Annotated in this window: 54 protein-coding genes (2 of these 54 running past the window's edge); 28 read left to right on the top strand and 26 right to left on the bottom strand. The window is 28.4% G+C overall.

Going from position 1 to position 57,671, the window contains the following annotated elements:
- The 3 genes from ASKIR_RS10150 to yedE all read right to left on the bottom strand — a co-directional run.
- A protein-coding gene (locus ASKIR_RS10150) for a phosphoethanolamine transferase (protein WP_115588054.1) crosses the window boundary here: on the bottom strand, positions 1-1,066 show its 5' portion. Its footprint begins 542 nt before the window's first position; 1,066 of the gene's 1,608 nt are visible here — the first part of the coding sequence; it begins with the start codon at positions 1,064-1,066; its stop codon lies off the left edge, out of view.
- Positions 1,067-1,172: 106 nt separating this feature from the next.
- Positions 1,173-1,412 carry a sulfurtransferase-like selenium metabolism protein YedF gene (yedF, locus tag ASKIR_RS10145; protein ID WP_066352205.1) on the bottom strand — a complete coding sequence of 80 codons (240 nt, stop codon included), beginning with the start codon at positions 1,410-1,412 and terminating at the stop codon, positions 1,173-1,175.
- A 10-nt stretch (positions 1,413-1,422) separates the two neighbouring features.
- Complete coding sequence (yedE, locus tag ASKIR_RS10140) at positions 1,423-2,616, bottom strand: selenium metabolism membrane protein YedE/FdhT (RefSeq protein ID WP_066352206.1); 1,194 nt, start codon at positions 2,614-2,616, stop codon at positions 1,423-1,425.
- Between the two features lie 250 nt (positions 2,617-2,866).
- On the opposite strand from yedE, the gene typA reads away from it, so the two are divergent.
- The 14 genes from typA (at position 2,867) to ASKIR_RS10070 (ending at position 17,097) form a co-directional block, all read left to right on the top strand.
- The gene (typA, locus tag ASKIR_RS10135) at positions 2,867-4,681 is read left to right on the top strand and encodes a translational GTPase TypA (RefSeq protein ID WP_066352208.1); all 1,815 of its coding nucleotides are present in this window, start codon (positions 2,867-2,869) and stop codon (positions 4,679-4,681) included.
- 180 nt (positions 4,682-4,861) lie between these two features.
- Positions 4,862-5,320, top strand: coding sequence for an RrF2 family transcriptional regulator (locus tag ASKIR_RS10130; protein ID WP_066160568.1), 459 nt, complete (start codon positions 4,862-4,864; stop codon positions 5,318-5,320).
- A 155-nt stretch (positions 5,321-5,475) separates the two neighbouring features.
- Complete coding sequence (locus ASKIR_RS10125) at positions 5,476-5,889, top strand: Hsp20/alpha crystallin family protein (protein ID WP_066352211.1); 414 nt, start codon at positions 5,476-5,478, stop codon at positions 5,887-5,889.
- A 282-nt stretch (positions 5,890-6,171) separates the two neighbouring features.
- Entirely contained in the window at positions 6,172-7,260 is a 1,089-nt protein-coding gene (locus ASKIR_RS10120; protein ID WP_115588055.1) for a sulfate ABC transporter substrate-binding protein, read from the top strand.
- Between the two features lie 61 nt (positions 7,261-7,321).
- Complete coding sequence (moeB, locus tag ASKIR_RS10115) at positions 7,322-8,449, top strand: molybdopterin-synthase adenylyltransferase MoeB (protein ID WP_066352214.1); 1,128 nt, start codon at positions 7,322-7,324, stop codon at positions 8,447-8,449.
- Between the two features lie 8 nt (positions 8,450-8,457).
- On the top strand, positions 8,458-9,669 hold the full coding sequence (locus ASKIR_RS10110; protein WP_066352216.1) for an EAL domain-containing protein: 1,212 nt from the start codon (positions 8,458-8,460) through the stop codon (positions 9,667-9,669).
- A 154-nt stretch (positions 9,670-9,823) separates the two neighbouring features.
- Positions 9,824-12,085 carry a methyl-accepting chemotaxis protein gene (locus ASKIR_RS10105; RefSeq protein WP_066352219.1) on the top strand — a complete coding sequence of 754 codons (2,262 nt, stop codon included), beginning with the start codon at positions 9,824-9,826 and terminating at the stop codon, positions 12,083-12,085.
- Between the two features lie 166 nt (positions 12,086-12,251).
- The gene (cysT, locus tag ASKIR_RS10100; protein ID WP_066352221.1) at positions 12,252-13,106 is read left to right on the top strand and encodes a sulfate ABC transporter permease subunit CysT; all 855 of its coding nucleotides are present in this window, start codon (positions 12,252-12,254) and stop codon (positions 13,104-13,106) included.
- The gene (gene cysW, locus ASKIR_RS10095) at positions 13,103-13,963 is read left to right on the top strand and encodes a sulfate ABC transporter permease subunit CysW (RefSeq protein WP_066352227.1); all 861 of its coding nucleotides are present in this window, start codon (positions 13,103-13,105) and stop codon (positions 13,961-13,963) included. Before cysT ends, cysW begins: the two co-directional genes overlap by 4 nt.
- A 15-nt stretch (positions 13,964-13,978) precedes the next feature.
- A complete protein-coding gene (locus ASKIR_RS10090) occupies positions 13,979-15,025 on the top strand; it encodes a sulfate/molybdate ABC transporter ATP-binding protein (protein ID WP_066352230.1) in 1,047 nt (348 codons plus the stop codon).
- 67 nt (positions 15,026-15,092) lie between these two features.
- Positions 15,093-15,533: a hemerythrin family protein gene (locus ASKIR_RS10085; RefSeq protein ID WP_066352231.1), complete on the top strand. Its 441-nt coding sequence runs from the start codon at positions 15,093-15,095 to the stop codon at positions 15,531-15,533.
- A gap of 66 nt (positions 15,534-15,599) precedes the next feature.
- Positions 15,600-16,034 carry a copper chaperone PCu(A)C gene (locus tag ASKIR_RS10080; RefSeq protein ID WP_066352232.1) on the top strand — a complete coding sequence of 145 codons (435 nt, stop codon included), beginning with the start codon at positions 15,600-15,602 and terminating at the stop codon, positions 16,032-16,034.
- A 5-nt stretch (positions 16,035-16,039) separates the two neighbouring features.
- Complete coding sequence (locus ASKIR_RS10075) at positions 16,040-16,525, top strand: hypothetical protein (RefSeq protein ID WP_066352233.1); 486 nt, start codon at positions 16,040-16,042, stop codon at positions 16,523-16,525.
- Positions 16,526-16,527: 2 nt separating this feature from the next.
- A complete protein-coding gene (locus ASKIR_RS10070; RefSeq protein ID WP_066352234.1) occupies positions 16,528-17,097 on the top strand; it encodes an SCO family protein in 570 nt (189 codons plus the stop codon).
- Here the strand turns inward: ASKIR_RS10070 and ASKIR_RS10065 are convergent.
- Positions 17,087-17,983: a metallophosphoesterase gene (locus ASKIR_RS10065; RefSeq protein ID WP_228137907.1), complete on the bottom strand. Its 897-nt coding sequence runs from the start codon at positions 17,981-17,983 to the stop codon at positions 17,087-17,089. The two genes, ASKIR_RS10070 and ASKIR_RS10065, sit on opposite strands and share 11 nt — an antisense overlap.
- Before the next feature lie 351 nt (positions 17,984-18,334).
- Between ASKIR_RS10065 and ASKIR_RS10060 the strand changes: the two genes are divergently transcribed.
- Positions 18,335-18,898 (top strand): hypothetical protein, encoded by a 564-nt coding sequence (locus tag ASKIR_RS10060; RefSeq protein WP_066352239.1) that lies wholly within the window; start codon positions 18,335-18,337, stop codon positions 18,896-18,898.
- 10 nt (positions 18,899-18,908) lie between these two features.
- Here ASKIR_RS10060 and ASKIR_RS10055 read toward each other — a convergent pair whose 3' ends face one another.
- On the bottom strand, positions 18,909-20,219 hold the full coding sequence (locus ASKIR_RS10055) for an aminotransferase class V-fold PLP-dependent enzyme (protein WP_066352242.1): 1,311 nt from the start codon (positions 20,217-20,219) through the stop codon (positions 18,909-18,911).
- 54 nt (positions 20,220-20,273) lie between these two features.
- Positions 20,274-21,563 (bottom strand): saccharopine dehydrogenase C-terminal domain-containing protein, encoded by a 1,290-nt coding sequence (locus tag ASKIR_RS10050; RefSeq protein WP_066352244.1) that lies wholly within the window; start codon positions 21,561-21,563, stop codon positions 20,274-20,276.
- 63 nt (positions 21,564-21,626) lie between these two features.
- On the opposite strand from ASKIR_RS10050, the gene trpB reads away from it, so the two are divergent.
- The gene (gene trpB, locus ASKIR_RS10045; protein WP_066160022.1) at positions 21,627-22,838 is read left to right on the top strand and encodes a tryptophan synthase subunit beta; all 1,212 of its coding nucleotides are present in this window, start codon (positions 21,627-21,629) and stop codon (positions 22,836-22,838) included.
- A gap of 9 nt (positions 22,839-22,847) precedes the next feature.
- Here trpB and ASKIR_RS10040 read toward each other — a convergent pair whose 3' ends face one another.
- The 8 genes from ASKIR_RS10040 to ASKIR_RS10000 all read right to left on the bottom strand — a co-directional run bounded on the left by ASKIR_RS10040 (position 22,848) and on the right by ASKIR_RS10000 (position 30,403).
- Positions 22,848-23,936, bottom strand: coding sequence for a sulfite reductase (locus tag ASKIR_RS10040; protein WP_066352250.1), 1,089 nt, complete (start codon positions 23,934-23,936; stop codon positions 22,848-22,850).
- Positions 23,937-23,947: 11 nt separating this feature from the next.
- Complete coding sequence (gene cysN, locus ASKIR_RS10035; RefSeq protein ID WP_115588056.1) at positions 23,948-25,357, bottom strand: sulfate adenylyltransferase subunit CysN; 1,410 nt, start codon at positions 25,355-25,357, stop codon at positions 23,948-23,950.
- A 1-nt stretch (position 25,358) separates the two neighbouring features.
- On the bottom strand, positions 25,359-26,270 hold the full coding sequence (gene cysD, locus ASKIR_RS10030) for a sulfate adenylyltransferase subunit CysD (RefSeq protein ID WP_066160013.1): 912 nt from the start codon (positions 26,268-26,270) through the stop codon (positions 25,359-25,361).
- Positions 26,271-26,651: 381 nt separating this feature from the next.
- Entirely contained in the window at positions 26,652-27,353 is a 702-nt protein-coding gene (locus ASKIR_RS10020; protein WP_066352262.1) for a phosphoadenylyl-sulfate reductase, read from the bottom strand.
- 7 nt (positions 27,354-27,360) lie between these two features.
- Positions 27,361-27,591 carry a DUF2061 domain-containing protein gene (locus tag ASKIR_RS10015; protein ID WP_066160007.1) on the bottom strand — a complete coding sequence of 77 codons (231 nt, stop codon included), beginning with the start codon at positions 27,589-27,591 and terminating at the stop codon, positions 27,361-27,363.
- A 55-nt stretch (positions 27,592-27,646) separates the two neighbouring features.
- Positions 27,647-28,579 carry a cysteine synthase A gene (gene cysK / locus ASKIR_RS10010; RefSeq protein WP_066352264.1) on the bottom strand — a complete coding sequence of 311 codons (933 nt, stop codon included), beginning with the start codon at positions 28,577-28,579 and terminating at the stop codon, positions 27,647-27,649.
- Between the two features lie 132 nt (positions 28,580-28,711).
- Entirely contained in the window at positions 28,712-29,125 is a 414-nt protein-coding gene (locus ASKIR_RS10005; protein ID WP_066160001.1) for an RrF2 family transcriptional regulator, read from the bottom strand.
- Positions 29,126-29,131: 6 nt separating this feature from the next.
- Entirely contained in the window at positions 29,132-30,403 is a 1,272-nt protein-coding gene (locus ASKIR_RS10000; protein ID WP_066352272.1) for an O-acetylhomoserine aminocarboxypropyltransferase/cysteine synthase family protein, read from the bottom strand.
- 206 nt (positions 30,404-30,609) lie between these two features.
- Between ASKIR_RS10000 and ASKIR_RS09995 the strand changes: the two genes are divergently transcribed.
- From ASKIR_RS09995 to ASKIR_RS09985, 3 genes are all read left to right on the top strand, one after another.
- Complete coding sequence (locus tag ASKIR_RS09995; RefSeq protein WP_066352275.1) at positions 30,610-30,927, top strand: cupin domain-containing protein; 318 nt, start codon at positions 30,610-30,612, stop codon at positions 30,925-30,927.
- 9 nt (positions 30,928-30,936) lie between these two features.
- Positions 30,937-32,166 carry a BaiN/RdsA family NAD(P)/FAD-dependent oxidoreductase gene (locus tag ASKIR_RS09990; RefSeq protein WP_066352278.1) on the top strand — a complete coding sequence of 410 codons (1,230 nt, stop codon included), beginning with the start codon at positions 30,937-30,939 and terminating at the stop codon, positions 32,164-32,166.
- An 87-nt stretch (positions 32,167-32,253) separates the two neighbouring features.
- Positions 32,254-34,215 carry a methyl-accepting chemotaxis protein gene (locus tag ASKIR_RS09985; protein WP_115588057.1) on the top strand — a complete coding sequence of 654 codons (1,962 nt, stop codon included), beginning with the start codon at positions 32,254-32,256 and terminating at the stop codon, positions 34,213-34,215.
- Between the two features lie 74 nt (positions 34,216-34,289).
- Here ASKIR_RS09985 and ASKIR_RS09980 read toward each other — a convergent pair whose 3' ends face one another.
- From ASKIR_RS09980 to ASKIR_RS09960, 5 genes are all read right to left on the bottom strand, one after another.
- Complete coding sequence (locus tag ASKIR_RS09980) at positions 34,290-34,877, bottom strand: outer membrane protein (protein ID WP_066350086.1); 588 nt, start codon at positions 34,875-34,877, stop codon at positions 34,290-34,292.
- Between the two features lie 231 nt (positions 34,878-35,108).
- A complete protein-coding gene (locus ASKIR_RS09975; RefSeq protein ID WP_066350087.1) occupies positions 35,109-36,470 on the bottom strand; it encodes an efflux transporter outer membrane subunit in 1,362 nt (453 codons plus the stop codon).
- Positions 36,463-39,585 (bottom strand): efflux RND transporter permease subunit, encoded by a 3,123-nt coding sequence (locus ASKIR_RS09970; protein WP_115588058.1) that lies wholly within the window; start codon positions 39,583-39,585, stop codon positions 36,463-36,465. Before ASKIR_RS09970 ends, ASKIR_RS09975 begins: the two co-directional genes overlap by 8 nt.
- Entirely contained in the window at positions 39,582-40,709 is a 1,128-nt protein-coding gene (locus tag ASKIR_RS09965; protein ID WP_115588059.1) for an efflux RND transporter periplasmic adaptor subunit, read from the bottom strand. Before ASKIR_RS09965 ends, ASKIR_RS09970 begins: the two co-directional genes overlap by 4 nt.
- 58 nt (positions 40,710-40,767) lie before the next feature.
- Positions 40,768-42,513, bottom strand: a complete 1,746-nt coding sequence (locus tag ASKIR_RS09960; RefSeq protein WP_066350092.1) for a diguanylate cyclase — start codon at positions 42,511-42,513, stop codon at positions 40,768-40,770.
- 128 nt (positions 42,514-42,641) lie between these two features.
- On the opposite strand from ASKIR_RS09960, the gene ASKIR_RS09955 reads away from it, so the two are divergent.
- Positions 42,642-42,995, top strand: a complete 354-nt coding sequence (locus tag ASKIR_RS09955; protein ID WP_228137746.1) for a hypothetical protein — start codon at positions 42,642-42,644, stop codon at positions 42,993-42,995.
- 19 nt (positions 42,996-43,014) lie between these two features.
- Positions 43,015-44,487: a PAS domain-containing protein gene (locus tag ASKIR_RS09950; protein WP_066350093.1), complete on the top strand. Its 1,473-nt coding sequence runs from the start codon at positions 43,015-43,017 to the stop codon at positions 44,485-44,487.
- A gap of 2 nt (positions 44,488-44,489) precedes the next feature.
- On the opposite strand, the gene ASKIR_RS09945 is transcribed toward ASKIR_RS09950, so the two are convergent.
- The 3 genes from ASKIR_RS09945 to ASKIR_RS09935 form a co-directional block, all read right to left on the bottom strand.
- Positions 44,490-45,644 (bottom strand): multidrug effflux MFS transporter, encoded by a 1,155-nt coding sequence (locus ASKIR_RS09945; RefSeq protein WP_082946350.1) that lies wholly within the window; start codon positions 45,642-45,644, stop codon positions 44,490-44,492.
- A 74-nt stretch (positions 45,645-45,718) separates the two neighbouring features.
- Positions 45,719-46,156 (bottom strand): Dps family protein, encoded by a 438-nt coding sequence (locus ASKIR_RS09940; protein WP_066350095.1) that lies wholly within the window; start codon positions 46,154-46,156, stop codon positions 45,719-45,721.
- 61 nt (positions 46,157-46,217) lie between these two features.
- Positions 46,218-46,859, bottom strand: a complete 642-nt coding sequence (locus ASKIR_RS09935) for an HAD family hydrolase (protein ID WP_066350096.1) — start codon at positions 46,857-46,859, stop codon at positions 46,218-46,220.
- Positions 46,860-47,178: 319 nt separating this feature from the next.
- On the opposite strand from ASKIR_RS09935, the gene ASKIR_RS09930 reads away from it, so the two are divergent.
- The 3 genes from ASKIR_RS09930 to ung all read left to right on the top strand — a co-directional run bounded on the left by ASKIR_RS09930 (position 47,179) and on the right by ung (position 51,025).
- Positions 47,179-48,831 (top strand): acetolactate synthase large subunit, encoded by a 1,653-nt coding sequence (locus ASKIR_RS09930; protein WP_066350097.1) that lies wholly within the window; start codon positions 47,179-47,181, stop codon positions 48,829-48,831.
- Between the two features lie 78 nt (positions 48,832-48,909).
- On the top strand, positions 48,910-50,301 hold the full coding sequence (locus ASKIR_RS09925; RefSeq protein ID WP_066350099.1) for an aldehyde dehydrogenase family protein: 1,392 nt from the start codon (positions 48,910-48,912) through the stop codon (positions 50,299-50,301).
- 76 nt (positions 50,302-50,377) lie between these two features.
- On the top strand, positions 50,378-51,025 hold the full coding sequence (ung, locus tag ASKIR_RS09920; RefSeq protein ID WP_066350100.1) for a uracil-DNA glycosylase: 648 nt from the start codon (positions 50,378-50,380) through the stop codon (positions 51,023-51,025).
- 4 nt (positions 51,026-51,029) lie between these two features.
- Here ung and ASKIR_RS09915 read toward each other — a convergent pair whose 3' ends face one another.
- Together ASKIR_RS09915 and ASKIR_RS09910 are read right to left on the bottom strand one after the other, a co-directional pair.
- Positions 51,030-51,878 (bottom strand): YitT family protein, encoded by an 849-nt coding sequence (locus ASKIR_RS09915; protein ID WP_066350101.1) that lies wholly within the window; start codon positions 51,876-51,878, stop codon positions 51,030-51,032.
- Positions 51,879-51,961: 83 nt separating this feature from the next.
- Entirely contained in the window at positions 51,962-52,309 is a 348-nt protein-coding gene (locus ASKIR_RS09910; RefSeq protein WP_066350102.1) for a nitrous oxide-stimulated promoter family protein, read from the bottom strand.
- 84 nt (positions 52,310-52,393) lie between these two features.
- On the opposite strand from ASKIR_RS09910, the gene ASKIR_RS09905 reads away from it, so the two are divergent.
- From ASKIR_RS09905 to ASKIR_RS09890, 4 genes are read left to right on the top strand one after another with little or no spacing between them, the layout of a single operon-like run.
- Positions 52,394-53,041, top strand: a complete 648-nt coding sequence (locus ASKIR_RS09905; RefSeq protein ID WP_066159946.1) for a Crp/Fnr family transcriptional regulator — start codon at positions 52,394-52,396, stop codon at positions 53,039-53,041.
- Between the two features lie 54 nt (positions 53,042-53,095).
- The gene (gene traF / locus ASKIR_RS09900) at positions 53,096-54,382 is read left to right on the top strand and encodes a conjugal transfer protein TraF (RefSeq protein ID WP_066350103.1); all 1,287 of its coding nucleotides are present in this window, start codon (positions 53,096-53,098) and stop codon (positions 54,380-54,382) included.
- Between the two features lie 49 nt (positions 54,383-54,431).
- Complete coding sequence (locus tag ASKIR_RS09895; RefSeq protein WP_066159940.1) at positions 54,432-55,169, top strand: YaaA family protein; 738 nt, start codon at positions 54,432-54,434, stop codon at positions 55,167-55,169.
- An 11-nt stretch (positions 55,170-55,180) separates the two neighbouring features.
- Positions 55,181-56,149 carry a zinc transporter ZntB gene (locus tag ASKIR_RS09890; protein WP_066350105.1) on the top strand — a complete coding sequence of 323 codons (969 nt, stop codon included), beginning with the start codon at positions 55,181-55,183 and terminating at the stop codon, positions 56,147-56,149.
- 7 nt (positions 56,150-56,156) lie between these two features.
- Here ASKIR_RS09890 and ASKIR_RS09885 read toward each other — a convergent pair whose 3' ends face one another.
- Together ASKIR_RS09885 and ASKIR_RS09880 are read right to left on the bottom strand one after the other, a co-directional pair.
- A complete protein-coding gene (locus ASKIR_RS09885; RefSeq protein ID WP_066350106.1) occupies positions 56,157-57,245 on the bottom strand; it encodes an MFS transporter in 1,089 nt (362 codons plus the stop codon).
- Positions 57,232-57,671: the 3' portion of an RDD family protein gene (locus ASKIR_RS09880; RefSeq protein WP_066350108.1), read on the bottom strand. Its footprint extends 49 nt past the window's final position; only the last 440 of its 489 coding nucleotides appear in the window; the start codon falls outside the window, past its right edge — the gene reads right to left on this strand; the stop codon is at positions 57,232-57,234. Before ASKIR_RS09880 ends, ASKIR_RS09885 begins: the two co-directional genes overlap by 14 nt.

Here is a 57,671-nt window from a genome sequence, read left to right as displayed (position 1 = left end):
TTTCAAGTCCAACAAGCATTCCCTCATCTCTACACTCTTCATCGCAAATAGGGTTTGTTTTAGAAGTTTTAAAATCTTCATAATCAACTCTAAGTGCAACTCCTTTTGAATCAGAGTTATTATCTCTCCATAAAATAGCTATATCTTGTGTATTTTTAAGTACATCTAATACATTGTAAGTTGATATACCTTTTTTATAACTATAACTGCTTTTTTCATATATTGAGAACATACAAGGAACAGATAAAGCTGTTGAAGTTCCACATGAAATCATATTTGGAAAATTTATAATATCTTCTTGCTTTAATAGTGGATTTGTCTCTTTATGGTAACCATTTATTGAGAATCTATCGGCTCTTGCTGTCTCTCCTACAACTAATATAATTAGCTCTTTTGGTTCATTTTTTGGTTCAACTACTTTAGAATCTTGACCTATTTGTTTTATTGTTAAAATAGCTGTATCAAAAGTTTTGTGAATATAGTTTCCTACACTATATAGCCAATAAATAGGATTTACATTGTATCTTAAAACTTTATGTTCTCTAAAAAATGATGTATAAAACTTACTAAAAGAAAAAAGTATTGTAATAATTATTAAAAGAGCTAAAATTATAGTTTTTATTTTTGATAATACCTCTTGCTTTATAGGTTTATAAACTATTTGAAGTTTTGAAATATAAAATATTGGGATAATAGCAAGAAATAAAATATATAAAAATAGTTTAAAGCTAAGTAAATCTTTTGACTCTTTTAAATCAGTTTGCATACTATTTCTAAGCATTTCAGAGTCAATTACAACACCGTAAGTATCCATAAAATAAGCTGTAAATGCTGAAATTGCAAAAAGAGTTATCAAAATTGCTTTTGTTGTATATTTTGAGCTAAAAAGAGTTATTAAAAGAGTTATCAAAGATATCAATAAAATTGTAGTTGATAGAAAATAGAGACTGTTTAAACCACTAAAACCGTAAGTGGCAAAAAGTTCTTTAAAACATTTGAAGTTATAAAATATTGTAAAGAATATTGAGCTAAATATTATAAGTTTTGTTTGAGAAATTGTCTTCATGTCGTTCCTAATTTACGAATGAAGAAATATTATGAGAGTAAAATTAATATAGCATTAATAATTTGTCAAGAAAGTGTCAAGATTTAAAAGTAGCAAAATGCTACTTTTATTTTTGAAGAATATATCTAATAGTTGGTCCATCGCTATCTATTAATAAAACTTTATATCCATGATTTTTTGCATCAACTGGAATATTGTTTATACTTTGTGGACAATCACTAATTATCTCTAAAATCTCACCATCATTTAACTCTTTCATTGCCTCAAGAGTGTTTATTGCTGGATATGGACAAGGCTCACCTTGCATATCTATTCTATAATCTGGAACTATCTCTTTATTTTCCATAAATCTATCCTTATCTATTTCTTGATTTTCTTAAATATTTTTTCTCTAAAACTAAAATTACTATAAAAAACAAAAATAGTAATCCATAGTTCGCTACAAGTCCACCATATTGTCCAAAACTTTCAAGTAGATTTATTTTTGGCCAAGAAGTTGCTAAAGGTTCAGATATATCATCCCAAACAAATGCAAGTAAAGTTGCACCAATAATATTTCCAACTCCAACAATCCAAAAATGAACTTGTCCTTCAACAGCTCTATACATCCAACCACACTCACAACCACCTGCAATTACAATTCCAAATCCAAAAAGTAATCCACCAATAACAACATTTGGTCCTGTCCAGAAAATCTTTGGAGCAGCACCCATATTTAAATATGTAAATACACCCAAAGTTGCAACAGCCATACCAATAATAATTGCAATTGCCAACTCACTTCTTCCTGTTGTAAAAATATCTCTAAATGCAGATGTAAAACAGATTTGTGCCTTTGCAATAATAAGTCCAAAAGCAGCACCAAAAAGCATTGCCATTCCAAGTTTAGAGCTATTTGCAACAAAAATTAAATATAAAGCCCAAAGCATAATTGCTATAAATGCAAATGTTCCAAGAGTAAAGAAATTTTTAACTTTCTCTTCATTGTGCTCAAGTGGTTTTGCACAAGATACTTTTTGCATCTTTATTTTTGATTGAAAAAAAGGGCTAAGAGCAACTTTTACACCAAAATATACACCAACCATCATAAATGCTGTAAATACCCAAGCGTGAAAACTAAATTGAGGAATTCCTGTAAAAAAACTAGCCAAATTACAACCCATTCCAAGTCTTGCTCCAAATCCCGCAATTATTCCACCAATTAGTGCTTGATAAATTCTAATATTGTTTAGAGGTAATCTAAACTTTACATTGTTTCCCCAAAAAGCAGCTGCTATACATCCAGCAAACATACCAATAATCATAACACCATCAACTCTTGTAAAGATATTTCCTTCAATACTCATAAGCTTATAATAGCCCCAAGTTGAAACATCAACTCCAAATAGTTGTAAAAAGTGACCACCCCATCTAGTAAATTCACCTGTAACAGCCCAGTAAGTTCCTGTTATTCCAAAATAGTAAGCACTCAAAACTCCAAGTGCAATAACTGCTGGAATTGGTGACCAAAATCTTGAAAGGGTTTTTCTAAAATTTAGTAAAAACTCCATAAAAGTCCTTTGACAATGAAAAATATTTTTGATTGACATTCTTGAGTAAGTAAAAAAAGAGTTTCAAGTTGTCTGTTTGCACCGCAAACCTATAATTTGCGAATATTAACAAAATAAGATTAATTTAATATAAAAAAGTAAAAAATATTTTACTATTATTTATCTTTTATTTAACCATATTTTAAGCTATAATAAGCTTTTAAGTTTTTTTTGGATAAAATCCGCACGAAATTTTATATAAAGAAGAAAAATGAGAGACATTAGAAATATAGCAGTTATTGCTCACGTTGACCACGGGAAAACAACAACAGTTGATGAGTTGTTAAAACAAAGTGGTACATTTTCAGCGCATCAAAGTGTAGATGAAAGAGTTATGGATAGTAATGCAATTGAAAAGGAAAGAGGTATTACAATTCTTTCAAAAAACACAGCAATTGATTATGAGGGTGTAAGAATTAACATTATAGATACTCCAGGACACGCCGATTTTGGTGGAGAAGTTGAGAGGGTTTTAAAAATGGTTGATTCTGTTTTACTTCTTGTTGATGCACAAGAGGGTGTTATGCCACAAACAAAGTTTGTTGTTAAAAAAGCATTATCTTTAGGACATAGACCAATCGTTGTTGTAAACAAAATTGATAAACCAGCAGCTGAACCTGATAGAGTTGTTGATGAGGTGTTTGACCTATTTGCACAGATGGATGCAACAGAGGAGCAATTAGATTTCCCTGTAATTTATGCAGCTGCTAGAAGTGGATTTGCAAGATATAATCCAACAGATGATAATATGGATTTTAAACCACTATATGAAACTATTTTAAAAGAGGTTCCAAAACCAAAAGGAAGCGATGAAAATGGTCTTCAACTTCAAGTATTTACTCTTGATTATGATAACTTTATTGGAAAAATAGGAATCGCTAGAATTTTTAATGGAACTATCTCTCAAGGTGAAACTGTACTTTTAGTTAAAGCTGATGGTGAAAAAATCAAAGGAAGAGTAACTAAACTTATTGGATTTAAAGGTTTAGATAGAATAGATATCAAAACAGCAGGTGCTGGTGATATTGTTGCTGTTGCTGGATTTGAAACTATTGATGTTGGAGATTCGCTTTGTGATCCAACAAATCCAATGCCACTTGATCCTATGCATATTGAGCAACCAACTTTAAGCGTAACATTCTCTGTAAATGACTCTCCTCTTGCTGGAACTGAAGGTAAATATATAACTTCGAATAAAATAGATGAGAGATTAAAAGCTGAGATGAATACTAATATTGCTATGAGTTATGAGCAAATTGGTGAGGGTAAATTTAAGGTAAACGGAAGAGGTGAACTTCAAATTACTATTTTGGCTGAAAATATGAGAAGAGAAGGTTTTGAGTTCTGTATTGGAAGACCAGAAGTTATTATAAAAGAAGAGAATGGTATCAAAATGGAGCCATTTGAACATTTAGTAATTGATACTCCAGATGAATTTAGTGGAGCAATTATTGAAAAACTTGGGAAAAGAAAAGCTGTAATGACAAATATGGTTCCAATGGGTATTGGATTTACAAGATTAGAGTTTGAAATTCCTGCACGTGGATTAATTGGTATTAGAACAGAGTTTTTAACAGAAACTAGAGGAGAGGGTGTTATGAATCACTCATTCTTAGAGTTTAGACCACATAGTGGAACAGTTGAGAGCAGAAAATATGGAGCGCTTGTATCTATGGAAAATGGAGAGGCTCTTGCATACTCAATCTTTAATTTACAAGATAGAGGTGTTATGTTTATAAAACCTCAAGATAAAGTTTATATTGGAATGGTTGTTGGACAACATGCTAAAGATAATGATTTAGATGTTAATCCTATTAAAGGAAAACAACAATCAAATGTAAGGTCAAGTGGTGCTGATGAAGCTATTAGATTAGTCCCACCAAAAACTATGTCTTTAGAAAATGCTTTAGAGTGGATTGAAGAGGACGAAGCTGTTGAAGTTACTCCTATTTCTATTAGAATTAGAAAAAGAGAGCTTGATCCAACAGTTAGAAAACGAACAGCAAAAAAAGAAAAGAATTCTTAATTCTTTTCTTTTAAGCGAAACTTTTGCTTTAGCAAAATGTTGAGAAAAAAGAGAAAAACTCATAATAAAATAAATTTAATTTATTTAAATAGAGGGGAGAGAGGATTTACCTCTTTCCCTTTTTTTGTATTGACACAAAAATAAAAATCAAATATAATTTATCTATTAGGTAGGTGATAAATGAAAGTATCAAAAAAAACAGATTATGCGCTAAGAGCGCTTTTTGCGATAGCAGAGGCAGATAATTTAATCTCAATTAGAGAGTTATCAGAATATACAGATGTTCCAAGAAGATTTTTAGAAAATATTATGCTTGAGATGAATAAAGCTGGATGGGTAAAGAGTATTCCAGGGCGTTATGGTGGATATGTTTTAGCTAAAAACTCAAGTGAAATAACGCTTGGTGAAATTATTCGTCATTTTGAAGGGATGATTTCTATGATCTCTTGCGTTTCTGTATCAAATTATGAACCTTGTAGTCAAGAAGGAAAATGTTATTTTAGAAGAGTATTTTTAAATATAAGAAATCTCACAGCACAAATTTTGGATAGAACAACAATTTCTTCATGCCTTGGTCAAACTCCTGTTACAAAAGATGATATTTTAAAGGAAGAGTTTGTCGGAGGATTGGGAATATAGCAAACTAACCATAAAAGTGCTAATGTTAAATTTAAAAGAAAATACTCTTTAAAAATTATTTAGCACTCACTCTTGACAAGTGCTAAAAAATTTGCTAAAATTTTATCAGTTTGATACGAAATATATCAAGCTTATAAAAAATAAAGGAGATTAAGATGTTTTTAACAAAATTTGACCCATTTAAACAATTAAGAGATTTAGAGAAAGATTTTTATACCGTATCAAAAAATGAAGGAGTAAACGCCTTTGTTCCTGTTGTAAATACAAGAGAGGGTGAGTTTGCATATCATGTAGATGTTGATCTGCCTGGAGTTAAAAAAGAGGATATAAAAGTTGATATAAACAAAAATATTCTTACAATTAGTGGTGAAAGAAAAACTAAAGATGAGATAAAACAAGAAGATTATTACAAAGTTGAGACATATTTTGGAAAATTTTCAAGAAGTTTTACACTGCCAGAAAATGCTGATGTTGAAAATATTGAAGCAAAAAGCGACAATGGTGTTTTAGAGGTTGTGATTCCAAAATTAAAAGATGATATTACTAAAAAATCTATTGAAATAAAATAAATATATGCTAAAAGCTTTAGCTTTTAGCATTCTTTATTCCCTAAAAATAGGCTTTCTCAAAAATATTTTAAAAAAAATAAAAAATATCTTGACATTTTTTTATTTTGAATATATAATTTCACCAATTTAGTAGGTGATAGATAAAACCTACAATCTAATTCAAGGAATAAAAAATGATGTGCGACATGTATAAAAAGTATATAAAGATTAAGTAAAGGTGGGATTTTTTTAAATCTTTAAATTTCACACATTTAGTGTGTTTTATTTTTATAAGGGAATAAAATGATAAAAATAACAAAAAATATTAAAAGTATAGTTTTAGCAGCAATATTAGTTTCAACAACAGGTTTTGCAAAAGAGTTCGAATATGATAAAGATGCTGAAAAAGCAAAAAAAAGAGTTGAGATATTAAATGTATCTTATGATCCAACAAGAGAGTTTTATGAAGAGTACAATAAAGAGTTTGCTACTTATTGGAATAATAAAACAGGTCAAGAGGTAGTTGTTAAACAATCTCATGGAGGTTCTGGTAAACAAGCAAGAGCTGTAATTGACGGATTAAAAGCAGATGTTGTTACATTAGCACTTGCTTATGATATAGATGCAATTAGTCAAAAAGCATATTTAATACCAAATGATTGGCAAAAAAGATTAGAAAATAACTCATCTCCATACACTTCAACTATTGTTTTTTTAGTTAGAAAAGGAAATCCAAAAGGTATAAAAGATTGGGATGATTTAGTAAAAGATGGTGTTGATGTAATTACTCCAAATCCTAAAACTTCAGGAGGAGCAAGATGGAACTATCTTGCAGCTTATGCTTATGGACTTAAAAAAGAGTTAGGAAATTTAGAATATATAGATTTTGAATCACAAAAATATAAAGATGCTGATGAAAAGGCAAAAGATTTTGTAAAAAGATTATTTAAAAATGTACCCGTTTTAGATTCAGGAGCAAGAGGTTCAACAAATACATTTGTTCAAAGAAAAATAGGAGATGTATTATTAGCTTGGGAAAATGAGGCATTTTTAGCAATAAACGAACTTGGACGAGATGAGTTTGAGATAGTTGTACCAACAATATCAATATTAGCCCAACCACCTGTTACGGTTATAGATGCAAATGCTAAAAGAAGATTAAACTATACAGTTTCAACAGAGTATTTACAATATTTATATTCACAAAAAGCTCAGGAGTTGGCTGCTAAAAATTATTATAGACCAAGTAAGCCTGAATTGGTAAATAAAGAGTATCTAAAAATATTTCCAAAATTAGAGCTTATTAAAATAGATGATGTTTTTAAAAGTTGGGCAAATGCGCAAAAACTTCATTTTGATGATGGCGGAACATTTGATTTAATATATAGATAATAAAAGATAATCTAATATCTCTTGTGATATTCTTACAACTGAATTTTAAGAAGGATTTAGTGTGACAAAAGAGCAAAAACTATCAGAACAAGAGATAAGTAGATATAGCAGACATTTAATCCTTCCACAAGTTGGACTTGAAGGTCAATTAAAACTTAAAAATTCAAAGGTTTTAGCAGTTGGAACTGGAGCTTTAGGAAGTCCAATTTTACTATATTTAGCAGCAGCTGGTGTAGGAACAATTGGGCTTGTTGATTTTGATGTAGTTGAAGAGTCTAATTTGCATAGACAAATTATTCACACAACAAATGATATAAAAAAGAGTAAAGTACAATCTGCTAAAGAGAAATTAGAGGCATTAAATCCAAACTCAAAAATAGTTACTTTTAATGAGAGACTAACTAGCAGTAATGCTTTAAATATTATAAAAGATTTTGATATTGTAATAGATGGAACAGATAATTTTCCAACAAGATATTTAATAAACGATGCTTGTGTAATGTTAAAAAAACCTTTTGTTTATGGTTCTATTTTTAGATTTGAAGGGCAGGTTAGTGTTTTTAATTATGATGGTGGAGCTTGTTATAGATGTCTATTTCCAAATCCACCAAAAGCTGGATTAGTTCCTAGTTGTTCAGAAGCTGGAGTTTTAGGAGTTTTACCTGGAATTATTGGAACAATTCAAACAAATGAGCTTATAAAAATAATTCTAAAAATTGGCGAACCTTTAAAAAATAGACTTTTAAGTTTTGACTCTTTAAAGATGCAGTTTCGTGATATGAAATTTAATAAAAATGAAAATTGTCCAATTTGTAGTAAAAATGCAACAATTAAAGAGTTAATTGATTATGAAGAGTTTTGTGGATTAAAAGAGAAAACAGATATAAAAGTAGATGAGATAACTCTTGAAGAGTTTAAAAGTTTATTAGCAAAAAAAGATAGTATTCAAATAGTTGATGTGAGACCTAAAATTGATTTTGATTTAAATAACATAAAAGATTCTATAAATATACCTTTTGAAAGCTTGGAAGATGATATTAATCAAATAGACTCTTTAAAAAAAGTTATAGTAGTTTGTAAAATAGGAATGTTGAGTAAAGAGGCTATTTTAAAGCTTAAAAACATTGGTTTTAAAGCAGAACTTTATAGTTTGAAAGGTGGAGTTACATCTTGGTTAAATGATTTATAGGATTAAATATGCAAAGTACAAATAGTAATTTATTGCCAAATAGAAAAGAGTTTTTGAGCGATCTTGAAAAAAATATTTTTGATAAACTAGTTATTTTTGATATAAGTGGTTTTGGAAATATAAATCATTTCTATGGTTATGATTTTGGAGAAAAAATATTAAAAATTATATCTTTAAGACTTCAAGATAGATTTGAAAATAGTCAAATTTACTATTTGGGTGCAGATATTTTTGTTGTTGCAACAAATAGTGATATTTTAAAAGAGAAATTTATTCAAACAATAAAAGCAACAATTTGGTACTTTGGATACTCTGCAATTGAAATTGATGGAAATAAAGTATATATTCCATTAAGAGCTGGAGTTGCTATAAATTATTCAAAGCTTTTGTTTTGTGCTGAATTTGCACTAAAACAAACAAGAGTTTTAAAGCAAAATATAGTGATTTACGATAATGAAGAAGATGATGTATTAAACCTAAGTCAAGACTCTATAAAAGATGATTTATATTGGAAAAGTGAAATTATTGAAGCAATAAAAAGAGATAAATTTGAGATTTTTGCACAATCAATAAGTAATCAATTTGAGAAAAAATATGAGATATTAGTTCGAATGAAAGACTCAAAAGGAGAGATAATTTCTCCTTATTTTTTTATAGATAGATCTAAAAAAATAAATCTTTATACAGAGATTACTAAAAAAGTTATTCAAAAATCTTTTGAATTTTTTCAAAATAAAAATGTTGGATTTAGTATAAATTTATCAATTATTGATATTTTGGAAAAAGATATTGTTGATTTTATTATTCAAAAAATTTGTGAATTTGATATTGGTGATTTTTTGACTATTGAAATTACCGAGAGTGAAGGAATTGATAATATTGAAGAGGTCGTATCTTTTATAAAAATTGTAAAAAGTCTTGGTGTAAAAATTGCAATTGATGATTTTGGAACAGGTTACTCAAATTTTTCATATTTGGTTAAATTTCAAGCTGATTATGTAAAACTTGATGGTTCTATTATAAAAGATATTAACAGATCTCTTAGTGCAAGAGCTGTTGTCGAATCAATTGTATTTTTTGCAAAAAAGGTTGGTATGAAAACTGTTGCGGAGTTTGTATCTTCAAAAGATATTTACGATACTTGCAAAGAGTTGGAAATTGATTATTTTCAAGGATATCTGTTTGATGCTCCGAAAAATATTAAAGAGTTAAAATTATAATAAACTTAATAATTTATTTTATATAAATAATTATGTAAAATAGTAACAAATTATAATATTTATAGATATTTATTATAAAAAATATTTATATCTATCTTCCAATTAATTTTTTTTTGTTACTATAGTCCTTCAAATTATAATTTAGTGGGGTATTATGAATTCAGTAATAAAGAAAGTCTCATTTTTTCAAGCTTTAGCTGTAACAATAATTTTAGTATTTGCTGTGATAACTATTAGTATTGTTGTAAAAAACTTTATAACAAAAGATGTTAAAACTACATTTCAAGATAGAGTTTTAGATATAAAAGCTACTTTTGAAGTTCTGAATGAATCAATAAAAGAGTCTGCACTTTCAGTTTCAAATGTTCTTTCTTCTCAATTAAACAATGTTGAAATTGACTATTCAAATAAAATAGATGTAAATGGTATTAAAACATCACCTTTAACTTCAAATGGAGTTATTTTAAATAATAACAACTCTATTATAGATAAGTTTACTCAAACAACAGGAGCTGTTGCTACAATATTTGTAAAGCAAGATGATGGTTTTTTTAGGATTGCAACATCTTTGTATAAAGAAGATGGTTCAAGAGCAATTGGAACATTTTTAGCAAAAGATAGCCAAGCTTTTTCAAAAATATCAAATAAAGAGAGATATTTAGGAATTGCTGAGCTTTTTGGAAAAAAATATATGACAGTTTATGAGCCAGTTATTAAAGATAATGAGGTAATTGGAATTTTATTTGTAGCATATAATTTTGACAAGTTATATAAAATTTTAGAATCTAAACTAGAGAGAATTAAGTTTGGAGATAAAGGTTATTTATATGCAATTGACTCTAAAACAGAAACTTTAACAATTCATCCAACTTTAAAAAATAAAAAGTTAAATGAACTTGATAAAAATGTAGAAGAGGCTTTAAGAGAGATGTTGGTTAAGAAGCAAGGTGTAATAGCTTATGAATTTAATGATGGTAAAGAGGTAATAGATAAATTATCTGCTTTTACAACTTTTGAAGAGTGGAATATGGTTATTGTAACTAGCTCTGATATTGATGATCTACTTGCATTGAATTACACATTAAGACAATATTCGATATTTGGTGGAATAGCACTATTATTTACTTTACTTGCAATAAGTTATATTATTATCAAAAAAACAGTAAATGAACCACTTTTAATAATAAATAAAGATTTAGATGAATTTTTCGCTTATTTAAATAGGGAAAAAGAAAGTATTGATTTTGTACATGTAAATACAAAAGATGAGTTTGGAAGAATGTCAAAAATTTTAAGTGATAATATTGAAAAAACTAGGTTAGGAATTGAAGAAGATAGAAGATTGATAAGTGAAACAATTTCTGTTTTAGGTGAGTTTGAACATGGAGATTTATGTCAAAGAATAAATATAGAAGTATCAAATCCAGCACTATTGCAATTAAAAAATGTTTTAAATCAAATGGCAAATAATTTAGAGAATAATATTGAAAATGTACTTGATATTTTGGAGCAATATTCAAAATATAACTATTTGAGTAAAATTCCAACAAAAGATTTAAAAGAACATTTATTAAAACTTGCAAATGGTGTTAATACTTTGGGTGAGTCTATTACAACGATGTTAATAGAGAATAAGAAAAATGGATTAACTCTTGGTGATAGTTCAAATGTTTTACTTGAAAATGTAAATAAATTGAATAGTTCTTCAAATAGCGCAGCAGCTTCTTTAGAAGAGACAGCAGCTGCTATTGAAGAGATTACATCAACTGTTAGAAGTAATAGTGAAAATATTACAAAAATGGCACTATTATCAAATGATGTTACAAAATCAGTAGTTGTTGGTGAAAAATATGCAAATCAAACAACAGTTGCAATGGATGAGATAAATACTCAAGTAAGTTTAGTAAATGAAGCTATAAGTGTAATTGATCAAATTGCATTCCAAACAAATATTCTTTCACTAAATGCTGCTGTTGAAGCTGCAACTGCAGGTGAGGCTGGAAAAGGGTTTGCAGTTGTAGCTCAAGAGGTGAGAAATCTAGCAAGTAGAAGTGCTGAAGCGGCACGTGAGATTAAAGATATTGTTGAACTTGCTACAAAAAAAGCAAATGAAGGTAAAGAGATTGCAAATAGTATGATTGAAGGATATAAAGAGTTAAATTCAAATATTTCTCACACTATGAATTTGATTACAGATATTCAAAACTCTTCAAAAGAACAACTATTGGGAATTGAACAAATTAATGATGTTGTAAATAATCTTGATAGACAAACTCAACAAAATGCACAAATTGCATCACAAACAAATGAGATTGCAAAGCTAACAGATAGTATTGCAAAAGTAATTGTAGATGATACAAATAGTAAAGAGTTTTATGGAAAAGATAGTGTAAAAAGTAGAGATATAGGGATTTAATTAAAAAAAAAGTAAAAAGGATAAACAAGCTTTTTCCTTTTTCTTGACAAATAAAAAAGAAATAGTTATAATTCACCAATTTTATAGATGATTAATTTAATCATCTATTTTTTTGTCTAATTTTAACATTCACTAATCTAGTGTATGTTATATAAAAAGGGTTTATATGAGATTAAATTTTGGAATATTAAAAAGACCAAATTCACCAATTCCTGGTTTTGGTTTGACTATGGGATATACGGTATTTTATTTAAGTATTATTGTATTAATTCCACTAATTGCACTTTTTACTGAAGCTTTTAGTATGGGATTTGATGCTTTTATAAGTGCGACAACAGATTCAAGAGTAGTTGCTAGTTATAAACTAACTTTTGTAACTTCACTAATAGCTGCTCTTATTAATACAATTTTTGGAGTTATTGTTGCTTGGTGTTTGGTTCGATATGAGTTTTTTGGAAAAAGAGTTTTTGATGCAATTGTTGATTTACCTTTTGCTCTTCCAACAGCAGTTTCAGGTATTGCACTTACAACACTATATTCAAGTTCTGGTTGGTTTGGACAATACTTAGAACCACTTGGAATTAAAATAGTATTTACACCAATTGGAATTACAATTGCTTTAATATTTATTGGGCTTCCTTTTGTTGTAAGAACAGTTCAACCAGCACTTGAGGAGATTCAAATTGAGCAAGAAGAAGCAAGTGCAAGTTTGGGAGCAAGTAGATGGCAAACTTTTTATAAAGTGATACTTCCTACTATTTTTCCAGCAGTTTTAACAGGATTTGCACTTTCATTTGCAAGAGCTTTGGGTGAGTATGGTTCAGTTGTTTTTATAGCTGGAAATATGCCATTTAAAACAGAGATTAGCACACTTTTGATTATTACAAAGCTTGAACAGTACGATTTTGCAGGAGCAACAGCAATTGCAGTTGTGATGCTTTTAATCTCTTTTGTAATGTTACTTTTAATTAATATTTTACAAAGATGGAGTTCAAGAAGAAAAGGAATGGAGGCAATATGAAAACTATAAGTAATTCACAAAGTTCACAAACAGAGTCAAGATTAGTAAAATATTCATTAATTTTTATAGCAGTAGCTTTTTTGCTTATTATGCTTGTAGTTCCTTTGATTACAATATTTGCAGAAGCATTTAGAAAAGGTTATGAAGCATATTTTTTAAGTTTTAATGATGAGTATGTATTAAGTGCAATAAAACTTACATTTATAACTGCAGCCATTGCAGTACCACTAAATGTTATTTTTGGTATTTGTGCATCTTGGGCAATAGCAAAATACTCTTTTTTTGGTAAAAGTTTTTTAATAACTTTAATTGATTTACCTTTTGCTGTAAGTCCTGTTATTTCTGGATTTGTATATATTTTACTTTTTGGAGCACAAGGTTGGTTTGGACACTATTTAATAGAAAACGATATTCAAATAATTTTTGCAGTTCCTGGAATTGTACTTGCAACTATATTTGTAACATTTCCATTTGTGGCGCGTGAGCTAATTCCTTTAATGCAAGAGATGGGAAATGATGAAGAACAAGCTGCACTTCTTTTGGGTGCAAGTGGTTTTCAAACATTTTTAAAAGTTACTTTACCAAATATAAAATGGGGATTACTTTATGGAGTAATTTTATGTAATGCAAGAGCAATGGGTGAATTTGGAGCTGTTTCTGTTGTTTCAGGGCATATTCAAGGTGTTACAAACACAATGCCACTACAAGTTGAGATTTTATACAACGAATACAACTTTGTTGCAGCTTTTGCAGTTTCAACACTTTTGGCGATATTAGCACTTTTAACTCTTGTTTTAAAATACATTTTAGAGTGGAAAGTACAAAGAAAAATTAAAAAATTAGATAATGAAGAATAAAGCAGGAAATAAAAAATGAAAATAGAAGTAAAAAATTTAACAAAATATTTTGGAAATTTCAAAGCATTGGAAAATATCAATTTAGATATTGTTGAAGGTGAATTATTAGCACTTTTAGGACCTTCAGGAAGTGGAAAAACAACACTTTTAAGAATGATTGCAGGACTTGAAACGGTTGATAGCATAGATAAAGGTGAAATATTATTTAACAATATTGATGTTGCTAAAAAAGATATTAAAGATAGAGATATTGGATTTGTATTCCAACATTATGCACTGTTTAGGCATATGACTGTATTTGAAAATATAGCTTTTGGACTTAGAGTAAAACCTAAAAAACAAAGACTTAGCAACAAAGAGATAGAAGAGAAAGTTACGAAACTTTTAAAACTAATCCAACTTGATGGCTTTGCTTCAAGATTTCCTTGGCAACTTTCAGGTGGTCAGAGACAAAGAGTCGCTTTGGCAAGAGCTTTGGCAGTTGAGCCAAAAGTATTATTACTTGATGAACCTTTTGGTGCGCTTGATGCAAAGGTGCGAACTGATTTAAGAAGATGGTTAAAAGAGCTTCAAGAGGAGCTTGGAATTACAACTATTTTGGTAACTCATGACCAAGAAGAAGCGCTTGAAGTTGCAAATAGAATTGTTGTAATAAACAAAGGGAAAATTGAGCAAATAGGAACTCCTGAAGAAGTATTTCATAATCCTAAAAATGAGTTTGTAATAAACTTTTTAGGAAATGTAAATCTATTTCACGCAAGAGAGATAGAAGATGGTGCTAATATAGAAGATACAACAGATAATAAGTATCTTATTCGTCCTCATGAATTGGAAATTGTAGATATAAATGATAGTGAAGCAATAATTCATGCAAAAATAAAATATATTCAACTTGCTGGTTCTTTTGTAAAAGTTGAACTTACATATTTAAATGATGAAAAAAGAGTTGTTTTAGTTGAGATGCCACACTATGAATTTAGTAATAAAAAGATTCAAAAAGGTGATATTTTAGGAATTAGAACTAGAAAATTAAGAAGTTTTGAAAATGGAGCTGGGATTTAATTGATGTTTATCAACACCTCTTTTTTATTTATTATGTAAAATTAGATTTTAATTTTAAGGAGAGAATATGCTAATAGATAAAAATAGTCTGCCTTTGGTTGATGAAGATTTTATGAATAATACACATTTTGAAGATGTAGATTTGATAAATAAAATCTATGAAGATGTTTTAGTGTATGAAAAAAACAACTCAAATGATAATTTACAGAATCTAAAAAAATCGTATTTATCTTGGATAAACCATACAGTTAATCACTTTAAAACAGAAGAGGATGAGATGCAAAAAAGAGGTTTTTTTGCTTACCCTTTTCACAAAGGTGAACATGATAAAAATATAAAAGAGATAAAAGAGGTTTGGGAAGATTTCTATCAAAACAAAGATATAAAAAGTTTAAAAAACTATATTGAATATGATTTAGTAAATTGGCTTATAAATCATATAAAATCAATGGACACTGTAACAGCAAGATTTTTTAAAACAGGAATGAGTCCATGTTCAATGATGTAATTTTTTACAAAATTAACATTAAATTAACACTTCTTTAATACTATTCAAAGAAAAAAAGGTGTTAATATGAAAAAAATTCTACTTCTAATCTCACTAGCAACAACATTTCTAACGGCTTCAACTATTGAAGTAAAAGATGCTTATGCAAGAGCTACTCCACCAAATATGAAAAATAGTGCCGCTTTTATGGTTTTGGAAAATAGATCAAACAAAGATGTGGCAATTGTAAAAGCTACTTCAAATGTAGCAAATGTTGTTGAACTTCATACTCATGATATGAAAAATGGTGTTATGACTATGTATGAGATTCCTCAAATTGATATAAAAGCAAAAAGTACAACTGTTTTAAAACCAGGTGGTTTACACATTATGTTAATAGGACTTCATAACTCTTTAAATGTTGGAGATAAAGTTGAGATTGAATTAGAGTTTAACAATGGTTCAAAACAAAAAGTTGTTACAGATGTTAAATCTGTAATGAGTGGAATGAAACACCACTAATATTTATGGAAAAACAAAACAATAGTCTAAAAAGTACAATAATCTCAATAGTTGTTGTACTTTTTATTGTAGGCACATATTTTCTAATCGATTTTAATCAACTTATTCAATCATTTAAAGGAGATGTTGATTATGTAACTCAAGATAGCTCTTGCAACCTAAAAAAAGAGCCTTGCAAAATTGTAATTCAAGATGGTACGGAGTTTATTTTAAGTGTTGATCCAAAAGAGATTCCACTTATGAAAGAGATTACATTTTCTATAAAAAGTAATAATCCAAACCTAAAAAACTTAACTTTAAATATCTATTCAACAACTATGTATATGGGAGAGTATTTTTTGGATATTAAAAACTTAGGAGATGGAAATTATGAAGCTATTGGAACTTTACCTACATGTTATGTTGATAATATGAAGTGGAATGCAGATATAATAGTAGATAAAACTACACACTCTATTGGTGCAAGATTTCAGTTTGAAACGAGGATATAAAAATGAAATTTTTATTTAAGATTTTAGCTATTTTTTTGGTATCTGTTATTTTAATAGTTATTTTAAAACCTTATGTAGATGATTATAAAGAGAGAAAAAACTACGATTTTATTTTAGATACTCACGATGGCAAAATATCTAAAGATGATTTTAAAGGGAAAGTTGTAGCTTTATATTTTGGATATACATTTTGTCCTGATGTTTGCCCTACATCTTTAAGCTCTTTGGCATTTGCTTTAAATAAATTTGATAGTTCACAAATCGAAGATTTTGTTGGAATTTTTGTAAGTGTTGATCCACAAAGAGATAGTTTAGAAAATATAAAAAACTATGCAAAATATTTTCACAAAAATTTTATTGGAGCAACTTCAAATAAAGAGTATATAGATGATCTTACAAAAAGATATGGTTCATATTATGAAAAAGTTGTTTTAGAGGGTTCTGCTATGGATTACTCTGTTGCTCACACTTCATATATCTATATTTTTGATAAAGATGGAAAATTTGTATCAAAAATTGATCACTTCTCAAATCCAACAAAAATAGAGGAGATTTTAAAAACTATCCTATAAGATTAAGGATAGTTATCTCGCTGCTAGCCCCCAATCTCATTGGTGGTCCCCAAAATCCAGTTCCTTTATTTACATAAACTTGCGTGTACTCATTGTGAGTATTTAAACCTTTTACATAAGGTTGTTCAAGTTTTACTAAAAAATTAAATGGAAAAATCTGACCACCGTGAGTGTGTCCACATAAAATCAAATCAATATTTTGTGTATCTTCCAAAGAGTTTATATATTTTGGTTGATGAGCTAAAAGAACTGTTGGATGGTTTTCGCAATTTTCTAAAGCTTTGTTTATATCTGGAATATATGAGCCATATCTAAAACCAAATCTATCATAAACTCCAGCTAAATAAAAACCTTGATTTTCTTCTCCAATATAGACATTTTCATTCTCTAAAGTTTTTATTCCTAAAGAGTTTACATAATCAATTATTGGTTTAACTCCATGAAAATACTCATGATTTCCAACTATAAAGTATGTTCCATAAACTGTATTTATATTTTTTAACTCATCTAAAGCAGCTTTTGCAAACTTTAGTTTGGTATCCACTAAGTCACCAGTTATTACAACAATATCGGGTGTTAAAATATTTATCTTTGCTACTAAATCTTTTATAAAATCTTTATCAATCAATCCACCAATATGTATATCGCTTATTTGAACTATTTTATATGGTTTTTTTAGATTTTTAATCTTTACATCTACAACTTCTAACTCAATATTTCTAGCATTATCCATGGCTTTTAGATTTGTCGCCAAAATAAGTGATGTTGCACCAATATCAAGTGTTTTTTTGAAAAAGTTTCGTCTTTTTGTTGATAGTTTTGATTTTTTGAAACCAATTGAGATGAGGTCATGAAATAAAGTGATAATAAATGTTAGAAATATCACCCCAATTGGTAAGGAAAGGAGAAAATAGAGCCAGTTTGGCACTAGTGGAAAGTATCTAGCAAGTGGGTACAAAAGAGCACCAAAAAATGTTAAATATAATACAAAGCTAAAATACTTCCTAGTTTTATGTTTAAAATCTAGTTTATCGATAAACCGTTTTTTAATTATATAGGTTTGAAAAGAGAAGGCTATCAGATAAACTGAGAAAAAAATCACAAAACTCATGAAGAAATTATAAATATATTTGATTAATAGTATTTAAATAAAGAGTTAATCAAATATATAATTTAACCTTTATATAACAAACAAATAAATATAATCTTTGCTAAATTTTAATAAAAAGAGATAGATATGTTTAAAAAAATAATTTCAAGTTTTATAATCTTTTTTGCTATGAACTCTTCTGCTATGAGTTTTAATACAGATACTTTTGTAGGAGTTGGTACAGGACTTGGTTTTGTAAAACAGAGTGAAAAAGGTGGAAGCAAAAATGAAGATGGTACGGATACATCTACTTTGCTTATTTTAAAAGCTGGAGTTGTGATAGAGGATTTTAGAAGAGTTTCATTTATTTATAATCCATCATATTTAAGCGAAACAAGAATAAACACTTTTCTTGGTGCTTTTGATTATATATTGCCAATAGATTATAGTAGGTCAAAGCTATTTTTAGGAGCACATTTAGGATTTACAAATGTTGAGAAAAAAAATCTTGAAGGCTCAAATGCAACAGATTTTGTATATGGAGCTCAATTTGGAATTTTAAATGATATTGCTCATAATTTAGAGTTAGAGATTGGGACTAAATTTACAAAATATGATATAGATAAAAATTATAAAGAGAATGGTGCTGATGTAAAATATAAGCTCGATAGAGTTATTGATTTTTATGCAACTATAAATTATAGGTTTTAAAATAGTTAAACTATTTTAAAAACTTTTTAATCTCATCAACCAAAGCTTTTATCTCATCTTTTGTTTGTGTAAAATGAACACCAACTCTAAGCCATCCTGGTCGATTTTTCATAGATACTTTTTTAAGTCCCAGTAAATCATGTCCATAAGGTCCAGCACAAGAACAGCCAGCTCTTGTTTGGAAGTTCTTTTTATTTGCAAGATTTTCACAAAGTAAATAAGGATTAAAATCTTTTATATTAAAAGATACAATACCAATATTTGGGGCATCTTTTACACCATAAATTAATAAATCATCAATACCCTCAAGCTCTTTTAACAAATAGCTTAAAAGCTCCTCTTTTTTGTTTTTTATAAACTCTAATCCAATCTCATTTCTAAGTTGATAAGCTAAAGCTGCTCTTATTAGTTGAGTAATAGGTGGTGTTCCTGCATCTTCTCTAGTCTCTATATCATCTTCATATATTTGAATAGATTTATTCACATATTTTACAGTTCCACCACCACAAAATGTTGGTGGAAGTTTTGTATCTACTAAAGATTTTTTTACAATTAAAATACCACAAGATCCAACTCCACCCAAAAGTTTATGCGGTGATAAATAGAGTGCATCATAATATTTGCAAGGAATATTCATATAAGAGCTTGAAGCTGCTGCATCAAAACATACAGTCGCATTATATTTTCGCAATAACTTTGAAACTTTTTTATAGCAAGTAATTATTCCTGTAACATTTGAAGCAATTGTAAAAGAACCAATAATCTCTCTATTTTTATTTTTTTCAAGTATCTTTTCAAGGTGTTTTAAATCAATTAATCCTTCACTTGTAAGTTTTACTCTCTTTGTAAGAGCTAGTGATTCTCTAAATGATATCTCATTTGAGTGGTGTTCATAAGGTCCTACAATTACCAAAGGCATAGATTTTTTAATATCTTTTAATCCTTTTTGTTTTAACCTCTCTTTAGTTTTTGGTGGAATATAAACTCCTAAAATCTCTTGAAGTTTTTTTATAGCTGCTGTTGCTCCAAAACCACTTGGTAAAACTACAAAATCATCATCAAGAGCTAAAGAGTTTCTAAGGCTTTGTTTTGCACCTTCATAATATTTTGTAGTAATTTTTGCATTTGTACTCTCTTTTGAGTGAGTATTTGCGTAGTATTCTAAAACTTCATGTATTCGATTCTCTATTGGTCTAAAACCTAAACCTGAGGCTGTAAAATCAAAGTATTTCTCTTTGTTTTTTCCAATTGTGTTGTATCTTAAATAGTTTAAAATATCTACATTTTCATTTAAAAATGGTCTAAAAATATCTTTTTGCATAAAAATCTCTTTACAATTATAATCTTTTATAAAAGTTATAATTTTATCTTATTTTTATTTAATTTGACTTATTAGATTGATTTTATAGTTGTTTAGCTCTCTTTTAATAATATCATTTGTAAAACCACCAAATATTTTTGGAAGATTTTCACTTAAAACTACACCTTTTAGATATTTTTTGTTTAAAAGTGAATAGAAGATTAAAATTCCAGCTGCAACTCCTGTAGCATATGAAATATATGTAGAGCCAGAAAAAGGGCTATTTATAAGCTCTGTATATTTACTAAAAGATAGACCAATTGATTCTATACTTTTTATTTTTTTATCATCTTTTGTTTTTATCTCTAAATATATATCAGCTATTGCACTAAACTCTGCATATTTTATAGTCTTCTTTTTTATATAATCCTCTATTACTTCAGGACTTTTCATCTTTGGAATTATGTTTTTGATTATCTTATTTATTGATATTTTTTCCTCTTTGTCTTCAAAGCAATATGTATTTGAGAAAAGGTTTAGTTGGTATAGACTTTTCATAAGTTCAAGCTCATTTCCACCAATATTTAATCTAATATTTTTTATATTAGGAAAACTTTGTTTTAAAGATATAAGCTCCTCTTGAAATACTGGATAAACATCTACAATATTTCTAAAATATGGAAACTTATATGGTTTTGATTTTGCAAATGGTGCGAGCTGTTTTATTTTATTGTTTTTAAAAAATATTGGTGAGAATGTAAGTTCATCAATAGCAACTTTTGGTGACCATGAAAAGATTAGTTTTTTTGATTGTATCTCTTCTAGCAGATTTATCTCTATTTTTGTGATTTTTATATTGTGTGGTAAAGATGACAAAGAGTCAATTTTTTCGCCTATTAAAAAATTTGTTATTCCAGGAGATATTCCTAGGTTTATAAGTGCAAATAGATTTTTACTTTTTAACTCATCTTCAAGTGATTGTTGCTCAAATTTTAAAGAGTTTATAACTTCATTTTTGTAAATATCACTTGCCAAATCAGCATAGTTTGTATTAAACTCAATTGCAAGTTTCATAATATTTAAATTATAAGAAGGAGTTGAGCTATTTATAAAGATATCAAAATTTTTTAACTCTTTTTTATATTTTTCTGGATTTGAAAAAATCTCTTCAAAGTTTGATACTTCTAAAAAATCTGATTTATTTAAAAGCTTGCTATTTTTAAATAGATGTTTTTTTGCTCTTCTTTTGTCTCGCACTATAAATAAAAAATCTACAAAACTATTTTCACTTTTATTTGAAAGTTCATCAAAAAGTGTTGCCATAACACTTGAAACCGCACCTAAACCAAAAAAAACTACTCTCATATAAACCCCTAAAATTATTTAAAATATGATATATTTTTGTATTTTATTTTAAAGGTACTTAATATGCAAAGAAATAGACCATATTTACAAACTTTTCCAGATGAAAATGGGTTTTTTGGTAAATTTGGAGGATCTTTTATCCCACCACAACTTGAAGAGCCATTTAATGAGATAAATGAGGCTTATAAAAAGCTATCAAATGATTTTGAATTTCTAAATGAGTTAAAAAAGATTAGAAAATATTATCAAGGAAGACCAACTCCAATTACATATTGTAAAAATCTTTCTGAGTCAATAGATGGAGCTAGAATTTATCTTAAAAGAGAGGATTTGAATCATACAGGGGCTCATAAATTAAATCACTGTATGGCTGAAGCACTACTAGCAAAATATTTGGGTAAGAAAAAATTAATAGCTGAAACAGGTGCTGGGCAACATGGTGTTGCACTTGCAACTGCTGCAGCATATTTTGGATTAGAGTGTGAAATTCACATGGGTGAAGTTGATATTAAAAAAGAGCATCCAAATGTTGTAAAAATGAAAATTCTTGGAGCAAAAGTTGTGCCTGTGTCAAAAGGATTAAAAACTTTAAAAGAGGCAGTTGATAGTGCTTTTGAGAGCTATTTAAGTGATACAAAAAACTCTATGTTTGCAATTGGAAGTGTAGTTGGTCCTCATCCATTTCCAAAGATGGTAAGAGATTTCCAAAGTGTAGTGGGAATTGAAGCTAAAGAGCAGTTTTTAGAGATGACTGGAAAACTTCCAGATGCAATAGCAGCTTGTGTTGGTGGTGGAAGTAATGCTATGGGAATCTTTAGTGCATTTATTGAAGATAGTGTTGATTTATATGCAATAGAACCAGCTGGAAAAGGCTCTAAGTTAGGTGAACATAGTGCAAGTATTACTTATGGAAAAGAGGGAGTTATGCATGGATTTAACTCTATTATGCTAAGTGATGAAAATGGAGAACCAGCTGCTGTTCATTCAATTGCAAGTGGAATAGATTATCCATCTGTTGGTCCTGAGCATGCATATTTAAGTAGTATAAAAAGAACAAAAGTTGGACTTTGTAGTGATGAGGAGTCAATAGAAGCTTTTTATACTCTTTCAAGAAGCGAGGGAATTATTCCAGCACTTGAATCTGCTCATGCTGTTGCATTTGCTATGAAATGGGCAAAAGAGAAAGAGAACTTTGGAAAATCTATTTTAGTAAATTTAAGTGGAAGAGGGGAGAAGGATATAGATTTTATAATTGAAAACTATCCAAGAGTTTAAGCTTTTAGCTTAACTCTTAGCTTCAAAACCAATAGAAGATAGCTCTTCAACTAGATTTTGGGCATTTTTTGATGGAACATCAAGAATAATAATATTTGCTTTGTGCGTAAGTTTTATTTTTGTTGCTTCGCTCTTTTCTAAACTGTTTATAAAAATTTCAAAATTTTTACTTGAGATTTTTGAATTTTTAACCTTACATCCAACATATGAAAAACCATCTTGTGAACTTTTGTTTATTCCCATTCTAGGTTTTCTTGGAATTTCTGATCTGTTTATAAAAAGAGTGCTTTTAAATTTAAAATCTAGCATTGAACTTAAAATATCAACAAATACACTCAAAGAGATACTATCTATAAAATCTTTGAAACTATTTTCTGATTTCTCATCTCTAGGTCCAAAATCTTTATAAATATTCGCAATTGCTCTTGTTGTATGTATTATTTTTGAAGCATTTATATATCCAATATTTATATCTAATATTTTAACTGCAAATACAATTTTACCACTCTCATCTTTTGTTGCATTAAAACTTATATCAGGAGTAAATCCAATATCACAACCCTCTTCGTATCCACTAATTGATATTTGTAAAGAGTTTGGAAGATTAAAAAAGTTTTTGTTTGCTACAAAAGTATCATTTATCTTATTTGCAATCTCTTCAACATCATATATTTGAGTGCTATCAACTCTATTTGCAGGGCATGTTAAAACTCTTTTTATACTATGACTTGATTCAAAAAAACTAGATAGTTTTACCTCTTTTAAAATATTAAAAATTTTAGGAAGATTAAAAAGTTTTATATCTTCAAACTCTATTTTTTGACAAGGCAAAATATTTAATGACTCATTTGAAAACTCTTTTGAGATTTTTAAAATCTCTTTTAACTCTTTTAATCCCAACTCTCCTAAATTTATAGGAATTCTTAAAGAAAAAGCCTCTTGTAAAGAGTCTTTTGCATAGACTCCATACCATTTAAAAAGCTCCAAATCTTCATTTGAAATCTTTTCAGAAAAAACTATATGGTAGAACAGTTTCGCGATTATATCATCGCTTAATCTATCTTTTTTTAGTTTTTCAATATTTATAACCGCAGACATTTAAACTCCTACTAAAAAATCTCTTTGCACTCCCAGTGTGGAAAGTGTTTTCGCACAAGTGCATTAAACTCAATCTCAAAAGCACTATAAGAGCTATCTTTTTTGCTTTGATCACTTGATTTTGATCTAATCATACCAGCACCAACAGTGTTGTTTGTAACTCTATCTATTATTATAAAGCTTCCCATTGTTTTTATTTTATCATAAATATCGTATGCAATTATTTGCTCTAAATCAAGTTTTGCTCTTGCTATCTCATTTAAGTTTAGAGTATTTGTTGCACTTCTTTCCAATGTGTTTACATCTGTTTTATAATAAAATTGACTAATAGTTCCAACTGTTGTAGTTGTTGCTCTTTTAATAAAATATTGTTTTCCTTTTATTAGTGGATCTTCACTTAACCATACAATATCAACATCAAAATTGTTTGCCTCATCAGCTTGTTCATCACTTTTTACAATCACATCTCCACGACTAATATCAATCTCATCTTCAAGTGTAATTGTAACTGCTTGCTGCGCATATGCATAAGGCAAATTTCCATCATAAGTTACAATCTCTTTTACTTTTGAGCTTTTATGTGAAGGTAAAACTGTTATCTCATCACCAACTTTTATAACTCCACTTGCAATTGTTCCACAAAATCCTCTAAAATTTAAGTTTGGTCTATTTACATATTGAACTGGAAATCTAAAGTGTGTTAAATCTCTATCATTATGAATCTCTACATTTTCTAAATGTTCCATCAAAGTAGCACCTTTGTACCAAGGTGATTTGTCACTTCTTTCAACTACATTATCACCATTTAGTGCAGATAGAGGAATTAATGTAATGTTGTTTGTAAGACCTAACTCTTTTGCAAATTTTAGATAATCCTCTTTAATTTTATTAAAAACATCTTCTCTAAAATCCATTAGATCCATTTTGTTTACAGCAATTACAATATGGTTTATTCCTAAAAGTTTATTTATAAAAGAGTGCCTTTTCGTTTGAGTTTGAACCCCATATCTTGCATCTATTAGAATAATTGCTAAGTTTGCTGTACTAGCTCCCGTTGCCATATTTCTTGTATATTGCTCATGACCTGGAGTATCTGCAATAATAAATTTTCTTTTATCAGTTGTAAAATATCTATAAGCAACATCAATAGTAATTCCTTGCTCTCTTTCACTTTGTAAACCATCTACAAGTAAAGATAAGTCAAACTCATTGTTTGTTGTATTGTTTTTTTTACTATCTTTTTTTATAGTTGCTAATTGATCTTCAAAAATCATCTTTGAGTCATGAAGCAATCTTCCAATTAAAGTAGATTTTCCATCATCAACATTTCCACAAGTTATAAATCTAAGAAGCTGTTTATTCTCATGCTCTTTTAAATAACTCTCTATATCTTTTGCAATTTTTTCTTCTAATATACTCATCTTAAAAATACCCTTCTATTTTTTTCTTCTCCATAGATCCAGCACTATCATTATCTATTACCCTTCCTTGTCTTTCACTCGTTTTTGTTAAAAGCATCTCTTGAATAATCTCAGGTAGTGTTGTAGCAGTTGAATTTACAGCTCCAGTTAGTGGATAACATCCTAAAGTTCTAAATCTAACCATCTCCTCTTTTATAACATCATCTTTTTCAATTGGCATTCTGTCATCATCAACCATGATTTTTACACCATCTTTAAGAACTACTGGTCGTGAAGCTGCAAAATATAATGGAACTATTGGAATTTGCTCCAAATAGATATATTGCCAAATATCAAGTTCTGTCCAGTTTGAAAGTGGAAAAACTCTAATACTCTCATCTTTATGAACTCTTGCATTATATATATTCCAAAGTTCTGGTCTTTGATTTTTTGGATCCCATCTGTGATTTTTATCTCTAAAAGAGTAGATTCTCTCTTTTGCCCTAGATTTCTCCTCATCCCTTCTAGCTCCTCCAAAAACAGCATCAAACTTATATTTATTTAAGGCTTGTTTTAAACCTTGAGTTTTCATAATATCAGTGTGCACTGCACTTCCGTGAGTAAAAGGGCTAATATTCATCTCAATTCCATCTGGATTTGTATGCACTATTAGTTCAAATCCTTCCTCTTTTGCTCTTTTATCTCTAAACTCTATCATCTCTTTAAATTTCCATAAAGTATCCACATGTAAAAGTGGAAATGGTAATTTTGCAGGAGCAAAGGCTTTTAGTGCTAAATGAAGCATTACAGCCGAATCTTTTCCAACACTATACATCATAACAGGGTTATCAAACTCTGCAACAACTTCTCTAATTATATGAATTGATTCAGCTTCTAGTTGTTTTAAATGTGTTAGTTGTTTTGTATCTAACATCTATTTTCTCCTCTTTAATTTGTCTATGTACTTTTTCTTTTTATAAAGAAAAGTACCAAAAGAAAATCGTTTGCTCGTTTCAAAATAGCTAAAAAATCTATAACAGTTCTAAAATTTGAAAACTCGCTTCGCTCAAACAGTTCAAATTTTTTAACGAACTTTATATAAATTTTTTTTAACGCTATTTTGAAAATGCAAACTTTTGCCAAAGGCTAGTTGTTGCTCTCCTTTGGATATAAAAAACTATTGCCGTTAGGCAATTCATTTGCCTTAGCAAGGGACACTTTGTCTTTTTAGAAATTTATTAAAAAAAATCCCTAAAAAGGCAACCGTGTTCCGATTTTGCATACTTTTTTAAAAAGTATGAAATAAAACAAAAAATCACTTCTTATGAAGCCCACACTCTTTATGCTCTGGGTTTTCCCACCACCATCTTCCAGCTCTTATATCCTCGCCATCTTTAATAGCTCTTGTACAAGGTTCACAACCAATACTTGGAAAGCCATTATCGTGTAGTTTATTGTATGGAACTTTATTCTTTTTTATATAATTCCAAACATCATCTTCGCTCCAGTTTATAAGTGGGTTTAGTTTTATAACTTTAAAATTTTCATCCCATTCAACTATTGGCATATTGGTTCTTGTAACACTTTGAGATGCTCTAAGCCCTGTAATCCAGATATCAACATTTTTTAAAGCTCTTTTCAAAGGCTCTATTTTTCTAATATTACAGCAATTTTTTCTCTTATCAATACTTTCAAAGTGACCATTTACACCTTGAACTTTATATAAGTTTTCAACATCTTCAAATTTTGGAAAAAAAACCTCTATTTTTACACCATATTTTAAATTTGTCTCATCTAAAACTTTGTAAGTTTCACTATGTAATCTTCCAGTATCAAGAGTAAATACTCTACTGTTTTTATTTACTTTAAATATCATATCTGTTAAAACTTGGTCTTCTGCACCTAGACTTGAACTAAAAGTCACATTTTTATAATTATCTAAAACATACTTGATTAATTCACTTGTATTTAAAGAGAAAATTTTTCCCTCAAGTTCTTTTAATAAATCTAAACTCATAAAAATCCTAAATTTGATAATCGTTTGCTGTTGGTTTTACTATTCCAAATTTTAGTTTATTCCAAACTCTTTCATGAAAATAGTATAAAATCATTTTTGTAATAACTTCAATTGAACCAATTGAAGCAGCCATAACTAAATTTCCCGTAATAAAATAGGAAATGATTATAGTATCTAGTGTTCCAACTGTTCTCCAAGAGATAGTTTTTGCTACTGATCTATAAGGTTTTTCATGCATATTCAACCTTTTTTATAATTTCTAAAAGAAAAATTAAAATATGTTATATAGAAGATTACTCTTCTATATAGTCATATAAACCTGAACTTAAATATCTCTCTCCTGTATCACAAAGAATTGTAACTATTGTTTTTCCTTTATTTTCAGGTCTTGAAGCAACAATTTTAGCAGCAAGTGCATTTGAACCTGAAGATACTCCAACTAAAAGTCCTTCAGTTTTTGCTAACTCTCTTGAGCTTTCAATTGCATCATCATTTGCAATTTTGATAACTTCATCATAAATCTTTGTATTTAAAACATCTGGTACAAATCCAGCTCCAATTCCTTGAATCTTATGTGGTCCTGGGTTACCTCCACTTAAAACTGGACTTGCTTCTGGCTCAACCGCAACTATTTTGATATTTGGATTATGAGCTTTTAAAACTTCACCAACACCTGTTAAAGTTCCACCTGTTCCAACACCTGCTATAAAAATATCAATTTTCCCATCTGTATCTTTTAAAATCTCTTGAGCTGTTGTATTTCTATGAATTTCTGGATTTGATGGATTTTGAAACTGTTGTAAAATTACAGAGTTTTTAATCTCACTATTTAACTCATTTGCTTTTTCAATAGCACCTTTCATCCCTTTTTCAGCTGGAGTTAGTACTAATTTAGCACCTAAAGCTTGAAGAAGTCTTCTTCTTTCAATACTCATTGAAGCTGGCATTACAAGGATTAGTTTTATTCCTAAAGCTGCACTAACACTTGCAAGTGCAACTCCTGTATTTCCACTTGTTGGTTCAATTAAAGTAGAGTCTTGATTTATTACACCTTTTTTTAAAGCATCCTGAATCATATTTGTTCCAATTCTATCTTTTACACTTGAACTTGGATTCATAAATTCACATTTACCTAAAACTAAAGCTCCACTTACATTGCTTGCATCTTGTAGTTTTACTAATGGAGTATTTCCTACTAATTCTGTTATATTATTTGCGTATTTCATATTGTATTCCTTTCATATGGTTCCCATATGAAAGGGAACCTAAATTTAATATTTGTCTACTTTTTATAGCGTGGATTTAAAATCCACTAAAAAGTAGCAAAAACCTAAAGGGCTTTGAGAACAAAGCCTATCTTAAATGTTGTAATGTAAAAACTCGTTATATTTACCTTCGTACTTATCTAAATCAGCCAAAGTTAAATCAAAAATCTTTTTTGTTTTCTCTTTTGACTCTTCAAAAAGAAGATTTAAAATTGGATTATCAACTTTTGAATCCACAATTTTAATATCATCTTCAAGAGCAACTAAAATATCAACTATTTTTATATCTTTTGAACTTTTTGCCAAAAGATAACCACCTCTAGCACCTCTAATACTTGTTACTAAATCTGCTCGTCTAAGCTTACTTAAAAGCTGCTCCAAGTAGTTTTGAGGAATAGAGGCATTTGCTGAAATATCCTTTATTTGCATGGGAGTATCATCTTTGTGTTTGCTTAACTCATAAATAGCAGCCAAACCATACACCCCCTTTGTTGAAATCAGTGGCATATCAAACTACTTGTTTAATGCTTGATTTAAATCTTCAATTAAATCAGCTGTATCTTCAAGTCCAATTGACAATCTAATTGTAACAGGACTAACTCCTGCTTTTTTTAGCTCCTCTTCACTTAGTTGCGAGTGAGTTGTAGAAGCTGGATGAACTATTAATGATTTACTATCACCAATATTTACAACAACACTAAATAGTTTTGCACTATCAATAACTTTTTTAGCCTCTTCAAAACTCTCTACTTCAAATGATATTAAACCACTTGCAAGTCCATTTTTAAAATATTTTTGAGCTTTATCAAAATATTTATCATCTTTTAATCCTGGATAAGAAACATTTTTCACTTTTTTATGTGATTTTAAAAACTGCGCAACTTTTAAAGCATTGCTTGAGTGTTTTTCAACTCTTAAACTTAAAGTCTCTAAACTTTGAATTAAAAGCCATGAGTTAAATGGTGCAGGAGTTGCTCCAATATCTCTTAAAAGTGATAATCTAGCTCTTAAACAAAAGTTTGGAAGTGGAACATCTGTATATACAAGTCCATGATAAGAAGCATCAGGAGTTGAAAAGTGTGGATATCTTGCACTATTTTGTTTGAAAAACTCTGCTAAACCATCTCTTTCAACAATAATTCCACCTAAAGCTGTACCATTTCCACTTGTATATTTACTTGTAGAGTGAACAACAACATCAACTCCCCATGAAATTGGGTTAAATAGTGCTGCTGTTGCAACTGTATTGTCACAAATTGTGATAATTCCATGTTTTTTTGCTACTTCAACTATTTTTTCAATAGCAGGAATTGCAATTTGAGGGTTTGATAATGATTCAAAGAAGATACCTTTTGTTTTATCATCAACTAAGCTCTCTAAATCACTAGCATCATCACTTTTAAAAGTTTTTACACTAATTCCAAATCTTTTTAATGTGAAATGAAACAGAGTTACACTTCCACCATAAAGTTTATCAGAGATTAAAATATTATCTCCAGCTTCTGCTATATTTGCAATTGAGTAGAAAACTGCACTAGCTCCACTTGAAGTAGCAAGTGCAGCAGCACCATTTTCAAGTTGAGCAAATCTTTGCTCTAAAATATCGTTTGTAGGGTTATTTAATCTTGTATAAATAGGTCCTAACTCTTTTAGTGCAAACAGATTTGCCGCATGTTCACTATCTCTAAACGCATAAGCTGTTGTTTGAGAAATAGGAATTGCCATCTCTCCATTTCCACTTTTTTTATCATATCCTGTGTGAATTGCTATTGTATCTTTTTGCATTTTATATCCTTTGCTTTTTAATCAAGTTTAAATTTATGTGGAATTATAAACAGATTTTTTTTAATTGTCAAGCTTTTTAATCAAATTTATATAGATATAGAATATATAGGGCTTTTAATTAAACTATAGTTATTTAATCAACTTTATAAAACTAGTTAAGTAATATTTTGATAAAATACCAAGAAATCAATAATTAAGAAGATAAATTGATAAAGAAATATAATATTTTTAAAAAGACTCCTATAGATAAAAAAGAGGAGAAATTTTTTGAAATTTTTAAAAATGATAAAATAAAAATAGAAAAAATTGTATCAAATGGACAAAAATCCCCTGATAATTTTTGGTATAAACAAGAAAAAAGTGAGTATATTTTGCTTTTGAGTGGATATGCTATTTTAGAGTTTGAAGATTTTGAAGTAGAGCTTTTTAAAGGTGATTGTTTAAATATAGAGGCTTTTAAAAAGCATAGAGTTAAATTTACAAGTCAAGATGAACCAACTATTTGGTTTGCAGTTTTTTATTAAAGGAAAATTTTGAAAATAGCGATAATAGGTGGTGGAGCTTCTGGAATAATAGCTGCAATCACAGCAAAAAGATTAAATAAAAATATAGAGATTGATATTTTTGATGCAAACAAAAGTATAGGTAAAAAAATTCTTGCAAGTGGAAATGGAAGATGCAATATCTCAAATACTTCAATTTCTTCAAAAAACTATTTAGGAGAGAATCCAACTTTTGTGGATTTTGCTTTAAAAGAGTTTGATTTTAAAGCATTTGAGAAATTTTGCAAAACTATTGGTCTTTTACTTGATATTAAAGAAAATGGTAAAGTTTATCCTCTTTCAAATGAAGCAAAATCTGTAACAAATCTTTTTTCTTTGGCTTTAGAAGAGTTAAATGTAAATATGTTTTGTGAACACTTTGTAAAAAAAGTAGAAAAACTAGATGACAATTTTTTTATTTATGCAAATGATAAAGAGTTTAAATCCTATGATAAAGTTTTAATTTCAAGTGGATTAGCTGCTGCTCCTCAACTAAATGCAACTGAAATTGGTCTTGAAATTGCATCAAGTTTTGGACACACTTTTAATCCTACATATCCAAGCCTTGTTGGACTTCAAACAAAAGATACATACAAAGGAAAACTTCAAGGAGTTAAAAAAGAGTGTAGTGTAGGATTGTATATAAATGGAAGTTTTGAACAAGAGATTTTAGGAGATGTTCTGTTTACCGCTTATGGTGTATCAGGATTTGCTATTTTAGATATATCTCAAAGAGCTGTTTTGGCTTTGACTCAATTTTATGATGTTGAACTTAGAGTTAATTTTTTTCCTAAAACAAATCCAAATGATTTGGCAAATCAAATACAAACTTTGTTTAAAAATTTACCAAAGCAAAAAGCAGTTGATATTTTAACTGGACTTATATCAAATAAAATAGCTCCAATACTTTTAGAGATTTGTAAAATTGATATAAATACAAAAGCAGATGATATAAATACAAAACAGATAAAATCACTTGCTCATCAGCTAAACTCATGGAGATTAAAAGTAGTAGATACTCAAGGATTTTCTCATGCGGAAGCAAGTGGTGGAGGAGTGCGAACTTGTGAAGTAGATAATAAAACTTATGAGAGTAAAATCGTAAGAAATCTATTTTTTGCTGGAGAGGTTTTAGATATAGTAGGAAATAGAGGTGGGTACAATCTTCACTTTGCATGGGCTAGTGGTTATTTGGTGGGGAAAAATTTGGCAAATATTTAATCAAATATTTATAGATAAGCGAGTTAAAGCGAATTTATAAACAAATATAGATAAAATTTACAAATTAATTATTTATAAGGAAAAATTATGTTTAAAAACTTATCAACAAAAACAAAATTAGCTTTATTTCCAGCTATTTTTATAATAGCTACAGTTATAACAGCAATTATATATAGCTCATCTATTAGTTTTGTACAAGATAGAATTAAAATATCTTCACAAACTACTCTTTTAATTGATGAACTTCTAAAAGCAAGAATCACTATATACCAATTTATGCTAAATCCAACACAAAGTGGAAAAGATGCTATAGATAAACAGTGGACAAAGCTTATTGATGAAACACTTACACTAAAAGAGCTTTTTGCATCAAAAGAGAATAAAGATTTGTGTGATGTTGTAGTAAAAGATATAAAAGATTATTTAGTAGGTGTTGAAGTTCTTGCTAAACACTCTTTTGCAACAAACAAAGATGAGACAAGAGCAGAGTTTAGCGAAACTATGAAAAATATGATTAAAATAGTTCAAAATGTTGAAAAATATTACAATCAAATGAATAGTAGAAATGCAGATATAAGAGATGATGCTATTATTAAACTTACAACAAATCTATCTTTAGTTGCAGTTTTTGCTATAGGAATTTTTATTTTTATATCTATAATGATTTCAAATAGCATAGCTGGTTCTTTAAAAAACTTCAAAGATGGACTTTTGAGCTTCTTTAATTTCTTAAATAGAAAATCAGATGATATAACAATACTTGATGCTAGTTCTAAAGATGAGTTTGGTGATATGGCTAAACTTATCAATGAAAATATAGATATAGTTCAAGATACTATAGAAAAAGATAATGAACTAATAGATGAAGCAAAAAAGGTTATGATGAGAGTGAGAAATGGTTGGTATTCTCAAACAATAGATAAATCAACTCCAAATGCTTCTCTTGAAGAGTTTAAAAATGAGTTAAACGAGATGATTATTCACACAAAAGATAGATTTGAAGATATCAATAAAGTTTTAGCCTCTTACTCTGCTTATGATTATCGACCTGTATTAAAACTTGGTGATAAAGACGAAGTAGGTGGAGTTCTTGAAAAAATGATAAATGGGATAAATGCGCTTCAAGAAGCTATTGTTTCAATGTTAAAAGATAGTTTAGAAAATGGTATAAGACTTGAAAGCTCTTCAAAAAATCTAATACAGAATGTAAATATCCTAAATCAAAGTTCAAACGAAGCTGCTGCAAGTCTTGAAGAGACAGCAGCTGCACTAGAAGAGATTACAAGCACAGTTACAAGCAATTCTAGCAATGTTATTAAGATGTCGGGCTACTCAAATGAGGTAAGTAACTCAGCTAAAAAAGGTCAAGAGATGGCAAGAAATACTGCTGTTGCTATGGATGAAATTACAAATCAAGTAACACATATAAATGAAGCAATAGCAGTAATTGACCAAATTGCTTTCCAAACAAATATTCTTTCACTAAATGCTGCTGTTGAAGCTGCAACTGCTGGAGAGGCTGGAAAAGGATTTGCTGTTGTTGCGCAAGAGGTAAGAAATCTTGCAACAAGAAGTGCAGAAGCTGCAAAAGAGATTAAAGATATTGTAGAGATGGCAACTTCAAAAGCACAAGAGGGAAAAAATATCTCTGATTTGATGATAAAAGATTACGAAGAGCTTTTATCTAATATTGAGAAATCATCACAAATGATAAATGAGATTTCAGATGCAAGTAAAGAGCAACAAGCTGGAATTTCTCAAATCAACGATACTGTTACAATGCTTGATCAAAAAACTCAACAAAATGCAATTGTAGCTTCAAAAACTCACGATATAGCAAATGAAACTGACAGTATCTCAAAACATATTGTAGAAGATGTTTTAGAAAAAAGATTTTTAGGTAAAGATAAGATAGTTGAAGAGAGTAGAAAAAATTTAAATATAGAAGAAAAAGTTATTTTAAAAAATGAAACTAAAAAAACTGAAAAGTTTGTTACAAATAAAATAGAAGCTACAAAATCAAAAGATGATGAATGGGAGAGCTTTTAAAAAAAGAGCTAGGAGAAATAATTTATCTTTAAAATAATAAAAATAAGAGATAAATCTCTTATTTTTATAATAGATTAGAATCTATAGTTTGCACCTACATAAAATCTTGTACCGCTATCTGTAGTTTCTATTGAGTAACTTGTACCAACTTCCTCTACATCTTGCCACTTTTTATAGTTATAATCCAAACCACCTAAAATAGAGATATTTTCAGTAACTTTAAAATCAACTCCAGCACCTAAAGTTAGAGAAACAGCAGAGATTGAGCTATCAACAATTATATTTTGATTTGTATCCATATTAGCAATACCTAAACCAAATTTTAAAAATGGATAAACTTTTTCATGTACTTTAAACTGTTTCATAGCTTCAACACCAATCTCTATTGCATCCTCATCTTTTGAAAACCAATGAATTTCATCATAAGTTATTTTAGATAAGTATAGTTGAGTGTACCAGTCATCTCCTGTACCTTTTCCAACAACAAATTTAATATCTTTATAGTTATTATCCCAAGTAATTGAATCCCCATAAGAGTCTTCGGCCTTTTCTTTATTTGAAGCACTTCCTAGCTCAACTCCTGCATACCATTTTGTATCTGCGCTCGCATTTGTAAGTAATAGTGTACTTGCAACTATTCCAGCTGTAACTAATTTTTTCATTTTTCTTCCTATTTATTTTTTGTTTGTGGTTAAGAAGATATACTATTTGGAATTTATAATTTTATTTACTCTATTATTCATAAAATAAATAATTTTTTAATGTTCCCCTTGTGTATATTTCAAAACTTCAAAGTCTATAAATATTTTTGTTAATAATCTCTTAATAATAAATAATGAAAACTCTTATAATAATAAAATATAAAAAGTGTGTAAATTGGTAAGAAAATCTTATTAATTTAACTCTCCACCCAAAACTTTAAATAGTAAAACTCTGTTTTCTAACTCATCTTTATATAAATTTGTGTGATTTATTTTTGCATTTATAAATGCTCTTTGAGATATAAGCATATTTAAGTAGCTTCCATGTCCTATTTTATAAGAGTTTAATGCTATGTTGTAACTATTTTCTAAAGCTTCTAAAAGCTCTTTATGATTTTTTACTTTTAAATCTATATTTTTTCTTATAGCCAAAGCATCATTAACCTCTTTAAAAGCTGTTTGTATAGATCTTTGGTACTCTTTTAGTGCAATTTCTTGCTCAACTTTTGAGTATTTTAATCTTTTTATATTTGCACCTGCACTAAAAATTGGAAGAGTAATTGATGGTCTAAATTCCCAAAAACTATTGTTGCTATTAAATAATCCATCCAAAGAAGAGCTTGCATATCCTGTACTTGCAGTTAGTGAAATAGTTGGAAAAAATGCAGCTCTAGCAGCTCCTATATTTGCATTTTTCTCTTTTAATTTAAACTCATACTCTTTTATATCAGGTCTGTTTAGTAAAACATTTGAGTCAATATTATAGTCTAAAGATTTTAGATATAAAGAGTCTAAAAAACTATTTTTCAAAATATCATCTGGAAGTTTAGAAGAGATTAGAAGCTCAAGAGCATTTATACTCTTTTCTATCTCATTTTCAAAATCCAAAATCCTATTTTCCATCTCTTTTAGGCTAGCCAGTGATGCTAACATCTCATCTTTGCTTGATGCTCCAATACTATATTTTTTTGAAGTTAGAGTATAGACTTCATTTAGATTTTCTAATATTTTAGTAGCTAAATTTCTATTTTCAATATTGCTTAAAAGATTAAAGTAGCTAGAGATTGTTTGAGAAATCAGAACTAATTTTGTACTATTGTAAGCATATTTTGTAGCCAAAAAGCTATTTTTTGCTGCAAGGTTTAGGCTTTGATTTTTACCAAATAGATCAAGCTCAAAAGAGGCTGCTAAATTTGCCTCATAATTGCTACTTATATTGTTGTTTCTATCACTTCTGTTTAAAGAGCCATTTGCATTAACACTTGGAAAAAGTTTTGAAGTCTCAATTCCATACAAAGCTTTGGCTCTATCTATTTTAAGTAAGGCAATATTTAAATCTTTATTATTTAAAAGTGCTAGATTTACAATCTTTTTTAATGATTCATCCAAAATAAAATCACTACTATCAAGCTTTTCAAAACTTTTTTTGTCGCTCTTTTCGTAATCTTTAAAGCTGCTTTGAATCAACTCTTTTTCATCTAAATTTAGTTTTGGTTGCATTGAACAAGCTGTAAAAATTAGAGCAAGAAGAGAGATATAAAGATATTTAAACATCTTTTGCCTCTTTTTTAAATATTGATTTTATAAATATATAAAATAGTGGTACAAAAAATATTGCCAAAATAGTAGCACTTAATGTTCCACCTAAAATTGCAGTTCCTATTGCAATTCTACTATTAGCACCTGCTCCACTTGAAATAGCAAGTGGTATGATTCCTGCAATAAATGCTAAAGAGGTCATAATTATTGGTCTAAGTCTTAGTTTTGCTCCCAAAATTGAAGCTTCTACTAAATTCATACCATTTTTATATGCACTATTTATAAACTCAACTATTAAGATTGCATTTTTACTTGCAAGTCCCATAACTGCCAAAAGTGCAACTTGAAAATATACATCATTGCTTAAATCTCTAAAATAAACAGCTAAAACAACTCCTAAAACTCCCAAAGGAACTACAAGTAAAACAGAGAATGGAACACTCCAACTCTCATAAAGAGCTGCTAAACATAAAAAGACAACTAAAAGTGAAATTGCATATAAAAGTAGTGATTGATTACTTGCAATTTTCTCTTGATAAGAAGATCCACTATACGCATACATTGTTCCATTTGCATTTTTATTTGCTATTTTTTCCATCTCGCTCATAGCAACTCCTGAACTAATTCCAGTTGCAGCACTTCCTTGAATCTCATAAGACATAAATCCATTAAATCGTGTTAACTCTTCAGGTCCATACTCCCAAGAGAATTTTGAAAACTCACTAAAAGGAGTCATAGTTCCAGCACTATTTCTAACTTTCCATTTATACAAATCTTCAGGAGCACTTCTAAACGGTGCATCACCTTGAATATAGACTCTTTTTATTCTATTTCTATCAATATAATCATTTACATAAATTCCACCCCAAGCAGCACTTAAAGTAGTATCAATATCTCTTAGATTTAAGCCCAAAGATAGTGCTTTTTGAACATCATAAGATATTTTTAGCTGAGGTGACTCCTCTGTACCATCTGCTCTTACAGAGTTTATATTTGAATTTGTTTTAGCCTCTTGTAAAATAGCATCTTTTACATCTCTTAACTCTTCTCTACTTATATTTGAACTAGCTAAGAGCTGAAACTCAAATCCATCGCTACTTCCTAATCCTTGAATTACACTTGGATTTATTGTAAAAACTCTAGCATCTCTTATGAAATATTTGCTATTTGGATTGTTAAATGCCATCATAGCTCTTTTACTAATACTATCTACATGTAACTCTTTGCTATTTCTCTCATCCCAACTTTTTAAAGAGATAAATGCTGTTCCAACATTTTGACCACTACTTCTACTACTAAATCCTGAGATTGTAAATATTGTATTTAAAGCCTCTTTTTCTTCATTTAAAAAGTAATCTCTAATAATATTTGCAACATCAACTGTTCTACTTGCAACTGCACCAACAGGAAGAGTGTATTGAACCATAAGGCTTCCTTGATCCTCTTTTGGTAAAAAACTTGTTGGAAGTTTTATAAAAATATAACTTGCAACTACAACAATAATAAGATAAAAAATAGCCCATCTTTTTGGAAGTTTTATAATTTTTTCAATCCAAGATGTATATTTTTTTGTAAAAGTTTCAAAATATTGATTAAATTTAAATATAAACCCACTACTTTTTTCACTATGAGGTTTTAAAATTGTTGCACAAAGTGCTGGAGTTAATGTAAGTGCAACAATAACAGATAGAACCATAGATGAGATTATTGTAACTGAGAATTGTTGATAAATAACCCCTGTACTTCCTCCAAAAAATGCCATAGGTAAAAATACAACCGATAAAACAGTTGTAATTCCAATTAAGGCACTTGTTACCTCTTGCATTGATATAATTGTTGCCTCTTTTGCACTAAGTCCTAACTCTTTCATATTTCTTTCAACATTTTCAACAACAACAATAGCATCATCAACCAAAAGTCCAATTGCTAAAACCAAAGCAAACATTGTTAAGGTATTTATTGTAAAACCTAAAATATTTAAAATAGCAAATGTTCCTAAAATTACAACAGGAACTGCAATTGCTGGAATTAAAGTTGCTCTAAAATTCTTTAAAAACAAAAACATTACAAAAACAACTAAAATAATAGCTTCAATTAAAGTTTTAACAACTTCATTAATAGATGCTTGTATAAATAAAGTTGTATCTCTTGGATATGCTACTTTGTACCCTTCTGGGAAAAAAGTTTGAGCATTTTGTAAAAACTCTTTAACTTTTTTTGAAGTAGATACAGCATTTGCACCACTTGCAAGTTGTATTGAGATACCACTTGCTGGGTAACCGTTTAGAGCTGTTACATTGTTGTAGCTTTGAGCACCAATCTCAACTCTTGCTACATCTTTTATTTTTACACTGCTTCCATCTAAAGAGGTTTTTAAAATAATATTTTCAAACTCATCAACATTTTCAAACATAGATCTTGCAGTTACCGTAACTGAAAGTTGTTGATTATCTAAAGTTGGCATTGCTCCAAGTCTTCCAGCACTTGCTTGTGAGTTTTGAGCATTTATAGCATTTTGAATATCAAGAGGAATTAGATTATATTTTTCAAGTTTATAAGGATCTAGCCATATTCTCATAGCATACTGTCCACCATAAACAGTAACTTCTCCAACACCTTCAATTCTTGCAATACTATCTTGAAGATTACTTACTAAAAAATCACTAATATCTGTTCTATTTGCTTTTCCTGTTGAGTCATAAACAGATGCAAGCATTAAAAAATCTGTTTGAGATTTGTAAACTCTAACTCCTTGTCTTTGAACATCATCAGGAAGTTTTGATAAGATTTGTTCAACTTTATTTTGAACTTGAACTTGAGCAATATCTGGATTAACTCCTTGATTAAAAACTATGCTTATTCTTGATCTTCCAGATGAACTTGAACTTGAAGAAAAATATAACATTCCATCAAGACCTGTTAGTTGTTGTTCTATTATTTGAGTTACACTATTTTCAACAGTTTGAGCAGATGCTCCTGTGTAAGTTGCAAAAATATTTATTTGAGGTGGTGCAATATCTGGATACTGTTCAACTGGAAGAAGATAAAGACTTACAACACCACTTATCATAATAATAAGTGAAATTACCCAAGCAAAAATAGGTCTAAATATAAAAAATTTTGCAATCATTTTTTAACTTCATAAATACTATTTAAATCTTTTATAGAGACTTTGCTTTGTCTATTTATTTTATTAAGTCCCTCAACTATAATTTTATCATTTGGATTTAATCTATCTTCAATCAACCAAAAATTATCAATAGCTCTTAAAATCTTAACTCTTTTTTGAGTAGTTGTAAAATCATCATTTATTAAAGTTATTATTGGATTTGCTTTTTGATCTCTTAAAACAGCTTGTTGAGGGATTAAAAATCCATCAAACTTTTTACTACTTTGAACATAAGCTTTTGTCATCATTCCAGATAGTAAGCTCTTGTCACTATTTTCAAAAACAGCTCTTAAAGTTACTGTTCCACTATTTGGATCAACACTTAACTCTTTGCTTTGTAAAACTCCAAATTTCTCAATTTTTGAATCATCTTCCAAAACTAATCTTACTTTTGAGCTATTTTGTGTATCAAAACTTACAATATTTTTTAGATTTAAATACTCTTTATATGATATTGTAAGATCTAAATATACACTACTACTATCTTTTATATCTACAAGCTCTTGAGTTTGATTTGCAGTTACAAGTGCTCCTGTTGTGACATTTGAAATTCCAATATATCCACTTATTGGAGCTTTTATATCACATCTTTGTAGATTTATATTAGCACTTTGAAGTTCAGCCTCTCTTTGATTAACTAAAGCCAAAGCTTGAAGATATGAAGCCTCTATATCATCGGCTTCTTGTTTTGAAATACCATCAAATTTTAAAAGCTCTTTTGCTCTATCATTTTTTGCTTTAGTGCTTAGAAGTGTCGCTTTTGCACTATTTAAAGATGCTTTTGCACTATTTACATTTGCTATATAATCAAGTTTATCAATTTGGTATAAAATATCACCTTTGTTTACAAAAGAGCCCTCTGTAAATACTCTTTTTTCAATAATCCCAGTTATTTGTGGTCTAATTTGTGCTATCTCTTTAGCTTTTACTCTTCCAAAAAGTTCAATCTCTAAATTCAAAGATTGCTCTTTTGGATTTATAAATCCAACTTCAACTGGTTTTGACTCTACTACTTGAGCCTTTTTTTCGCAAGATGCAAAAAACAAAACAACAGTAAATATTATAAAGATTTTAAAAAGTTTCAAATGATTTTCCCAAATTTTTTGGTAATTTTATAATATGAATATTAACCAAGACTTAATATTAAATATCATTTTCTCCAACAACTCTATCTCTTCCTGTTTGTTTTGCTTTGTAAAGTGCAATATCAGCAGATGCAACTATATCTTCAGCTTTTTTAAAAATGCTACAATATGAAGCAACACCTAAGCTCATAGTAACTTTTTTTGGATAAGTTGAAAAAGTGTGCTGTTTAATTGCAATATTTATTCTGTTTGCAAGCTTAATAGCATCTTCTTGTTTACTATTTGGACAAATTATTAAAAACTCCTCTCCTCCCCAACGACCAAGAGTATCGCTAGTTCTAATGCAAGAGCTTAAAATTTTTGCAGACTCTTTTAATACATCATCTCCAATTTGATGTCCAAAATTATCATTTACAGATTTAAAAAAATCAATATCCATAATAATTACACTAAAAATATCATTGTATCTTATAGCTTTTTCAAACTCTGTATTTAATACACTATCTAGTTTTGCTCTATTATAAAGTCCCGTTAGTTTATCTGTAATAGATAATCTCTCTAACTCTTCATTCTTCTCATAAAGCTCTTTTGTTCTTTGAAGAATCTTCTCTTCAAGAGATGTTTGATAATCATAAATTGATTTTGACATATTTGAAAAAGCACAAGATAAAAGTGAAATTTCTTGAATAGAGGTATCAATTTTTGAGATATTAAAATCTTGTTTCTCTATTTTTTTGCTCTGTCTTACTAAAGAGTAGATTGGCTTTGAAATAACTCTTGAGAAGTACAATATTAAAGGAATAGTAATTAATCCTGTAAAAATAAATACAAAAAGAAGCCAAAGTATCTCTTGATTGTATGGTTTTAAAATATTTTTGTATTCTGCAATTAAAGCTAAATAGTTATCTTGTTTGTTATTATCAATTTTTATTATTCTAATAAGAAATTTTTTATTATCTTTTTCTACAATTTGCGTATTTTCAAACTCTTTTAAATCTGATATATTTAGAATAAAATCATTAAAAGAGTTACTGTTTTTTGAAAGTGAAGATAGAATTAATTTATCTGAATCAAACAAATAAAGCTCTGTTTTATTTATATCTACATGATTTTTGAAACTATTAAGATAATCTGCAATTAATAGATCAATAGCAACAACCTCTTTGCCATTTTTAATAGATTTTGCATAAGTTATTCCAATTGAATCAATGTGTGAAAAAGTGTATGGTTTGGTTTTTATAGCCTCTTTTGAATTTTTTGCATCTTTAAACCAAGGTCTTTTTGTTGCAAGATATGAATTAGGCTCAATTTTATAATCTGTTTGATTTAAGTCATCATCATAAAAAAATAGCTCTCTTTTTGTACTATTTTTTCCATCGATTTTTATTAAAAGCCATCTATCAATATCTTTTGCACTGTAAGAGCTAATAAGATTCTTATCAACTCTTAAATTTATAAATTCATAAAAACTATTATCTTCATATCCTGTATAAATTGCATATAAACTTGGATAGGATTTTAAAAAGTTTGTATAAATTTTTACTCTATCTTGATCATTTAAAAGTGCCAAAGTATTAACTGTACTAAAGCTACTATTGTTGACATCTTTTATTGAATTTTGAATATTTAAAGCAATTCCATCTAATCTTGAATTTATGTTTGAAATTGCTAGTTTTTTACTATAAAAAAGTAGTTGATAAGCTAAAACTAAAATTAATAAGATGCCAATTGTTGAGAAAAGTAGAAGAATGGTACTCTTTAAAGAAACCCCTTTTTTAAAAAGTTTTTTAAATACTAAATCCAACTAATACCTCCCCCATTGAAAAAAAATAACCAAAATTATAACTTAAAATAATAAATATAAAATAAAAAAATTTATTTTTTAATTAAGATTTAGTTACCATAACAGCTTACAATTTTTAAAGGAATATCATGGATAAAAGTTTAGAGAGTTTAACACAATCGGAGTTTAACTGTAATGTTGCATTTAAAATACATTTAAAAGAGTTTAATCAAAATGTTAGAGATGAACTTGAAAAAAGAATAAGTGAAGTTTTTTTCTTTACAAGAGGTGTTGATTGGCAGTTTGATAGTTTTGGTATTGAAAAAGCTGGTGAGAGAAAAAGTAATATTTTAGGGTACTTTATATTTAGAGCAACAGATATTGAAAAATTAAAAAAGCTATTTTTACAAGAGTTTAAAGATTATTCAAATGCTACAAAAATTTCATGTTCGGTTGCAACTTATCAAAAAGTTGATGAAGAGTTTTTTGAGATTGAAGTTTAGCTAGGATAAATACAAGGAGATGGGAAAAACATCATATAAATATCAGCTAGAGTCTATTGAAAAACTAGCAAAAATAGGATTCTGGGAACTTAATTTAAAGAGTAATGAACTTATTTGGTCTAAAGAGATTTATAATATTTTTGGTTTAGATAAAAATATAAAACCAAGTTATGAGTTATTTTTAGATTTAGTTTACAAAGATGATAGAGAGCTTGTAAATAGTGCATATTTAAAATCTTTAGAAGATAGAAAAGATTACTCAATAGTTCACAGAGTAGAGTTAAGCAACAAAGAGATTAAATATGTAAAAGAGGATTGTAAAACAATTTTTGATGAGAATAAAAAAGCTTTAATATCACATGGAACAGTTCAAGATATTACAGAATTAACAGTTGCAAAACAAAAAATAGAGCAAGAGAGATTTGCTTTAAAAGAGCAACAAGAGCTTTTAGAAACAATATTTAACAATACAATAGATGGTTTAGCAATAATAGACAAAGATACAAATTTTATTAAAGTAAATAAAACTTATTGTGAATTAACAGGATATACTCAAGAAGAGCTTTTGCAAACATCTTGTATTGCTTTAACTGCACCTGAAGATATTGAAAGAGTAAAAGCACTAAATGAAGAGTTTATAAAAGGAAATATTCAAAATATAACTATTGATAAATCTTGTATTGGAAAATATAGAAAAATTGATTCTAGGATTTTTTCATCTTGGTTACCAGACAAAGAGCATATTTTGATTAATATGAAAGATTTAACAAGTGATAACATATTAAAAGAACAAGCTAAACTTTTTTCAATGAAAGGTATGTTGGAGAATATTGCACATCAATGGAGACAACCTTTAAGTATTATAAGCTCGATTGCAAGTGGCATAAATATATTGAAAAAATATGATAAGCTAAATAGTTATGACTTTGAAAAAGATATGAATCTTATTTTACAACAGGTAAATTATCTATCAAATACAATAGAAGATATTAGCAATTTTGTAGTTGATGATAAGAGTTTAGAATCTACTAGTTTAGTATCTATTTTAGAAAAGAGTTTAAATATTTTTAATCCAATTGCAAAGGTGAATAGTATTAATATAGTGGTTGATTTTGATGAAGATTTGCTTTTAAAAGCCTATCCAAATGAGTTGATTCAATCTTTTATAAATATTTTGACAAATTCAAAAGATGCTTTAATAAAACAGACAGAAGATAGATATATATTTGTAAGTACAAAAAGTGATAAAGATTTGTTTATAATAGAGATAAAAGATAGCGGAAAAGGTGTAGATAAAGCCATTATTAATAGAGTTTTTGAACCATATTTTACAACAAAACATCAAAGTTTAGGTACAGGAATAGGTCTATCTATGACTCATAATTGTATTAATATAAGACATAATGCAACTATAGAAGTAGCAAATAGTGAATATATTTATAATAATAAAAAATATAGAGGCTTAAGTACAAAAATCTACTTTAAAAAGTAGATTTAAGCTTTATAGCTTCTAATTATTAAGTAAGAGATAAAAGATAATAAAGTTATACTAAAAGCTATTATAAAAAATCCATTATCATCAAAATATAGCGCAATAGATGAGATAAGTGCTCCCAAACCAAACTGTAAAACACCAATAACTCCACTAGCAACTCCAGCATTTTTTGAGAAGTGCTCAAGAGCAATTGCCATACAATTTCCAAAAACAAAAGCCATCATACTCATATAAGCAGCCAAAACAATAACAGTTTGAATCAAAGTTATATTTTGGTGAATTAAAATAAAAATTAATCCAACAACTATTTGAAAAAGTATTGCAAATTTTACAATACTCAAAGCATTATATTTTTTAAGAAGATTTACATTTACTTTTATCATAAACATTAAAATAATAAAATTTATTCCAAAAAATAGTGGAAAATAGTCTGTTTTTATTCCAAAATATTCAATATATATAAATGATGTTTTGGCGATTAATATAAAAAAACCTCCAAAACTAATAGCAAGTACCAACATAGCTTTCATAGCTTTTTTGTGTGTTAGAACAGATTTATAGGACTCTAAAACTTTTTGGTCACTTTTTACAAAACTCTCTGGCAAATCTTTGTAGACTAAAAATGCTACAAATAAAGAGTATATTGTTAGAAATACAAAAATACCTTCCCATGGATAAAAATGTATTATTAAAGCACCAAAAACAGGAGCCAATAAAGGTGCAATACTTCTAATAATCCCAATCAATGAAAATACCTTTGCAGCCTCTTGCCCTTTAAATCTATCTCTTACAGCAGCAGCTGCATTTACAACTGTAATTCCTCCAAAAAATGCCTCTAAAAATCTATATATCCAAAGTTCATAAACATTTGAACTAAATATTATTAAAAAACTAAAAAAAGCAAAACCAATAAGTCCTAAAATAGAACCAAATCTTCTTCCGTATCTATCAGAAATTGGTCCACCAAAAATCTGTCCAACTGCAAAACCTATTAAAAATATCGATAAAGATAGTTCAATTTTATGTATATTTACATCAAAATATTTTGCAATTTCAGGAATTGATGGAAGATAAGTATCTGTTGCTATTGGAGCAACTGAAGATAAAATAGATAATAGAATAATTAAATATATATGGCTAGTTGATTTTTTCATAAAGACTCTTTAAAATGTATTGTATATAAGTGAGTTAAAAAAGAAGAGATGATTAAGGGAAAATCCCTTAATCACTATTTTGTCATGCTAGATAGCATCCATAAATCTTTTTCAAGTTTTGCAACTTTCTCATCTGCAAAAGCTTCTGTTCCTTTGTCTACATTTTCACCTGCAAGAGCGCTTAGTTTTTTAAACTCTTCTAAAAGGTATTTGAAATCTTCAGTAATTTTTTCAACAATCTCTTTTGATTTAAAACTATCACCTGTTTCAGTCTTTATTTTTGTTGTTTTTACTAAATCATCAATTGTTAAAAGTGCTTTTCCACCCAAAATTATCGCTCTTTCAGCAACATCATCAAACAGAGTTGACATCTCATCATAAACACCTTCTGTGTAGTTATGAACTGGATGAAAATCCATACCTTTTACATTCCAGTGATAATTATGTAATTTTACATAAAGAGCATGTGCATCAGCTTGAATTTGATTTAATTGTTTTATTACTTTTGACATTTTTGAATCCTTTATTTTAAAATGGGTTCTATTATATAACCATAAATATCATTTGTCAATATTATTTGATAATATTTATAATCTCCAAAGGCTCTTTTACAATAAAATCAGCACCATGCTCTTTTAGCTCTTTTTCATCTCTAAAGCCCCATAAAACACCAATTGCCTTCATATTTGCACTTTTTGCTGTTTGCATATCAACTTTTGTATCTCCAACAAAAAATATCTCACTTGGATTAATTTTTAGTTTTGAAGCAATATTTAGTGCTTGAATAGGATCTGGTTTTTTAGCTTGTTGCTCTTTTTGTCCATGAACTTCTAAAAATGGATAATCTTTAAATAATGTTTTTACATACTCTTTTGTCATAAAATCTGGTTTGTTTGATAAAACTGTTAAATTACAATCTAATTTAACAAGCTCATCTAAAAGTTCATAAATGCCATCATAAGGTTTTGTATTTTTATGAAGATTAAATTCATAAAGTTCTTTAAATCTTTTTGTGGCTTCATCTTTTAATTCAATACTATTCTTTAAAGCATTATCTATTAAAACATCTATTCCACTTCCAACAAAATATTTATATTCATCTATTTTATAAGTATCTAATTTTAAGCTTGTTAAAACTTCATTCATACACAGTGCAATATCATAAATAGAGTCTAAAAGTGTTCCATCTAAATCAAAAATAAGTGTTTTTTTCATATTTAACCTTTATAATAAAAATAGAAGTTTAACCAATATTTTCATAAATTGAGATTTTATGTAACAAAATTTATGTAAATATTGTAAAAATAAAAGCCCTAAAAATAGGCGTTCTAAATAAAAGTGTAACTTTTTTACAAAAATAATCTTTAGATTGAAAAAAAAAGTTGCATATTAATAAAACTAAACTATATTGTGGCTATAATAGCAACTGTTTATCAATTATATTTTCAAATATAAATTGAGATTGAATTTTCATTAAAAACGGTTAATTATAAAACGGTATAATTAAATCATTATAAAATTTTGGAGTAATAAAATGAATGCATCAGATTTATTTGTAAAAGCATTAGAAAACGAAGGTGTTGAGTACATTTTTGGTGTTCCTGGTGAAGAGAATTTAGATTTCTTGGAAGCTATGAGAAAATCAAATATTAAACTTATATTAACAAGACATGAACAAGGTGCAGGATTTATGGCTGCAACTTATGGAAGATTAACAGGAAAAGTTGGAGTTTGTTTAGCAACTTTAGGCCCTGGTGCTACAAACTTTGCAACTTGTGCTGCTTATGCACAATTAGGTGGAATGCCTATGATGATGATAACTGGTCAAAAACCAATTAAAAAATCAAAACAAGGAAGATTCCAAATCATTGATATTGTTAGAATGATGAGACCGATGACTAAATTTGCAAAACAAATTGTAAATGTTCATAATATCCCTTCTGTTGTAAGAGATGCATTTAAAATTGCAACAACTGAAAGACCAGGTGCTGTTCATATTGAACTACCTGAAGATATTGCACACGAACCTGTAGATGCTGATACAACAATCTATCCAGTTCACAATGTAAAATATCCAGCAGCAGTTGATGAGGTTATTGCAGAAGCAGTTGCTATGATTGAAAAAGCTAAAAGACCACTACTTTTAATTGGAGCAGGTGCAAATAGAACAAGAATAGGAAATACTTTAACAGATTTAGTAAATAAAACTGGTATGGCATTCTTCTCTACTCAAATGGGTAAAGGTGTTATTGATGAAAATCATCCAATGTGTTTAAGTGCTGCTGCATTAAGTAAAGATGATTTTGTTCACTGTGCAATTGATAGAGCAGATTTAATTATCAATGTTGGACACGATGTTATTGAAAAACCACCATTTTTTATGTCAAATAAAGAGGGTGCAACAAAAGTTATGCATGTTAACTTCTTCCCATCTGAAGTAGATGATACTTACTTCCCACAAATGGATGTTGTTGGAGATATCGCAAGTAATATTGCAAAAATAACTGAGAAAATAAAAGTTCAAGCTCACTGGGATTTTGATTACTATACAAGAATGGCAGAAGAGATTAGAACTAGATTATCAAAATATTTTGGTGATAATAGATTCCCAATTTTACCTCAAAGAGCTGTAAGAGCTATTAGACAAACATTAGCTGCTGAAGATATTGTAACGCTTGATAATGGTGTTTATAAATTATGGTTTGCAAGAAACTATAGATGTGCAAAACCAAATACACTTTTACTAGATAATGCACTTGCAACTATGGGAGCTGGACTTCCTTCTGGAATGATGGCAAAAATGATCAATCCAAATAAAAAAGTTGTTTCAGTTTGTGGAGATGGTGGGTTTATGATGAACTCTCAAGAGATGGAGACAGCAGTTAGATTAGGTATTGATATGACTGTAGTTATCTTAAATGATAATGCATACGGAATGATTAAATGGAAACAAACAGGAATGGGATTTGAGTCATTTGGACTTGATCTTGGAAACCCTGATTTTGTTAAATATGCTGAATCTTATGGAGCTCATGGTTATAGACCAAAATCTGTTGAAGAGTTTGAAGCTACTTTAGAAAAATGTGTAAATAGCAAAGGTGTACATTTAATTGATTTAGCAGTTGATTACTCTTTAAATCACTCAATCTTAAATGAGCTTTTACCTCAAAAAACTTGTTTAGTTTAATCTAAACAATCTTAGAAAGGGGCTTTAGATTTAAAGCCCCTTTTTTAATCTTTAAAATTAAAATTCAAAGGAGAAAATATGAGTACGATAGAAGTTACATCACCATTTGATGGAAAAGTAGTTGGAACTGTAAAATTTAACACTTATGAAGAGGTTGAAGCAGCTATTGATTTAGCACATAAAACTTTTTTAGATAGAGATAATTGGATTCCAAAATATAAAAGAATAGAGATTTTAGAAAATGTTATGAAAATTATGAGTTCTCAAGTTGAAGAGCTTACAATCCTTTGTGCAAGTGAAGGTGGAAAACCATATATTGACTCTAAAGTTGAAATTCAAAGAGCTATAAATGGAATTAAAATTGCTATTGAGCAAATAGGACTTCAAGAAGGTCATGAGATTGCTATGGGTCACACAGCATCAAGTGCAAATAGAATTGCATACACAATGAAAGAGCCAATAGGTGTTGTTGCTGCAATTTCTGCATTTAATCACCCGTTTAATCTTGCTGTTCACCAAGTAATTCCAGCAATTGCTGTTGGATGTCCAGTAATTATTAGACCAGCAACTCAAACTCCAATGAGTGCGATTAAATTAGTAGAGATTTTAAAAGAGGCTGGTTTACCAAATGGTTGGGCTCAAGCTGTTGTTTGTGATAGAAATGCTGGAGAGTTATTAGTAACAAGTCCTAAAACAGCATTCTTTACATTTATTGGTTCTGGTCCTGTTGGTTGGTATTTAAACTCTAAATCATCTCCAGGAACTAGAAGTGCATTAGAGCATGGTGGAGTTGCACCTGTTATTGTTGAGCCAGATGCAGATATTGAAGCTATGATTCCAGATTTAGTAAAAGGTGGATTTTATCACGCTGGTCAAGTTTGTGTATCAGTTCAAAGAATTTTTGTTCATGAATCAATTGCAGACACAGTAGCTTCTAAAATTGCCGAAAAAGCTTCAAAACTAGTAGTTGGAAATCAACTTGATCCAAAAACTGAAGTTGGACCACTAATTAATCACAATGAAGTAAACAGAGTTGAAGAGTGGGTAAATGAAGCAGTTACAAAAGGTGGAAAAATTTTAACAGGTGGAAAAAGAATCTCTGATTCTTGTTTTGAACCAACTGTTATTGTTAATCCATCTGATGATGCGATTATCTCTCAAAAAGAGATTTTTGGACCAGTTGTTTGTGTATATTCATATAAAACTTTAGATGAAGCAATTGCTAGAGCAAATCAACTAGATGTTTCATTCCAAGCAGCAGTATTTACAAAAAATATTGATACAGCTTTAAAATCTATAAAAAGATTAAATGCAACAGCAGTTATGGTAAATGACCATACAGCATTTAGAGTTGACTGGATGCCATTTGGTGGAGCTAAAACTTCAGGATTAGGACTTGGTGGAATTCCAGACTCTATGAGAGAGATGCAAAATCAAAAAATGATGGTTATTAAATCACCAGTTTTATAATCAGTAATTTATGATTTTTTAAAAGCTAAGGTTTTAAAGCCTTAGCTTTTTTTATTTTTAAATATTAGGAAGTACTATGACTTGGGAAGATATTATAGATTTAGAGAAACAAAAAGATTACTATAAATCTTTAGAAAAAGAGATAAACAAAAGATATGAAACTACTACAGTATTTCCTGAAAAACAAAATATCTTTAAAGCTTTTTCTTTAATAAAGCTTGATAATCTAAAAGTTGTAATATTAGGACAAGATCCATATCATGGCTTTGGACAAGCTCAAGGTTTGGCATTTTCAACTCCAGCTAATATAAAAAATCCACCATCTATGCAAAATATATTAAAAGAGATACAGAGTGATTTGGGCAAAAAATCTATTTGTGAAGATGGAGATTTAACACCTTGGGCAAAACAAGGAGTGCTTCTTTTAAATACAATTTTAACTGTAGAAGAGGCAAAACCAAAATCTCATCACAATTTAGGTTGGGAAGTTTTTACAGATAATATAATTAAATATATAAGCGATAATTGCGAAGATACTATTTTTATTCTTTGGGGAAGCCCTGCTATTTCAAAAACAAAATTAATAGATAGAAAAAAACATCATATATTAACATCAGTTCATCCAAGCCCACTATCATCTTATAGAGGTTTTTTTGGATGTAAACACTTCTCTAAAACAAATGAAATTTTGATTAATTTAAAAAAAGAGCCAATAATTTGGTAAGAGCTTAGATAACACTACTATCTCTTCCCCAAAATTCACTAGCTTCAGAGATGATCATAAAAGCATCTTTATCAAATTCTTTTATTAAATCTCTTAAAAGTTCAATTTTCCCAGCATCAACAGCAACATAAATAATAGTTTTATTTTGTTCTTGATGAAGTCCAATTCCAGTTAAAATAGTACCATGTTCTTCAATTTTATCTCTAATTTGCTCTTTTAAAACTTCAACATTAGTAGATACAATATTTACAATTTTTTTAGAAGGACGTCCTGTTAGAATCACATCAAGAACTTTCATTCCAATATAGACACTAAGCAAACTATATAAAGATTTATCAATATCTTTATATACAAAAATAGATGCAAACATAATAAAAGCATCAATTGTTAATAGTACTTCTGATGCTTTAAATTTTGTCTTTTTAGCAATAATTTCACCAACAACAGATGTGCTTCCAGTTGACGCTCTACCTTTTATAATAAATCCAATTCCCAAACCAATAAAAATACCACCAAAAATTGCAGCTAGTAAAATATCATTTGTAATAGCATCTATTTTTATAACTTCTTTTAAAATGTCAGTAAAACTTGATAATAAAATAACAACAATAAATGTTTTAAATAGATAATATTTTCCAAAATAAATATAAGAGAGAATCAAAAATGGAATGCTAACCATTGTTATAAAAAATCCTAAAGTAATAGATGGGAAAAGAGCGTGAAGAAGTATTGAAATACCTATCCCACCGCCTGTTATTGTATCATTTGGAGATAAAAAAGCTACAGTTCCAAATGATAGGCAAAATGATCCTAGTATTATAAAAATATAGTTTTTTAATTGAGTTTTATTCATATATTATCCAATTGTAAATTATTGATTTTTTATAAAACGATAGTTTAAAAATGTATTGTATAACAATTTTATATAAAAAGTTATTAGTTAAATATATTTATAATTCTTGATTTTATCTTACCTAAAGAGAGTTTTATAGCTGAATATTTCATAACTTTTGCAATACTTTTCCATCTATCTTTTTCATAACAAGGTTTTGGACAATTTCTACATCTTGGTTTAGTTTCGTGGGGACAATTTTGTAGTTTAGTAAATGAGTAGTTAATTGCTTCAAAACACTCTTTGCAAAGATATAAATCTATATCTATTTTTAAATCTTTATATATTTGAATTTCAGATTTATTATATTGATTTTGATGCTTATCTATACAATATAACTCATAAAACTTCTTAAGAGTTTTAACTTCACTTATAAATTTTTCACTTGTCATAAAATCTTCTTTACTCTATTTTTATAATTTTTGCATACAATACAAAATATTTTCTTGATAGTTATCAAGAGAAAGGAACAAAATATGAGAAAAGTTTTTGATGATTATGAGTTTTTTAATTTTTTAGATAAAAAAGATTTAGATAGGCTAAAAGAGATATCATTTAAAAAAAAGTATCAAAAAGATGAGATACTTTTTTACAAAGGAGATGAACCAAAGTTTTTACACCTTTTAACAAAAGGAATAGTAAAGCTTTATACTCATGATTTTAAAGATAATGAGATAATAATTCATAATCTAATAGCTCCATCTTTAATAGCTGAAATTGTAAACTATGAAGAGATAAATTTTTTAGCAAATTGCTCTTGTGAAACTGATTGTGAAGTTATTTTAATAGATTATAGAAAATTTAAAGATGAGTTCTTACTAAAGCCACAAATTGCAATGTTTTTTATAAAATCTTTAACTAAAAAGATAAAATATTTAGAGAGTTTTATAAACTATAATGTATCTTTAAATAGTATTGAAAAAATAGCAAAATTTTTGTTAGAAAATGAAGAGTTATTGAAAAACTTAAGACAGATAAAAATTGCACAAATATTAAATATAACTGCTGAAACATTTTCAAGACAACTTGCAAAACTAAAAAAAGATGGTGTTATAGAAAATGATAAAGGTCATATTAAAATTTTAGATCATAACAAGCTTTTATCTTATGTTGGTAATTTTTGATACAAATCTTCTATTTCTTGTTATAATTTTGCAATTATAGAAATAGGAGAAGGTATGAAAAAAATAACAAAATCAATAGTTGCTGCAACACTACTTACTACAAGTTTAAATGCAGCTAGTTTTCAAGTTTTAGGTTCAAAAGCAACTTCAATGGGTGGAGCTGGTATTGCTACATCACCATCATCACTTGCAAGTTACAATAATCCAGCTCTATTAGCAAAAAATAAAAAGACTTTTGCATTTCACACAGGAGTTGGAGTTGGATATAGAGATAATGGAGTTTTAGATACAGTTAGTCAACTGGACGATTTAAATTTTTCTGATTTAGTTGAGCTGGCTGAAAATACAACAATATCTGGATCTTCATTTGATGATTTAACAAAAAATGATTTAACAAAATTAAATCAATCAAAAAATATTATCCTAGGAGCAAACAATCAATCTTTTAATGTAGCACCAACAGTTGATGTAGCATTTGCGATTAAAAACTTTGGTTTTGGTATTTTTGCAAATGCTGATGTTGCTGGAACTTCAAAAGTAGATCAACAATATAACAGATTAATATTTGAAAATGGTGGAAGCTATTATGAATTAAATTCAGATAATAGTGTTACACCACTAGGTACTGATTCAACAGATTATGAAAGTAGCTCTTTAATTTATGCAATGGATGAGGGTAATGAAAATACAGGAGTTCAGCTAGATGGTCTTGCTGTTATTGAGATACCAGTTGCCTATGGACATGCTTTTGGTACAGATTTTGGAGATATCTATTTAGGAGGAGCTTTTAAGCTAATGAAAGGAACTACATATAGTAGTTTTCATAGTTTTTCAAGCGATAAAGATATAAGTGATGATTTTGACAAAAATAAAAAAGATTCTACAACAGTTGGTTTAGATTTGGGAGTTGCATATAATCCATCTTTTGATGAAGATTTAACTTTGGCTCTTGTGGGAAAAAATTTAAATTCTCCTAGTTTTGATAGAACAGTAGGTAAAGATTTCAAATTAGATCCAATGGTAAGAGCTGGAGCTGCATATAAAATTAGTTTTGTAGAACTTGCTTTTGATGTTGATTTAACTGAAAATGAATCAATAAATGGTATGAAATCAAGATATGTAGGAGGAGGTGCTAGTTTTGATCTATTTATTCTTGATTTAAATGCTGGAATAATGAAGAATTTATTAAGCAATGATGATTCTGGTTTGATATACACAGCTGGAGTTTCTATGGGACCTGTTGAATTATCTGCTCAAATGGCAAGTAAATCTACTCATATAGATGGAACAAAATTACCAAAACAAGCAAGTGTTAATTTAGCTATTGCATTTTCTTGGTAAAAATTAGGAGATATCTCTCCTAATTATAATTATAAAAAAAGAGTTTAAATTGAAAATACTATTTTCTCCAAGTGAGACAAAAATTTCTGGTGGTGATAAAATTGATTTTAGTAAAAATAACTTTATATTTCCAGAGCTTTTTAATAAAAGAGCAAAGATTGTAAAAGCATATAATGATTTTTTAAAAACTGCATCAAAAAGTGATTTAGAAAAACTTTTTGGAACAAAAAAAGATGATGTAATAGAAAAATATAGAGTCGATATCTTCTCTTTACCTCTTAAAAAAGCAATTCAAAGATATGAAGGTGTTGCTTATGATTATTTAAATTATAATAATTTAGATAAAAATGAACAAAATTATATAGATGAAAATGTTTTGATTTTTTCAAATATTTTTGGTGTTATAAAAGCAAGTGATTTGATTCCTGATTATAAATTAAAGCAAGGTGAGAGTTTTAATAACTTAAAAATAGAGAAGTTTTATAGTGATAACTTTAGTAAAGCTATTGATGATTATTTAAAAGATGAGGATATCTTAGATTTAAGAGCTGGATTTTATGAGAAGTTTTACACTATAAAAAAACCATATAAAACTTTAAAATTTATAAAAGATGGTAAGGTTGTAAGCCATTTTGCAAAGGCTTATAGAGGAGAGATTTTAAAAATTATTGCTCAAAATAGTGTTAAAACATTTGAAGATTTTATGAATTTAGAGCTAAAAAATTTAAAACTAGAAGAGATAAAAGAGCAAAAACTAAAAACAGAGATAGTTTATTCGATTAATTAAAAGGAAAAATAGTGAAAAAAGTTCCATTTTTAGGATTTTTAATCAATAAAAAAGGCTCTGCTAAAAAGTTAAAATATGAAGAGCTAAATAGCATTGATAAAACAGAAGATAATATCTTATGGGTTCATTTTGACTATTCACAAAAAGAAGCAAAAAATTGGATACAAACTCAATTTAAAGATTCTATTGTTGCTGATGCACTTTTAGCTGGTGAAACAAGACCAAGAACCACTATTTTAGGTGATTCTTTGCTTATTGCATTAAGAGGTGTAAATTTAGAACCAAACTCAAAACCTGAAAATATGATATCTATTAGATTATATATATCAAAGAATATGATTATTAGCACAAGTAGAAGAACTTTGATGTCTATTGAAGAGATAGTTGAAGATTTAGAAAAAGGGATAGGAGTAAAAAGTAGTTCAGAGTTTTTAGTTGAATTAACTAATCGTATGATTGATAGAATAGATGATGTTATCGATGAAATTCAAGATAGAACAGATTATCTAGAAGAGAATATTATGGATATGAAAAAGCAAGATTTTAGAACTAAAATTTTAAATGTTAGAAGAGAGACTATTATTTTAAAAAGATATTTAACTCCACAAAAAGATGCTTTGATTAAATTAACTAGCGAAAAAATCTCTTGGATAGATGAGTATAGAAAAATAGAGATACGAGAAACAAATGATCAATTAATGAGACACATAGAAGAGCTTGATACTATTAGGGATAAAGTTATTTTAATACAAGAGGAGTTGACAAATAGATTAAGTGAAGATTTGAATAAAAAAATGTATATTTTATCAATTATCTCTGCAATATTCTTGCCGCTTACGTTTTTAACAGGACTTTTGGGAATAAATGTTGGTGGAATACCAGGTGCAAATAACGAAAATGCATTTTATATTTTTACTAGCATTTTAATTTTAGTAATCTTTTCTCAATATATGATTTTTAGAAAAAAAAGATGGATTTAGTTTATGGTTAAATTTTCTGTTTTTTTATAAAAAATAGTGATATAAAAGATAGCATTGCAAAAATAAAGCTATATAAAAATAAAAACTCTCCATAAACAGCACCTGCGAGAAATGCACCTACAAATCCACCTAATCCATAACCAATACCAAACATAAATTGCTGAGCTAATTTTTTATTATCATAAAGTGAATATAGGTAAATAACAGCAGCACTATGAAATAGAGCAAAAGAAAATGCATGAATAGCTTGTGTAAAAAATACAATTTCAAGTGAATGAGGATATAAATATAGAAGTAACCATCTAAAAATAGTTATTCCTACACAAAACTTTATGATTGCTAAAAGATTATTTTTTAAAATAGGTGCTTGAAAATATAACATTAAAATCTCACATACAACACCAAATGCCCAAAGATAAGATATTGTCTCTAAAGATAAACCATGCTCAAGTTCATAAATTGTAAAGAAGTTATAAAATCCACCAAAACTAACTTGCATAAAAAATATACTTGCCCAAAATGCCCAATGTTTTAAAAAAGAGAATACTTCATCTCCAGTATTACTAAGCTTTGCTTCTAAATCATTTTTCAGTAAAAGAAGAGCAAATATTACAGTAATTACAACAACGGCTAAATAGTAGTGTAATGCAATAAATGGAGATGTTAGAGATTTTGCTAAAACAAGTGCAATAATCATAAAACCAATTGAGCCATAAAGTCTTGCTTTTCCATATCTATCTTTTCCTAAAACTGTAATTGTTGTAACTTCAAGATATGGCAAAATTAAAGATAAACAAGCTGCTAAAAAAGCATTATTTAACATAAAAATATAGAAGTGTTCAATTGTTATATAAAATAGGGCAACAGCCAAAACAGTTAAAAAAAGAGCCTTTTTAAACATAGATTTATTTAAATTTATATGTTTTAAAAATAAAAAGGGCATAGCAAATTTCATTAAAGGAGCAACTGCTAGAATTAGACCAATATCAAAAGTGCTATATCCAATATCGCTTAGAACTTTTGGTAAAAAAATTACATATATTCCAACAGCAGCAAAATAGAAAAAATAAAATGCTGATATATTAAAAAATAGCATCTTTTTCGTTTACAATATCTGTTTTTGAAAGAATATCTTGGATTGTTTTTCTATCTTTATTAAAATAGGCAAAAAACAAAGGAGCAAATAAAATTATAGAAAATAGTGTAACAAAATATCTAATAAGCACTTGCAAAATAGTTACTCTAGATTTTGTTTCTCTATCTACAAGCTTTAAATCATAAGCTTTTAGACCTGGAGTTTGACCACTTTTTAGCCAAAAAATAGCAATAATAAATAAAACTGTAAATAAAATAATAGCCCAACCAGCTAATCTATTTTGAGAAAACTCTACTCCCCCACCCATTATTAAATAGATAACGATATATAAAATTGGAGTTGTAATTAAAAAAAAGTCAGTTAAAAAAGCTTTAAATCGTGTAAAAAGAGGAACAAAATTAGAAGATGATTGTAAAACAGTTTTAG

It is taken from the genome of Aliarcobacter skirrowii CCUG 10374 (assembly GCF_003544835.1).
GTDB lineage: Bacteria > Campylobacterota > Campylobacteria > Campylobacterales > Arcobacteraceae > Aliarcobacter > Aliarcobacter skirrowii.
The sequence above is the reverse complement of the archived record's forward strand: the minus strand, read 5'-3'. Positions and strand labels throughout refer to the sequence as shown.

Bases quoted from the DNA above. Each gene is read 5' to 3' on its own strand.
- yedF (WP_066352205.1), bottom strand. From the start codon at position 1,412: ATGGAAAATAAAGAGATAGTTCCAGATTATAGAATAGATATGCAAGGT.
- yedE (WP_066352206.1), bottom strand. From the start codon at position 2,616: ATGGAGTTTTTACTAAATTTTAGAAAAACCCTTTCAAGATTTTGGTCA.
- typA (WP_066352208.1), top strand. From the start codon at position 2,867: ATGAGAGACATTAGAAATATAGCAGTTATTGCTCACGTTGACCACGGG.
- ASKIR_RS10130 (WP_066160568.1), top strand. From the start codon at position 4,862: ATGAAAGTATCAAAAAAAACAGATTATGCGCTAAGAGCGCTTTTTGCG.
- ASKIR_RS10125 (WP_066352211.1), top strand. From the start codon at position 5,476: ATGTTTTTAACAAAATTTGACCCATTTAAACAATTAAGAGATTTAGAG.
- ASKIR_RS10120 (WP_115588055.1), top strand. From the start codon at position 6,172: ATGATAAAAATAACAAAAAATATTAAAAGTATAGTTTTAGCAGCAATA.
- ASKIR_RS10110 (WP_066352216.1), top strand. From the start codon at position 8,458: ATGCAAAGTACAAATAGTAATTTATTGCCAAATAGAAAAGAGTTTTTG.
- ASKIR_RS10105 (WP_066352219.1), top strand. From the start codon at position 9,824: ATGAATTCAGTAATAAAGAAAGTCTCATTTTTTCAAGCTTTAGCTGTA.
- cysT (WP_066352221.1), top strand. From the start codon at position 12,252: ATGAGATTAAATTTTGGAATATTAAAAAGACCAAATTCACCAATTCCT.
- cysW (WP_066352227.1), top strand. From the start codon at position 13,103: ATGAAAACTATAAGTAATTCACAAAGTTCACAAACAGAGTCAAGATTA.
- ASKIR_RS10090 (WP_066352230.1), top strand. From the start codon at position 13,979: ATGAAAATAGAAGTAAAAAATTTAACAAAATATTTTGGAAATTTCAAA.
- ASKIR_RS10085 (WP_066352231.1), top strand. From the start codon at position 15,093: ATGCTAATAGATAAAAATAGTCTGCCTTTGGTTGATGAAGATTTTATG.
- ASKIR_RS10080 (WP_066352232.1), top strand. From the start codon at position 15,600: ATGAAAAAAATTCTACTTCTAATCTCACTAGCAACAACATTTCTAACG.
- ASKIR_RS10075 (WP_066352233.1), top strand. From the start codon at position 16,040: ATGGAAAAACAAAACAATAGTCTAAAAAGTACAATAATCTCAATAGTT.
- ASKIR_RS10070 (WP_066352234.1), top strand. From the start codon at position 16,528: ATGAAATTTTTATTTAAGATTTTAGCTATTTTTTTGGTATCTGTTATT.
- ASKIR_RS10060 (WP_066352239.1), top strand. From the start codon at position 18,335: ATGTTTAAAAAAATAATTTCAAGTTTTATAATCTTTTTTGCTATGAAC.
- ASKIR_RS10055 (WP_066352242.1), bottom strand. From the start codon at position 20,219: ATGCAAAAAGATATTTTTAGACCATTTTTAAATGAAAATGTAGATATT.
- ASKIR_RS10050 (WP_066352244.1), bottom strand. From the start codon at position 21,563: ATGAGAGTAGTTTTTTTTGGTTTAGGTGCGGTTTCAAGTGTTATGGCA.
- trpB (WP_066160022.1), top strand. From the start codon at position 21,627: ATGCAAAGAAATAGACCATATTTACAAACTTTTCCAGATGAAAATGGG.
- ASKIR_RS10040 (WP_066352250.1), bottom strand. From the start codon at position 23,936: ATGTCTGCGGTTATAAATATTGAAAAACTAAAAAAAGATAGATTAAGC.
- cysN (WP_115588056.1), bottom strand. From the start codon at position 25,357: ATGAGTATATTAGAAGAAAAAATTGCAAAAGATATAGAGAGTTATTTA.
- cysD (WP_066160013.1), bottom strand. From the start codon at position 26,270: ATGTTAGATACAAAACAACTAACACATTTAAAACAACTAGAAGCTGAA.
- ASKIR_RS10020 (WP_066352262.1), bottom strand. From the start codon at position 27,353: ATGAGTTTAGATTTATTAAAAGAACTTGAGGGAAAAATTTTCTCTTTA.
- ASKIR_RS10015 (WP_066160007.1), bottom strand. From the start codon at position 27,591: ATGCATGAAAAACCTTATAGATCAGTAGCAAAAACTATCTCTTGGAGA.
- cysK (WP_066352264.1), bottom strand. From the start codon at position 28,579: ATGAAATACGCAAATAATATAACAGAATTAGTAGGAAATACTCCATTA.
- ASKIR_RS10005 (WP_066160001.1), bottom strand. From the start codon at position 29,125: ATGCCACTGATTTCAACAAAGGGGGTGTATGGTTTGGCTGCTATTTAT.
- ASKIR_RS10000 (WP_066352272.1), bottom strand. From the start codon at position 30,403: ATGCAAAAAGATACAATAGCAATTCACACAGGATATGATAAAAAAAGT.
- ASKIR_RS09985 (WP_115588057.1), top strand. From the start codon at position 32,254: ATGTTTAAAAACTTATCAACAAAAACAAAATTAGCTTTATTTCCAGCT.
- ASKIR_RS09980 (WP_066350086.1), bottom strand. From the start codon at position 34,877: ATGAAAAAATTAGTTACAGCTGGAATAGTTGCAAGTACACTATTACTT.
- ASKIR_RS09975 (WP_066350087.1), bottom strand. From the start codon at position 36,470: ATGTTTAAATATCTTTATATCTCTCTTCTTGCTCTAATTTTTACAGCT.
- ASKIR_RS09970 (WP_115588058.1), bottom strand. From the start codon at position 39,585: ATGATTGCAAAATTTTTTATATTTAGACCTATTTTTGCTTGGGTAATT.
- ASKIR_RS09955 (WP_228137746.1), top strand. From the start codon at position 42,642: ATGGATAAAAGTTTAGAGAGTTTAACACAATCGGAGTTTAACTGTAAT.
- ASKIR_RS09950 (WP_066350093.1), top strand. From the start codon at position 43,015: ATGGGAAAAACATCATATAAATATCAGCTAGAGTCTATTGAAAAACTA.
- ASKIR_RS09945 (WP_082946350.1), bottom strand. From the start codon at position 45,644: ATGAAAAAATCAACTAGCCATATATATTTAATTATTCTATTATCTATT.
- ASKIR_RS09940 (WP_066350095.1), bottom strand. From the start codon at position 46,156: ATGTCAAAAGTAATAAAACAATTAAATCAAATTCAAGCTGATGCACAT.
- ASKIR_RS09935 (WP_066350096.1), bottom strand. From the start codon at position 46,859: ATGAAAAAAACACTTATTTTTGATTTAGATGGAACACTTTTAGACTCT.
- ASKIR_RS09930 (WP_066350097.1), top strand. From the start codon at position 47,179: ATGAATGCATCAGATTTATTTGTAAAAGCATTAGAAAACGAAGGTGTT.
- ASKIR_RS09925 (WP_066350099.1), top strand. From the start codon at position 48,910: ATGAGTACGATAGAAGTTACATCACCATTTGATGGAAAAGTAGTTGGA.
- ung (WP_066350100.1), top strand. From the start codon at position 50,378: ATGACTTGGGAAGATATTATAGATTTAGAGAAACAAAAAGATTACTAT.
- ASKIR_RS09915 (WP_066350101.1), bottom strand. From the start codon at position 51,878: ATGAATAAAACTCAATTAAAAAACTATATTTTTATAATACTAGGATCA.
- ASKIR_RS09910 (WP_066350102.1), bottom strand. From the start codon at position 52,309: ATGACAAGTGAAAAATTTATAAGTGAAGTTAAAACTCTTAAGAAGTTT.
- ASKIR_RS09905 (WP_066159946.1), top strand. From the start codon at position 52,394: ATGAGAAAAGTTTTTGATGATTATGAGTTTTTTAATTTTTTAGATAAA.
- traF (WP_066350103.1), top strand. From the start codon at position 53,096: ATGAAAAAAATAACAAAATCAATAGTTGCTGCAACACTACTTACTACA.
- ASKIR_RS09885 (WP_066350106.1), bottom strand. From the start codon at position 57,245: ATGCTATTTTTTAATATATCAGCATTTTATTTTTTCTATTTTGCTGCT.